The organism is Thalassospira sp. MCCC 1A01428 (assembly GCF_002115825.1).
Taxonomy (GTDB): Bacteria; Pseudomonadota; Alphaproteobacteria; order Rhodospirillales; family Thalassospiraceae; genus Thalassospira.
Window position 1 is genome coordinate 1 of the sequence record NZ_JFJZ01000019.1, and the last position, 57,671, is coordinate 57,671.

The following is a 57,671-nucleotide window of genomic DNA, read 5'->3' on the forward strand; positions in this document are numbered from 1 at the left end:
TTGCTGCGCTATGCGATTGGCAAGGGCATACCGCTGTTGGAAATGATTTTATATGCCCAATATCGCGACGATGTGAATAGCGGGCTTGAAAACCGGGGCATCAAGGTGTCGCCGCTGCGCTATCGCGGCAAGGTGATTTTTGCCAGCCATCATGCCTTTTTAAACAAGGTGTTCGCGCCCACCGACTGGGCTGGCATTTACCAGCGGGTTTTGATGGATATTCCGGGTGCTTATTTAACCCGTGGCCCGGTGATGTTTGGCGATGACGAAATCCCCGGCGTGATTATTCCGCTGGTGGTGATTAATAATCTGGGTGGTTTTTAGCGAGGTTTTGCCATGCTTGATATGGTTTATTCCGACGACATTGACGGCGTGATTAAAAAGCTGACGGATCTTGAAAAATCACAGGTGCCATTTGCGATGTCAAAAGCCATCAACCGGGTGGTTTTTGAGGCCCGTGGTCAGGTTTTGTCGGATATGGGGCGGCGTTTCACCATTCGCGAAAATTCCCTGAAAGCTTCCGGTGGCGGGAAAAAGCCCCTGTTTGTCGAAACCAGCAACAAAAAACAGTCTGTTATTCAGGCGGTGATCGGCACGCCGCTTTGGTTTTTGGAAGATCAGGAAGCTGGTGGCGAGAGGCGGAAAACGTCGGCGTGGCTTCCGGCGTCTGGCGCGCGTGTCGGGCGGCGCGATAGTGGGCGGATTTCTAAAAAGTTCAACCGTGCGGATGTTCGCGACGAGGTGAAGAAAAAGGCGCCATCGCGGCGGCGTCGTTCAAAAACCAACCCTGTGCCTTATGCCCCGCAAACCCCGTTTATCGCGACCATGAAAAGCGGTAAGCGGGGTGTTTTTATTCGGCGCAGCAAGAAAAAGCGCACACCGATTTCGCTGCTTTATACAGTGAATGACAGCGTGAAAATCGCGCCACGCTGGAAGTTCGGGGAAACGGTACAGCATCTAAGCGACAAGCGCCTGCGGGCCTATTTTCTGCAGGAACTGGAAGCTGCAATGGCGTCCTCGAAAAAGGGCCCGCTTAAAAGCTGGTATGTGACGCATTTGCTGGAAAGCGAAAAACCGTCTGATGTTGGTTTTGCATCGGGCGGGCTGGAGCAGCTTAAATCCGTAGGGTCGCCCATTTCAGGAATGTAATTGTTATGTTCGAAGATGAACTGCGCGAAGGCAGCTTTCGCGGGGTGCCTTTTGTCGTGCGCGATCGCTCGCGAGGGTCAGGCCGTCGTGGCCCGACGGTCGAGCGGCCCAATCGTGACGATGCACAATCGCAGGATCTTGGCCGGAAAGTCCGGGTTTATAATATCAATGCGCTGGTCATGGCATCGGACGGGTTTAGCGACCGCGACCGGATGCTTGCTGCCCTTGAAAAACCCGGCCCCGGCACCTTTGTTGACCCGTTTGGCGGGGTCAATGCCGAACGCTGGGTCAAGGTCACTGATTATCGTGAAACCCAGTCCTTTGACCAGGGCGGGGTGGCACAATTTGCCATCACGTTCGAGGAAGTGGATGAAAACGAGGAGCGCGGCTTTACCCGTGGTCTGGTTGATACATCATCCACCCTTTCCAAGCGGTCATCGGCGCTGGCATTGGCGGCGAAAAACGCCTTTATCCGGTCCTATGTCAGTGATGGCATGCCCGGCTTTGTCCGGCAAGGGGCGGCAAATGCCATTGGCGTGATTACTGATCAGGTGGGCGGGCAGGTTTTTACAGCCCTTGGTGTGACATCCACCATGTCCGACGCGATTGAAAAAATCGGTTCGGTGGGTTTAAGCGCCATTTCGGGCGGGGGTGTCGACATCGCCGATGGCTTGCAAGCCGGGTTTTCCATGCTGTCGGGTGCTGTGCCAGACCTTGATGATGGCCTGAACGGGTTTTTGTCGCTTGGTGGGTATGACGGCCTGGTATCAAATGCCCCGGCGGTAACGGGCACGCGGATTATCGAGGCAACAAATATTTCATCACTTGGCAGTTTGGTGCGGCGTACGGCGATTTCGGCGGCGGGGGAATTGCTGCCGAAATACAGTTTCGTTTCATACAATCAGGCGCGTGACATTGCCGAAAAGTTTGTCGGTGTGATTGATGCCGAAATGGACCGGGCCGGGGGCATCGACCCCGGGCAGGCTGATAACGGTGTTTTTGCCGCCCTGGCCGATTTGCGGCCCGCCGTGATTGAACATACCCAGTCCGAGGGATCAGGCAAGGCGCGGGTGATTAACGATACACCCTGGCGCAGTGAACCGGCCTTTGTCACCGCGCACCGCCTTTATGGCGATGCGACCCGTGCTAGCGAAATTATTGCCCGCAACGGCACCAAGCACCCCAACCAGATTGCGGGTGGCAGCGCAATCGAGGTTCTTGATGAATGATGAAAAGCCGGAAATCCTGCTGGATGGCGTGATTTACAATGACTGGCAAAAATGCGCCATCAACCTGTCCATCGACGATATCGCTGATACTTTTGCCGTGACCGCCACCGAATTTCGCCCCGATCATGGCGACGCCTTAAAGGCGGTTGTGCGCTATGGCGAAGAAACCATCCTGACCGGCCATATTGAAACAATCGATATTTCAACGGTGCCAGATCAGGAAGGCGTGCGGCTTTCGGGCCGCTCCAATGCCGGGGATCTGGTGGATTGTTCGGCGATTGTTTCGGGCGGGGAATTGCGCAAGCTAACCCTGTTGGAAGCGGCAAGGGTGCTGTGCAAACCCTTTGGCATTGCCGTGCGCGCCCTTGTCGATACCGGGACTGCGTTTGATAAAATCAAGGTGGAACAAGGCGAGAGCGTTTCGCAGGTGCTAGACCGCATTTGTCGCGAGCGGGGGTTTAATGCCTGGTCGGATGGGGATGGCGGCATTGCGCTGGGCCGCCCCGGTTGGGGCCGGGCGCAAACCAGCCTGCGAATGCGGTTTACGGATGGCGGGCAGCTTCGCCGCGATAACAATATTATCGAACTTTCCTCAACCCTTACCCTGTCGAACCGTTTTGATCGCTTGATCATGCGAAGCCAGGCGGCAACCAGTGATACCGATTTTGGGCTTTCTGCCGCGCAACCCGAGGCAACCGCGCGTGATGACGCCGTAGCCCGTTATCGCCCCAAAATCATTACATCGGACGGGGCAGGTGCGGCGGCGGATTTGCAAAAGCGCGTGGATTGGGAAGTTGCCCGGCGGGTAGGGAAATCAACATCGGTTCGTTACACGGTGGAGGGCTGGCGGCAAGTTGCTGGCGGTGATTTGTGGCGTCCCGGCCTGCTGGTATCGGTGGTCGATGAACCGACAAACATCAATAGCGACATGCTGATTACTGCTGTCTCGCTGACGCTTGACGAAGATAAAGGCGGTTATCGCGCCAGTCTTGACCTTGAACCGCTCGCGGCATGGCTGCCTGCGCCCACTATTTCAAAGGCCGCTGGCGGTGCGCAATACGAGGCGCTGCGCCGTGCTGCACGGGGGTGATGATGCTTGAATACCTGTTGGAACGGCTAACGCGACGCGTTGAGAACATGCTGTTTCGGGCTGTTGTGCGCTATGTGCGATTGTCCGAACAGGGTGGGGCGCGGGTGGCGCAAGTGGCGGGCCGCGCGGGTGAAACGCCCGACGATGTGACGGTGATGTTGCCCTATGGTTTTGACCACATTCCGCACCCGGTGGATGCGTCCGGGCGCGGTGCGGAAATGATCGCGCTAATGGTAGAACGCAACCTGGTGGTGGCCCTGCCTGCAATGGACCGGCGGCACCGGGCGCAATCGGGCGCATCGGAAAACGGTGAAATATCGCTCTATGATGATCAGGGGCAACGCATCACGTTAAAGCGGGGCCGTAAGGCACTAATTGAAACAGATATTTTGCATATCGTTGCGGCCAATAAGGTTATTATCACTGCCCCGCTGGCAGAATTTTCCGGCAATGTCACCATTGGCGGCAACCTGACTGTGGCCGGCGATATCACCGATCAGACAGGGGCAGGCAATGCCCGGTCAATGGCCGGAATGCGCGAAACCTATAACGGGCATGACCATGCCGAAAATGATAATGGCGGCCCCACCGGCACCCCAAATCAGGAAATGTAAACATGGCCGATTATGCCTATACCGACCTTGCTGTGCGGTTCGATGAAACGCGCAAGCGGTTTGATTTGCAATTGGTTGATGGTGTTTCTTCATCTTTTAAAACAGATCACGGGCTTGAAACCGCCATTATCGCCAGCCTGTTTACCGACCGCCGCGCGCGGGATGACGATGCTGTGCCCGATGGCGACCGTCGGGGTTTTTGGGGCGATGCCTGGCCGGTGATACCGGGCTTAAAGGTCGGGTCGCGGTTATGGCTTCTGAACCGCGAAATTATTACCCCGCAAACCATCGCCCGGGTGCGCGAATATGGCAGCGAGGCTTTGCGATGGCTGACTGATAATGGCTTTGCCCGGTCAGTCACATTTGAGGCGTTTCGCGACCGTGACGCGGGGCGTTGGGTCATTTCGGCGCGGGCCTCAATCGAGCGGCCCGATGGCCAGCTTTTTGAGCGCCGCTTTGCCAATATCTGGAACTGGATGGACCAAAACCAATGACCAGCAAGCTGACCGGCTTTTATACTCCGGCATTCCCGGATCTGCGCAATCAGGCAAAGGCGGCCTATGAAACCCGGCTGGGGCAGGGTGTGACCATCGGGCAGGGCCCTGTCGCCGCCATGCCCTATATTGATGGCATGATGGCCTTTGGTGCCTATGGCTATATGGATTACGTCGCCGCGCAAACGATGGTTTTATATGCGACCGGCGAAAACCTTGACGGGCACGGTTTTACCTATGATGTGCCGCGCCAGCCTGCCACTCGTGCCAGTGGGTCTGTAACCTTTACCGGCCTGACCGGCGCGGCGCTTGATGCCGGGCTGATCGTGAAAAGTGCGGCGGGTGTGCAATACCAGATCAAGGACGGTGTCACGCTGGTGGCTGGGCAGGCGGTTGCCACGATTACGGCGATTGATCCCGGTGCGGCGGGTAATCTGGCGGCGGGCAGCACTTTAACGCTGGTTTCGCCGGTTTCGGGTGTCGACCCAACCTGTATCGTCGGCGTGGCTGGCTTGGCCGGTGGGGCCGATGCCGAACAGGATGGCCGCCCGGGCATTCGCGAATTTTATCGGGGCCGGATTTTGGACCGTATCCGCAAACCGCCACAAGGCGGTGCCGGGTATGATTATGAAGCCTGGGCACGGGAAGTGCCCGGCGTGACGCGCGTTTGGGTGTCACCGCGTGAAATGGGTGCGGGCACTGTCACGGTGCGGTTCATGATGGATATTGTGCGCGCCGATCAGGGCGGCATTCCGCAACCCGGTGATGTCGCGATTATGCAGGATTACCTTGATGAACGCCGCCCGGTGAATGCCGATGTGTTTGCCGTGGCCCCCATTGGTGTGCCGCTTGACGTGACCGTGGCGGGGCTTGATCCTGACACGCCCGCCGTGCGCCAGCAAATCGCGGCGGAATTTTCCGATATGCTGTACCGGCGTGCCGTTCCAGGTGGCACCATTGGTCTGGACTGGATCGGCGAGGCCGTATCCGTCGCGGCGGGCGAAAACCGTCATCGGCTGACCAGCCCTACCGATGATATTGACCACGCAACCGGCCAAATTGCCATTTCCGGGGTGATAACCTATGACTGATTATGATGACCGGCTGGAAGCCTATGCCGAGACGGCGGCGGCGGCCCTGCCGCCCGGGGCCTTTTGGCAGGGATTTCGGGATTACGACGGCGCGGGCCGCGACCTTTTGCGCGCCAAGGCACAAACCTGGCTGGATGTAGACCTTGCCGCCGAACGGCTGATCGCCGAAAGCCAGCCGGGCCGTGCATCCGAAATGCTGGCCGATCACGAAACACAAGTCGGTTTGCCCGATTGCTGCTTTCAAACCCTGAGTGTCAATATCGAGGATCGCCGTAATGCCGTGCTAACCCGCTATCGAGCGCAGGGCGGCCAACGCCCGCAATATTTCATCGATCTGGCAAAAAGCCTTGGCTATGACGTGACCATCACGGAAAGCCGCCCGTTTGTCTGCGGCCTAAGCGAAATCGGCGGGGATTCATCCGGTGCCGCCCCGGTCACGCGCCTTGATACCATCGGTGCGGATCGCTTTTCGTGGAAAGTGGTGGTGCCCGAACCGCGTGTCACCTGGTTTCGCTGTGGCTCTGGCGTGCTGGGGCAGGATGCCCTTGCTACCATAAACCGGGCCGATGATCTGGAATGTTTGCTTGCCAGGTATCAGCCTGCACAACAGGATTTAACGGTTTCCTATCGCGGCATCCCCGAACCGATCATCGATATTGACCTGCGCACCGGTCTGCCTGCTGGGTGGCAATTTACCCGTAACAGCTTTGCAAGTTATGTGAATGCCAGTGGTGAAATTGCGCAGGCTGGTATCGATGAATTGCGGGTTCAGCATGACCTGCTTTCGTTGAGAAAGTTGGGCGGGCGGATTGATGGTAAATCGAGTGATCTAATGACAATTGGCTATAATATGGATCACTGGACACGAAATACCGGATCAATCGTTACTCGAACTGCTAACTACACAGAGGGTCTAATTGCGGGGCAAAATACCGCTGTGCGATGGAAGGTTGAGTCAGGTGATAGCACATCTTTGGGTTCATTTCGGGTAATTGCCTTAAACGGCGCTTCTAAATATAAATTAATGCTAGCGGTTAAGGCATTGCCTGGTAATGAAACTACCACACTTAGGTTTGGCCCTAACCATGCTAATATAGATTTGAACCCTGTTACTGGCGCATATTCGATCGCTTACGGAATTGTCTGGATCAACGATATTTCTGTTCAGAAAGTAAATGGGTTTTATTTGGTAAAAGCTAATTTCACGGTAAAACCCGATGACGACAGCGTAGAGTATGACACATTTACATTGTACAACCGTGAGCGAAATACTGTTGCTGACCTGGCTATCGATTTTTACAGTGTTGTTGATAACTGGGAACCTTTCGCATTTTTATATGGTGAAACCTGCGAGGCTGACAAACTAAAAATCCCGTTGTCCAGTGTTGCAGGCTGGCAGGATGGCGAGCCGTTTGAAATCACCGTGAGCGGTTGGACTGCGGAGGGAATTGGGCCTGTATCTCAAAATATGGTGTCGATTGATGATGGGTCATCGGCGAACTTAATAACGGCGTATCGGGATAGTGCCAGCATAATAAAGCTTGCTGTTTTATCTGATGGTGCCATGCAAGCACCAATTGCTGGGCCTGCGGTTATCGGTAAGCATCATCTGGAAATCATCGCCCACATCGAAAACAATAATTTCTGGTTTTCGGTATCCGTCGATGGCGGTGCAGCGATTACATACGGTCCTGATACTTCCGGCACCATCCCCACCGGCCTAACCACAATCGTTCTTGGCGACCGGTCAGACGGGCTGCGCACCTTGTTCGGGGAAATCGAAAAATTCAAGCTGCGCTTTTTATCAACACCTGCCTAGATCGCGTATCTCCAATCTAAAATCCAGCACAGGCCCGGTTTTCCGGGTCTTTTTTTATTCCCGAACGTTAGAGGTTTGTCATGGAATATATCCCCCCGTTCAATGGGGATTTGAGTAACCCTGATCGATCCTGGGTCAATGCCGATCCGGCAAATGCTATTGAGGGGTCCCGCCCTTCTGCGCAGGCTTTTGAACATCCGATCCGCGAAATCGTTAAAGTGATCATGGATGCGGGTCTTGAACCCGATGGCAATGACCTGACCCAGCTTTCCGCCGCAATCGCGGCCATGATTGCCGGGGCCATTGATGACCTGCCGCCTGCTGATACCTTGCCTGTTGGGGCGGTCGTGCCTGCGCTTGGCACAACGCCGTTTCCGGGTTTTTTGCTGTTGGATGCCAGCATGCCCTTGCGGGCGGATTATCCTGCTTTGTGGGCTTATGTACAAACCAGCGGCAACCTGATTACCGAAGCGAACTGGAACGAGGCGACATCCGGTTCCTTTTCTTCTGGCAATGGCACCACCAATTTCCGGCTCCCTGATGCCCGTGGTGTTTACTTGCGTGGCTTTGACGGTGGGCGCGGCTTTGATCCCGGGCGCGTATTCGGGACCTATCAGGCGGACGAGATCAAGGCGCATACGCATAGCTATGTCGCTGATCTCTTGCCACGCAATATCGGGCTTAATGATTTTGCTGGTTATGTCGGGCGTAACACCGGAACGACAGGATCAACCGGCGGCCCTGAAAACCGCGTTAAAGGCATTGTCGTTAACTGGTGCATCAAATATTAACGGATAAATCCATGAAAATTTACAATTATAGCCCGCGCAACGGTGTCTTTTTGGGCACTGCCATCGCACAGAAAAACCCGATGCATGAGGGTGAATTCCTGATGCCTGCCTGGGCGACCGATATTGCCCCGCCCGATCCAGTTGCTGGCATGGTCGCCGTTTATGATTCCGATGGTGCCACCTGGTCGCTGGTTGCGGATCATCGCGGGGAAACGGTTTACAATACCGAAACCGGGACGGCTTTTGTGATCGATGAACCGGGTAATATTCCCGATGGCCACACGGCGCTTGTGCCGCCATCGCAGGATGCCACCTGGGACGGCGCGGCATGGCAAATGCCAGCCCCGACCTATGATCAGCTTTTTGCCGCTGCGGCCAGTCGTCGTTATCGTGCTGAAATCGGCGGGTGCCTTTGGAATGATTGGGTGCAGGCAACCGATGATCGTGGGCAGGCGAAATGCATGGCCGAATTGCAGGCCATTAACGAGGGCTTGCGCGTTGATGGCGATGGCTGGAAATTTGCGCACGGGTTTGAAGCCCTGACCAATACAGAAATGCGTGATCTGGTCGTTGCGGTTCGCGCCCATGTGGCGGCCTGTTACGAAGGCGAGGGGATTATTCGGGCTGATATCGAGGCCGGAAATATTGCCGCCCTTGACGATGTTGAAAACTGGCCGAATTGGCCGGGGGTGGCGGCATGATTTATCTGGCAATTCTGCTATCGGCCATCATGTATCGCATGCCCCGCGGCGGCGGGCTGGGGCCGGGGCGTTCCTCGCTGGGCTCCAGTATTTGGGCTTTGCTGTCCGGGGCCTTGTTCGCGGTTTCGCTTAACACCTGGTACGGTTTGCTTGTTGGCCCGTTGCTGTTTTTAGGCGATGCGCCGGGGTGGTCGCGCTGGTGGCCAACCGGGAAAAACCCCAGTGTGGTTTATCTCTCGCTACGGGGGTTTTTACTGCTTAACCCGTTTATGGGGGTGATTTATTTCGGATTTTATCGCTGGCGTCATCACTTGCCGCGATATGGCCGGTTTATTGATGGCTGGACAGCCTATTCCGAACTCGCTTGCGGGCTGATCACGGCAACGGCCTGGGCGCTTGTTCTTATGGCCTTTGGCGATCCCTGATTGCCCCGAATAACTGCAATCTCTGTGGCTGCCCTCGATATCGTCGGGCGGCTTTTTTTATGGCTGCGGACATTGGGGGCAGCGTGTTTGACAAACCGCCACACGAAATTGATACGGGCTGGCTATCGGTTTTAAAGCTGTGGGGCGCGATCCTGCCTTTCTCGCTTTATGCCCGACTGCTGTATCACCGCTATCTGGTCAGCAAGGGGCACCGCAAGTTTTGGAGTTGGGATTTGTTGTGGGAAGTCCTGACCGCCGGATTTTGCGCGGTGATGTCGGCCGGGGTTGCCAGTTACCTGAAACTTGATATCGGCACGGCCTGCGGTGTTGCCAGCTTCCTTGGCTGGCTGGGCCCGCGCGGCCTGCAAGTCCTGATTGCCGATTTTCGTAATACCAAAAAATAGCAAGCGAGGTTCATAAAATGATTGATGTTGCTTTGTCGGGCATCGCTAACCGGGGGCTTATTGCCCTTTTGGGGTTTCTTTTTATCTGGGCGGCGTTGCGGCTGCTGGACCGGGTATCTGGCTTTGATTTCAAGAAATGGATTAACAATGATGAAAACCGTGATCAGGTCGGCGCTTATTTGCGTTGGCGTCTTGCTGCCTTTTGCTTCGTCTTCGGCCTCATCGTTACCTTTTCTGCATGATCTGAAATTCAGACAGGTAACGGCCCTTTATATGCCGGGCGTCGATTGGCGGCTTTTGAAGGCGCAATGCTATCAGGAAAGCCGATTGATTCCTGATGCGGTTTCGCCAGCTGGGGCCATGGGCCTTTGCCAGTTTATGCCGGCCACCTGGCGCGGCATTATCAGGCAGGGAAAGTTGCCGCCCGATGCGTCTGCCTTCGCCCCCCGGCTGTCTATCGAGGCAGCCGGGTTTTATATGGGAAAATTGCGCGCTGAATGGTCAAGCCCACGCCCGGAATGGGATCGGCATAGTCTGGCACTGGCCAGCTATAACGCCGGGTTGGGGCACTTGCTGACCGCTCAACACAAATGCAATGGGGCGGTACTTTATAGCCGTATTATTCCTTGTTTGCCTGCCGTGACGGGGCGGCATAGCGCCGAAACAATCAACTATGTCACCAGCATCTGGGGTTGGTTCGACAAGATGAAAAAAGGGTGGTGAAAATGGGATTTGCCACATTGCTGCGGTTTGCCTTGGCGAATTGGCGGCTTATTTTGATCGGCGGCGGGGTTACCCTCGTCGCCGGTTTTTTATGGTCCTACCAGGTGCGGCTTGCCAATGCGCGGGCCGATGCGCTTCAAGCCAAATATCAAGCGCTTGCCGATGCCAACATGGCCAATCTGCAAACCATCGCACAAATGCAGGCGGATCGTGCAATGGCCGATGCCGCTATTGTTCGCGAACAGGCGCGGCGGATGCAGGCCGAAACCAAGTTTTCAGAACTGTTAAAGGGGGTGAATGATGCGCCGATTGATGGTTGTGTTGGTCCTGCTGTGCGCGGGGTTTTTGACCGCTTGCGCAGCGACGCCGCAAGTGGTGACGCGGACTGAATTTGTAAAGCAGGATATCCCGGCATCATTGCTTGCCTGTGACGATCGCCCTGCCGTTCCAGTGGCCCCTGTAACCGATCAAAAAGTCGGGCGGTATATCGTCGGGTTATTATCTGCGCATGATGATTGCAAGGGCAAGCTGGATGCCGTGCGGGGGTTGGCGGTGCGAGACGAACCCTAAGAGGCTTTGCGCTTCGCTGGCTTGACTGGCTCGCGCCCGGCTTGACTGACGAGATAGTCATGCACCTTTTGATAATGCTCGTTTTTGGTTAGCTTTGGCACGTCTTGATGGGTGCCGCGTTCAAATCGTCCGCGGCTCCATTTGTTAACATAGTCTCTTATCTCTGGATGGGCGAGAATGAAGAACATGATTGTTCTGGTGCCCGTTGTTTCATCTATTTCAACACCACCTTTTTCAAATTCAATTAGCATTCCATGGGCGTATTGACGGGCATCAAGAACAAGGGACGCTTGTTCTTTGCTGATATCTTCTGGAAGCCTGGCACCCAGTGTTTTTGCAATTGAATTTTTTTGCGCTTCAGTTGCTGTATCAGACAATCCAATGTCGGGCATTTCAAATTCGGTAATTGCCGGGTTAACAATGACAATTTTGTTCTTTGACCCGGCATTTTCCGGTTTGACAACAATCATTCCAATAATGAATGCGACGACCAAAACCCCGATAAAGATATAGACGAACGTCATTTACCACCCCCGTTTGTGCCTGGAGGTGAAAAATCTAATTTAAAATTGAAATGAGAGTCAAAACAATAAGTTAACGGGTGTCCGAAATGGATGGCCCGTTATTGCTTTTTCAGCCTCACGCCGGGGCCTTCGCCGTTTTCGGCGATGAACTGAATGCCTGCGGCTTCAAAGGTGAGTTTCATGGCGTTGACTGTCGAGGTGCGAACGTCACCCCCGGCTTCAAATTTAGTAATTGTATTTCTGTTGACCCCTGATTCTCCGCTCAACTTTTGGATGTTCCAATTTAGAGCGGCACGAGCCATACGACATTGAGTAGCGTTCATTCTACCCGTTCTTTTTTATCCTGATGCCGGGGCCTTCGTTTTCTTCATCGAGAAAGATGATGCCAGCGTTTTCATAGGCAAATTTAAGGGCGGAAATTGTCGATTGATTGGAAACGCCTCCCCGCTCAAATCGACTAATTGTATTTTGGCTAACTCCCGAGTGATGGGTGGTTAAGCCAAGGGTCCAGTCCAGCGCGGCGCGTGCCATTTTGCTTTGTACAGGAGTTATCATGATTTTTTTAGCCGCACGCCGGGGCCTTCGCCGTTTTCGGCGATGAAGAGTACTCCGGCGTTTTCGAGCGCGTTTTTAATCGATTTCAATCTGTTTTCGTGCGGAATTCTGCGGCCTTTTTCAAAGTCGCGGACGGTCGAGAGACCAACCAGCGCGTGTTCGGCTAGTGCTTGTTGGGACCAATCGATTAACCCTCTTGCTGCTCGGCATTGCTCGGGGGACATGAATATACCTTTATTGTTTATTTCAACGAAAATAGTTGACTTGACCGATAAGCGTCAATACGTTTAATTCAACGATATTCGTTAATTTAAACGTAGAGAGGTTGCTATGCAGGCAAAATTTCAAATCCCCACGACCATCACCGGTCTGTCGGCGATGTACAAAGAATTGAAGCGGGTCGGAAATGGCGACGCGGATGGCAGTTTGTCCCATTGGTGGGATTCACAACTGACGGTGTTGCCTGCCCGGGATGTGGATGAATTGATGGTTAAATTCGATATGCTGACGGACTGGGCGCGGGAAGACAGCCCCGGCATGATGGCGTGGGAAGTGGAACGCCTGCATCTTTTGGTGCAATCGGTGCGCCGCGATGTGATGGCGATGAACGCCGGAGGTGAGAAATGACCAATCCGGTAGCATTTGATTTTGAAGGCCAGTCTGTTCGCACAATCGAAATTGAAGGTGTGATTTGGTTTGTGTTGGTCGATGTCTGTAAAGTGCTGGAGATTGAAAACAATCGTAATGTTGCTGCTCGTCTGGATGATGATGAAAAAAATACCGTCCATATTGCGGACGGTATTCAGGGCAACCCGAATATAACCATCATCAATGAAAGCGGCCTCTATTCGCTGATCCTGACCAGCCGCAAGGAAGCGGCCAAGCGGTTCAAAAAATGGGTGACGGCGGAAGTTCTTCCAGCTTTGCGCAAGACGGGCCGTTATGACATGGCTGGCGCCAGCCAATCGACCGGGCAGAGCCGCAAGAATTTGCCGACGTCACTGATTCCCAAAGCAGAGCGGCATTATGATCTGGCGCTGGTCCGCGAGGCGCGGGCGGTTTATGGCGAGGCCGGGGCGCGGCATGTGTGGGCCAATTCCGACACGCTGCCCGATATGTCGCAATTAAGTCGTCAGGACCGGCTGGATGATTTGGCCCGGATGCGGGGCGAAGACTGCCTAAGGTATTTGCTGCGCTATGCGATTGGCCGGGGCATTCCGCTGTCGGAAATGATTTTATATGCCCAATATCGCGACGATGTGAATAGCGGGCTTGAAAACCGGGGCATCAAGGTGTCGCCGCTGCGCTATCGCGGCAAGGTGATTTTTGCCAGCCATCATGCCTTTTTAAACAAGGTGTTCGCCCCCACCGACTGGGCGGGCATTTACCAGCGGGTTTTGATGGATATTCCGGGTGCTTATTTAACCCGTGGTCCGGTGATGTTTGGCGATGACGAAATCCCCGGCGTGATTATTCCGCTGGTGGTGATTAATAATCTGGGTGGGTTTTAAACGCGAAATCAATAGGCGACCTTTTTTATCCACCTGTATTTCTGTTCAAGACTTGCGCCATCGCCGTAGCTTGGCCGGTGGAACTTATGCCCCATAAGATCGGCCTGGATACGGTCGGGTGCCTCTGCTTTGGTCAAGGCATCCTGAAAGCTGTGACGAAGTGAATAAACGCTGTGGTCGTCGGTTTCACGCAAGTCGTTATCGGTCAGGTGACGATTTGTATTCGCGCTTAATTGTGTTGGTTTGTTGCGATAATCAATAAAGCCTTTGGGAACAAGTTCCTTGAAGGCATCAAGCGCGACGCCCGCCAGCGGCAAGGTGCGCGGTCGATACATTGTTTTCAGGCTTCGTTCGCTGTTTTCCCTGATATGGAAATGGGGGATGCCGGCATTCAAAACGATGTCGTCCGGGGCCAGCCCCGCCAGTTCCGCCGGTCCTGCGCCTGTATTGACGATAATCATAATCAGGGCGCGGCATTCCGGGTGCAGGCTTTTCAGCGCCCCAGGTGCGAGAATGCGCGTGCGAATAAAATCAGACGAGTAGGGTGGCCGCGTGTTCTTTTTCTTTTCGCGAAATCGCAACCGTGCCAATGGGTCATCAAGCCCTAATTGCAGGCCCTCGTTGACCTTCTCGAATATTTGATGAAGATGCCCAAAATCCTTGTTGGCGCTATTAATCGTCATATTTTCGGTTTCGATGCGATCCCACCACCAATCTCGAAATTTAAGGGCATCCGACCGCGTGATTTTCCCTAATTCCGGGTCGCCTGTGACATCCCCCCAGTTTCGGACGGCTTTAGCGCGCGGATTTTTCCAGCGCCGAATCTGTTCGTCATTTTTATCAGCCAGCCAGTCGCGTGTCAGTCTGACGAATTCTTCCAGCGCGTCCGCCATTGTAATGGCCGGCGCACTTGCGCCCCCGGCAAGGGCCGTTACCACGGCTTTCTTTTCAATCCCGGCTTTTTCGATCTTTTCCAGTCGCGCCAGCACATCTGTCGTGCTGGCTTCCCGTGCGATCTGGTCGGCTGGTTGATAATCAAACCCCATGGACTGGGCGATTTTGACAGCGGAGTCGTATTGATCTTTAGCTTGATCCTGATGCCCGAATTTGATGATCGAATGCCAATATTGTTCAATATCGCGGTGAACAATATCGCGTCGGGAAAGGGCTGTTTTCAGGTCGGATGTTTTAAGCGAGATACGGACAAAACCTGTGCCTAATGCCATCGATACGTCTGACGGCTTGCGGCGATAATAATAATATCTGCCATTCCGCAACAGTAAATATTGGTGTCCGTTCTCTGCCATTTGTATCCCAGTTTGTATCCCGTTTTGTATCCCATTTTTCGGGGATATACTTGGATCAAACGTGGAAAATGGTCAACAAGAACCGCGTAAACCATTGAAAACAATGGATAATATGAAATTTTTAACTTTGGGAAAATGGCGGAGAGACAGGGATTCGAACCCTGGGTACCCGTAAAGGCACGCCGGTTTTCAAGACCGGTGCATTCAACCACTCTGCCATCTCTCCGCAATGTGGTCTGTTTGTTGCGGCCCCTCAATAAGGGCACGAGGGGATGCTGTCAATATATGTTATTGCTTCGATGGTCGATAAAATTACATTTTGGGATCAAAGCTCTGCGTTGGCACCAAATTTACGCGACAGACATCGTCCCGCCCGGCGGGATGTTAAAAAACGGGGGACATATTGTTTTTTATATTTTCCAAGATTGCGGCTTTCTTTTTGCAACCCGGAAACCTTGTGACACTGGGATTTGTCACGGCCCTTGTTTTAGTACTGTTTAAGCCAACCCGACACGTCGGCCATGTGCTTTTGGTCGTTATTGCCTTTATATGTGTAGGGGTAACAGTGTTCCCGGTTGGTCAATATGGAGTGCAAATTCTGGAGAACCGGTTTGCGCGCCCGACAATCGAATCCATCAAAGGCGATAACATTTCGGGCATCATCGTTTTGGGCGGGGCGGTTGACGGACAGCAATATGTCGAGCGCGGACTGGTCGAGTATAATGATTCGGCTGATCGGGTTTTGAGCATGTTGCAACTGGCAAATCATCATCCTGATATACCGGTTATTTATAGTGGAGCCGATGGGGCCCTGGTGGCACGTGGTTTTAACGAAGCCGATGCCGTACAGGCGGATATGAGGGCGCGTGGATTTAATGCCATCAATATTGTTTATGAAAATCAATCGCGCAACACGGCTGAAAATGCAGCGCTGAGCTACCAGTTGGTGACAAAAAACTGGCCGAAACGCGCACAGGGGAAATGGCTGCTGGTAACCTCTGCCCGCCATATGCCGCGTGCAATGGGTGTGTTTCGGCAATACGATTGGTCGATTATTGCCTGGCCGGTGGATTATATCGCGCCAGCGCACCTCCATTTAACAGATATTAACGTCTCGCATTCTATCAAGATGCTGGACAATGCGTTGAAAGAGTTTGCCGGCCTGACGGCCTATTACTGGACAGGGCGAACCTCGACGTGGTTTCCGGCCCCCTGACAGGGGATAAAATAAAGCAAAGCGAATTTATTCTGACAAGGACAGGGCGAACAATATGAAAATTCGGACACTCGGAACTGTTGCCACGATTCTTGGTGCGCTTGTGATTGCAAGCCCCGTATTGGCTGCGCCCGCAGATGCCCCTTTGCCCGCCTTCACGACAGAAGGGTTCGACAAATGGCTGGCAGATTTTAAACGTGATGCGCTTAAAGACGGCATTTCCCAAAAAACCCTTGATGAGGCCTTTGCCAAAACCCAACCGATCCCCCGCGTGATCGAACTTGACCGCAGCCAGCCCGAATTCAAACTGACTTTCGAACAATATTTGCAGCGTGTTGTTCCGCAGTCACGCATTGACGAAGGACGGCGCAAATTTGCTGAAAACCGCGATATTATTGAAGCGGCGGCAAAAAAATACGGTGTGCCCGCTCATTATCTAACGGCTTTTTGGGGTATTGAAACCGGCTTTGGTAAACATACCGGCGGATTTTCAGTTATCGATTCTCTGGCGACCCTGGCCTTTGAAGGCCGCCGGGCCGAGTATTTCCGCGGCGAATTGTTAAAAGCGCTGAAAATTATTGATGCCGGCCATATTTCGGCAGCAGCTATGGAAGGATCATGGGCCGGAGCCATGGGGCAGGCCCAGTTTATGCCTTCAACCTTTATGGCCTATGCTACCGATGGCAATGGCGACGGTAAAATCAATTTGTGGACCCAAAAGGAAGACGTTTTTGCCTCTGCTGCCAATTACTTATCCTCAGTTGGCTGGAAAACGGATGAACGTTGGGGCCGCAAGGTAAGCCTGCCCAAAGGGTTTGATGCCAGCAAGGCCGGACGTGATGTGCGCAAACCAATTGCCGAATGGCAAAAAATGGGGGTTCGTATGCCTGATGGCGGCAATCTTCCCTCGGCCGATATGAAAGCTGCCATTGTTCTGGTAAATGACGGTGCCGGGCCTGCCTATATGGTTTATAACAATTTCAATACCATCATGCATTGGAACCGGTCGACCTATTTTGCCATTGCGGTCGGCACGCTTGCCGATGCCATTGCCGGTCGTTGATCGACCGATTGACGATCCTGAAATGACTTCGGAATGACAAGGAAAAACTGGATGCCAAAATCAGCTATCGGATCGGCTCGCCCGCTATGGCGCCTTGGCTGTCAAGTAACCGGGGTCGCGGCGATACTGGTGATGTTGGCAGGCTGTGCGGAAACCCAGCTTGCCGTTCACGGCGTAAAGCGGATCGGATCGCAAAACCAGACGGCGGCACCCACCCAAAGCGGTGCTTACAAAATTGGCAAACCATATGAAATTGCAGGGCAATGGTATTACCCGGCTGTTGATTATGAATATCGTGAAACCGGTATCGCATCGTGGTACGGCCCGAAATTTCACGGAAAATACACCGCCAATGGCGAGATTTTTGATCAGAATGAAGTTTCGGCCGCTCATCGAACCTTGCCCTTGCCAAGTATTGTAAGGGTCACAAACCTGGAAAATGGTCGTTCGCTTAAGGTAAGGGTTAATGACCGTGGACCTTTTGCGCGCAGCCGTATCATCGATATGTCGCGAAAGGCAGCCGAACTGTTGGGGTTTGAACAACAGGGAACAGCCAAGGTGATGGTTGAGGTGCTTGAGGCTGAAAGCCAGCAGGCCGCCTTGATTTCGCAGAGTAAAGCATCGTCACCTTCGGTCACGACGGCAGAAAAAAACACCGTTACGGCTGCCCCGAGAGCGTCGGTTGAAACCGTATCGCTTGATGCACCACCCGGCAACAAAAGCCCCAACGATTTTGATGATACTCCGGCACCAGCCAAACGGATAAAATACCAGCCTGAAACACCAGCCAACAATGTTGCGGTAACCGCCCAGGCCAACCCGGAAGTTAATGTAACACCGGTGCCGGCAAGTGCGATTTACGTTCAGGCTGGCGCATTTTCAGTTTACGATAACGCCTTAAACCTTCGTAACCAGCTCTATAATCTTGCACCAACCAAAATTGAACCCATCGATGTCAAGGGAACGACTTTTTACCGGGTTCGCCTGGGGCCGATGGCAACTGTGCCCGAAGCCGATGTTTTACTTGACCGGGTTTTGGCAACCGGGCAAACCGGGGCCAGGGTGATTGTCGAATGCGCAGGGGCAGGGGAAAAGTCTGTTGCCGGGTGCTAATTTGACTGGGAAATAACGGGTGAAAACGTGTTTGCACATTTTTGCCCAATTTGCGACATAGGACAGCCCTGTTGGCCATCGGCCAATCCTTCGGGGACGAAATAAATCAACAGGACAAGGACGTTATGAATTTACTTCCGTCAATTCCGTGCAAAGCCACATTTAATCGGCTGTTGGCCGGGGCCGCGCTTCTGGGAACCGTAATGGCAGCGACTGCCAGCCATGCGCAGGCGATTGATACCGTCGCGCGTGAAGCCTATCTTGTTGATTATGACACCGGCGCTGTTCTGTTGAACAAAAATGGCGACGACCTCGCCGAACCGGCGTCATTGACCAAGATGATGACGATCTACATGCTGTTTGATCGCATCAAGAATGGCAGCCTGACCCTGAAAGACACCTTCCATGTCAGCGAAGATGCGTGGAAAAAGGGTGGATCGAAGATGTTCGTCGAGGTTAATTCCGACGTTTCGATTTATGACCTGATCCATGGCATTATCGTACAGTCTGGCAACGATGCAGCAATTGTGGTCGCAGAAGGTATTGCTGGCACCGAAGATGCTTTTGCCCATGAAATGACGGAAAAAGCCCGCGAAATTGGCATGACCAAATCGGTGTTTAAAAACGCCACCGGCTGGCCTGCCGATGGGCACCTGGTAACAGCACATGACCTTGCTGTACTGGCACATCGCACCATTCATGATTTCCCCGAGCTTTATAAATTTTATAGTGAACCTGTCTTTACCTATAACGGTATTCGTCAGCACAATCGTAATCCGCTGCTGGGAACCAGTGCCGGTGTTGATGGCATGAAAACCGGCCACACCGAAGCTGCCGGTTTTGGTTTGACGGCCACAGCAAAACGGGATGGTCGCCGCCTGATTTTGGTTGCGATGGGCATGCATTCAATGCGCGAACGCCGTACCGAAGGGCAAAAACTGCTTGATTGGGGTTTTCGCGAATTTGACAATTACCATCTGTTTAAAAAAGATGATGTTGTCAGTTCTGCCGATATCTGGCTGGGCAATGCCGGCAAGGTAGATCTGGTAACCGATCAGGATATTACCCTGACGGTCCCGCGCAAAGATCGCAAGGATATGAAGGTTTCAGTGGTTTATGAAGGCCCGATCCCGGCACCGATTAGCGCAGGTCAGCAGGTTGCAACGTTGAAAGTTGAAATTCCCAATCAGGACGCGCAGTCATTTCCGCTTTATGCCAAATCCGGTGTTGAACGGCTGGGGCTGGTCGGGCGTATTGGCGCCGCGATCAAGTATCTGGTTTGGGGAGGCAGCAACGGGTGAGTACCCCGTCCGGAATTTTTATCAGCTTTGAAGGCGGAGAAGGCAGTGGGAAATCCACCCAGATCCGCCTTTTAGAGCAATGGTTTCGCCATCGTGGCCGTGACGTTATTGTCACACGCGAACCAGGCGGGTCACCGGGTGCGGAGGAAATCCGCGCCCTTTTGCTTACCGGTGACCCCGGCCGCTGGGACGCGGTAACCGAAGCATTATTGATGTTTGCATCACGTCGCGATCATGTCGAACGCACCATTCGCCCGGCGATAGCACAGGGCCAAGTGGTATTATGTGATCGCTTTGCCGACTCATCTGTGGCGTATCAGGGATACGGCCATGGATTAGGAGCTGACTTTATCCGTCAGCTTTGGAAGCTGGCCGTAAATGATTTTAAACCTGATCTGACATTGATGATGGATTTACCAATTGAAACCGGACTGGCACGGGCAGGGGCACGATTTGCCAATGTCAGCGCCGCAGAAGACCGGTTTGAAAAAATGGGACTGGCTTTTCACCAGCGCCTCCAGCAAGGTTTTCACGAAATTACCGCAGCAGAACCGGATCGCTGCAGGGTTGTCGATGCTGATGGGGATGTACAAACCGTTGCCGCGCGTGTGGCATCTGTCGTTGAACAGTTTCTGGCAGGACGCCCGGCATGACGGAACCCAATGATGATGACCAAGGGTACCCGACGCCGCGGCAAAACCATCAGCTAAAAGGCCACGACGCCGCAGAGCAGGTAATTGTAGATGCCTGGAACAGCAAGCGCATGCACCATGCCTGGTTGTTATGTGGACCACGTGGTGTCGGCAAGGCAACGCTGGCCTATCGCATGGCGCGATTTGCGTTGTCGCACGGAGGGGAAAATGCCGGCGGCGGGCTGTTTGGTGACGTACCAACCAGTTTGTATGTGTCGCCAGAAGACCCGGTTTTCCGCCGTATAGCAGGTGGCGGGCATGGTGATTTAAAAGTCATCGAACGTTTGTACGACGAGAAAAAAAAACGCCTTCAGGGTGAAATCGTTGTGGAGAATGTGCGCGCTGTTGGCAATTTTATGTCCAAAACCTCGGCCGAGGGCGGTTGGCGGGTGGTCATTGTCGATGCTGCTGACGAACTCAACCGCAATGCTGCCAACGCCATTCTCAAGGTTTTGGAAGAACCGCCAGCCAATGCGATGATGATTCTGATTGCCCATCAACCGGGCCGGTTGCTGCCAACCATTCGGTCGCGCTGCCGCCGCTTAAATTTGGGAACACTGGATGATCAAACGGTAAGTTCACTTTTGGCACAATATTGCCCGGATATGGAAACCGACGATATCCACGCCTTAACCGGGTTGTCTGATGGCAGTATTGGCCGGGCACTTCAATTGCACGATGTTGGCGGGCTGGAGCTGTATACCGAACTGGTCAACCTGATTGCGACATTGCCCGAAACCGATGTTGCCGCCCAGCACAAGTTTGCCGAACGGTTTTCACCGGCGGATCGTGACGAAGCCTTTGTTACCGTAACTGCACTGTTAAACTGGTGGCTGGCCCGTATGATCCGGTTTGCGGCAACAGGGACAGCACCACGCGAAGTGGTTAGTGGTGAATTGCCAGCCATGCAACGCATGGCTGCTGCGCAACCGCTTGATCAATGGCTGGAGGTGTGGGAAAAGATCACCGACCTGATGTCAGCAACGCGCGGACTTCATCTGGATCGCAAGCAGGCGCTGTTAAATGCGTTTTTCATGCTTGAGGAAACCATTCGAAGCTAGTGCGGCTGGGCTGATTTAAATATATATGATCAGACGGCCCGCAAGGGCCGTTTTGCGTCATGCTTTACGAAGGATTGCGATCATGACCGGGCAAAAACCGCCCTTCTACATCACCACGCCGATCTATTACGTGAACGACAAGCCCCATATCGGCCATGCCTATACGACGCTGGCCGTTGATGTGATAGCGCGTTTCAAACGTCTGGACGGTTTCGATGTGATGTTTCTGACCGGAACGGATGAACACGGTCAGAAAGTTGACGCATCAGCGGCGGCCAAAGGCATTGATCCGCAAACCTTTACCGATCAGGTATCGCAAAATTTCCGCGATCTTGCGGTGCACATGAATTTTTCCAACGATGATTTCATTCGCACCACGGAAGAACGCCACAAAAAAGCCTGCCAGGCCCTTTGGACGACGTTGGTGGAAAAGGGTGAGATTTATCTCGGGTCTTATGACGGCTGGTATTCGGTTCGCGATGAGGCATTTTACGCCGAAAAGGAACTGATTGAAAAAGACGGCAAGAAACTTGCCCCGACAGGTGCCCCTGTTGAGTGGGTATCCGAACCCAGCTATTTCTTCAAGCTGTCGGAATGGGGTGATCGTCTGCTGAAATTCTATGATGATAATCCCGGTTTTATCGCCCCGAATTCCCGCCGCAACGAAGTCATCAGCTTTGTTAAAGGTGGCATGCATGATTTGTCGGTTTCGCGTACCAGCTTTAAATGGGGTGTCCCTGTTCCGGGCAATGAAGACCACGTGATGTATGTGTGGGTTGACGCGCTAACCAATTATCTCACGGCCGTTGGCTACCCTGATGTTGATGCTGAAAAACTGGCTAAATACTGGCCTGCGGATTTACACATGGTGGGCAAGGACATTGCCCGTTTCCATGCTGTTTACTGGCCGGCCCTGTTGATGGCCGCAGGTATTGCACCGCCCAAGCGGGTGTTCGCCCATGGCTGGTGGACCAATGAAGGTCAGAAAATTTCAAAATCAATTGGTAATGTTATTGATCCGTATGATCTGACAGCCAAATACGGGCTGGATCAAACCCGTTATTTCCTGCTGCGCGAAGTACCCTTTGGCAATGATGGCGATTTTTCCCATCAGACGATGGTGAACCGCATGAACAGCGAACTGGCCAACGACCTTGGCAATTTATGCCAGCGTGTTTTGTCGATGATTGGCAAAAACTGCAATGCCAAGGTGCCGACACCGGGTGAATTTAGCGATGCCGACACGGTTATTCTGACCAAGGCACACGATTTGCTTGATGCCGCCCGTGCGCAGATTGAAGCCCAGGCATTTAATAAAATGATCGATGCCATCTGGTCGCTGGTCGGCGATGCCAACCGTTATGTTGATGAAATGGCGCCGTGGGGCTTGAAAAAAACCGATCCGGCACGGATGGAAACGGTTCTTTATGTTCTGGCCGAAGTCATTCGTCATGTCGGTATTTTGGTACAGCCTTTGATGCCGGAATCAGCTGCGAAGATTCTGGATCAACTGGCACTTGGTGAAGATGTACGCGGCTTTGACAGCCTCGGTGCTGAACAGGCGCTGGTTGCCGGAACCGACCTTCCCAAACCGGCCGGGGTTTTCCCGCGCTATGTTGAACCGGAAACAGAAGGAGAGAAGGCATGAATGTCGCCCTTGTCGACAGCCATTGCCATCTGGACTATCCCCAGTTTTCTGACGATTTTGCGGGCACCATGGCGCGTGCCCGCAATGCGGGCGTTGGCATGATGGTTAGCATTGGTGTGCGTATTTCAACCTTTGACCAGGTACGCGCGATGGCAGAACGTGCTGACAACATTTATTGCACCGTCGGGGTTCACCCGCATGAAGCCGGTGAAGAAGGTTTGTCCAGCCCGGATATCCTGATTGAAAAAACCAAAGATCCCAAAGTGATCGGCATTGGCGAAAGCGGGCTGGACTATTTTTATGATAATGCCCCGCGTGATGCCCAACAGCAAAGTTTTCGCGCCCACATTGCAGCTTGTCGTGAAACACAATTGCCACTGATCGTGCATACCCGCGATGCCGATGACGACACGATGGATATTCTCGAAGAAGAATATGCCAAAGGCGCCTTTCCCGGCGTTATCCATTGTTTCAGTTCGTCAGCCGAACTGGCACAGCGGGCCTTGAAGATTGGATTTTATATTTCCTGTTCGGGGATAATCACGTTCAATTCGGCCAAGGCCATTCGTGATGCCGTTGCTGATGTTCCGCTGGACCGTTTGATCGTTGAAACGGATTCACCTTATCTGGCACCGGTGCCAAAGCGCGGTAAATCAAACGAACCCTCATTTGTGGCCCATACTGCGGTAAAACTGGCCGAAATTAAAGGCGTCAGCATCGAAGAAATTGCCCGTATCACCACAGATAATTTCTTTAATCTGTTTACCAAGGCAGACCGTTCACGCCTGGGCGAAACGGGGGCAGGAGAACAGTGACGAAAATCACCATCCTTGGCTGCGGATCCTCAAACGGGGTGCCTTCCGTTGGTTTGGGGTGGGGGGCGTGTAACCCGGATAACCTTAAAAACCGGCGTTTACGCAGTTCGATCCTGATTGAAGAAGCCGGGCAGAAAATTCTGGTCGATGTCGGTCCTGATTTTCGTGAACAGGCACTGGCAGCAGATATTAAACATATCGATGCCATCCTGTTTACCCATGCTCATGCCGACCATGTTCATGGTATTGATGACCTGCGCTGGATCAATGTTGCCATGCATCGGCCAATTGACATTTATGCCTCGGCCGAGACAATTCAAACGCTGGAACAACGGTTTGCCTACGTCTTGCAGCCGTTAGCCGAAGGCGTCGATTTTTATTATAAACCGGTTCTCGTCCCCCATCAGATTGATGGCCACCTTGATATTGGCGGCGTCCCGGTTAAGGTTTTTCCACAGGATCACGGGTTTTGCGAAAGCCTTGGCTTTCGGGTGGGCAATTTTGCCTATTCAACGGATGTGGTGAATTTGCCGGACTATTCGCATCAGTTTTTATACGATCTGGACGTGTGGGTGGTGGATTGCATGCGCCTGACACCACACGCAACCCACGCACATCTGGAAAAGGTGATGGGCTGGGTCGACAAATTTAAACCCCGGCAAGTTTATTTCACCCATATGAGCATCCAGGTTGACTATGACCAGCTTAACGACATGACGCCAAATCATGTCAGTCCGGCTCATGATGGCCTTGTGATTGAAATTTGATTTATTTTTTAATTTCAATTCATTAACGGCATTATCTCATCCACCGTGCAATCATTTTATGCTGCACATTGGCTTGGGCAGCCACCCGGTAATAAGACAACATTTCGCGCATCGGGTCTGACAGACGATCAAAACCGGAAATAAAGGCAACCACGATCCCGATGGTTGTTTGCCCTTCAATAACCAGATATCCCCCGACGATCAAAACAATAAGCGGCGTTGCACCGTTTAAAAAATTGATGATAGCCTTCATGCCAAACTTTAAGACAAAGGTCATCATCCGGTTGCGATACAGCAAATCGATACGATCGGGCAGGGCGGTTTCATCAAGATCAGTATCATCATGGGGCAACCGTGTCAGATCATCGCTAACACGGCGCATGGTGTTTACCCGCCGGGCAATAAGCACATTAATGCGTTTTTGAACCAGCGGGACCAGCAATGCCTGGGGTACCAATGCCGCCAGCCCGATGGCGGCAACAAGGGGAGCTTTGGAGAACATATACCCCATGCCGAACACCAGCATGGCGGTATTTACAACCGGCTGCGACAAACATTCGCCCACAAAGCCGCCCAGTTTATCGATTTCCGATCCGATAATTGATATCACCTTGCCGTCTTCCTCGTGGGCGCTGTCACCCTCGTGTTCTTCGTGCAATTGGCTAAGGTGAAGGCGGTTATAGCGAATGGAGCTTTCACTTAACCAGCCCTGATAGAGACGCAGCAAATATTTGCAAATCCCGTGCAGAATCAGAACCGCGCCATAGGCCCCGGCTAATTTTAATAACAAATCCAGCTTGCCATCCGATATGGCGTCATCCACCAGTCGGCGTTGCAGTTCAATGGGCAACATGCTGAGCGCCGCGACGACCACGGCAAGCAGCGACACCCAAATCTGGTGATAGCCGCTCATGCGCCAGACATAGCGCCACAATGATGATGCGGGTGTTTTATCGCCGGTCAGATCAGGTTTACGGGCCGGGATCATTTTTAGGGGCATAAAGGGGTGCTCGGTTGGTGGGGAAATTCAAAAATCGGGAAGTAGTAACTTGAGGTTAAACGAAAAAAGCCCCCGAATGATCCGGGGGCTTTTCGATGTTTTTGTCACGTTACCGTGAAGGATTAGTCGACCGGATGGGAAACAACCGGAATGTGTTCGTTATCGTGACCATGCTGGGTCAGCGGACGGTTGCCCGTTAAACGACGCATCATCACATAAAACACAGGTGTCAGGAACAAACCGAACGCCGTAACCCCGATCATGCCGGAAAAGACCGCCATACCCATAGCCTGGCGCATTTCAGCACCCGCACCGGTTGACAGCACCAAGGGCACCACACCCATGATAAATGCCATCGACGTCATCAGGATGGGGCGCAACCGCAACCGACTTGCTTCAATGGCCGCCTGCATTGGCGTCTTGCCACCAAATTCAAGCTCACGGGCAAATTCGACGATCAGGATCGCATTTTTCGCCGATAGCCCGACAAGCACCATAAGCCCGATTTGCGTAAAGACGTTATTATCACCCCCGGAAAGGTAAAGCCCGGTGAAAGCAGATAATAACCCCATTGGCACGATCAGAATAATCGCAATTGGCAATGTCAGGCTTTCATACTGGGCTGCAAGAACAAGGAAAACAAGCAGCAGCGCAATCGGAAAAACGATAATTCCGGTATTGCCCGCCAGAATTTCCTGATAGGTCAGTTCGGTCCATTCATACGAAATACCTTGCGGCAGGGTTTCGTCGGCAATGCGTTGCAAGGCATCCTGCGCCTGACCCGACGAATATCCGGGGGCCGGGTTGCCGTTAATATCGGCAGACAGAAAACCGTTATAATGCATCGCCCGTTCCGGGCCGAATGTCGGTGTTACATTCAGCACAGCTGAAAGCGGCACCATGTCACCGTTTGAGCTACGAACTTCCAGATCACCAATATTGTCTTCATGTGCGCGATACGGGGCATCAGCCTGAACACGAACACTGTAGGTACGACCGAAAATCGTAAAGTCGTTAACATACATGCTACCAAGATAGATCTGCATGGTTTGCAAGATATCACTCACCGAAACACCTAACTGACGGGCTTTGGTCCGGTCAATATCGGCGTAAAGCTGCGGTACGCTAACCTGATAGGTCGAATACATACCGGCAAGTTCAGGCGTCTGATAGGCTTTTGCCAATAATGCCTTCCGGGCATCATCCAGCGCCTTGTAGCCCAGTGAGGCACGGTCTTCGAGCTGCATTTTAAAGCCACCCGTCGTTCCCAAACCCTGAACCGGGGGCGGCGGGAAGATAACCGTGAAGGCCTGCGGGATCGAAGCAAATTGCTGGTTCAGCTGACCAGCAATGGCGCCAGCACTTAGACTTGGGTCTTTACGCTGATCAAACGGCTTAAGGGTGGCAAAAACAATGCCGGAGTTTGAACTGTTGGTAAAACCGTTAATCGACAGGCCAGGAAAAGATACCGCATGGTCGACACCAGGATGAGCAAGGGCAATATCACCCATTTTACGAATAACATCTTCGGTACGGTCCAGGGTTGCGCCATCGGGCAACTGGGCAAAACCGATCAGATACTGTTTATCCTGTGTTGGCACAAACCCGCGCGGAATTTCACGAAACAGGCCAAATGTCAGGGCGACAAGCCCCAGATACAGCCCCATCATGATGGTTTTGCGGGTAACGATACCACCAACACCTTTGCTGTAACCGCTTGATCCCTTGTTAAATACCTTGTTGAACCCGCGAAAGAACCAGCCGAGTGCGCCGTCAAGAATACGGGTAAGCAGGTCTTTGGGTTCATCATGCCCCTTAAGCAACAAAGCGGCCAGGGCAGGGGAAAGAGTAAGCGAGTTAACAGCCGAGATAACGGTCGAGATTGCAATAGTCAGGGCAAACTGGCGGTAAAACTGCCCGGTCAGGCCGCTAATAAAGGCCAGCGGAACAAACACGGCCACCAATACCAGGGCAATGGCAACAATCGGCCCGGAAACTTCGCGCATGGCCCGGTAAGTTGCCTGGCGTGGCGAAAAGCCCAGTTCGATGTTACGTTCGACGTTCTCAACCACCACAATCGCGTCGTCCACCACGATACCGATTGCCAGCACCAGACCAAACAGACTAAGCGCGTTAATTGAAAAGCCAAACAGATACATGACCGCGAACGTACCGATTACGGAAACCGGCACCGCCAGCACCGGGATCAGGGATGCCCGCCAGGTTTGCAAAAAGACAATCACCACCAGAACAACCAGGACGATGGCTTCAAGCAAGGTGTGAATGACGGCATCGATGGACGAACGAACGAATTCGGTCGTGTCATAAACGATCCGGTAATCGACCCCTTCGGGCATATAGGTTTTGATTTCTTTCATCGTTTCGCGAACATTATCGGCGATTTCGATGGCGTTGGAACCGGGGGCTGCGAAAATCCCCATACCAACAGCGTCCTTGTTATCAAGCAGGGCCCGCAAGGAATAATCAGATGCGCCGATTTCAATCCGCGCCACATCGCGCAGACGTGTCACCGAACCATCAGGATCAGAGCGAATAATGATGTTGCCAAATTCTTCGGGGTCTTCAAGGCGGCCCTGGGCATTAACCGACAATTGCAAATCAAGGTCCGGCGCAGAAGGCGAAGCCCCGATTACACCAGCTGCGGCCTGAACGTTTTGCGATCGAATTTCAGCAACCACATCACTGGCCGAAAGGCCTTGTTCCGCAACTTTTTGCGGATCAAGCCAGATCCGCATTGAATAGTCGCCGCCGCCAAACGCATTCACATCACCAACACCATGAATACGGGCGAGGCGATCCTTGATGTTAAGAATGGCGTAGTTACGCAGATAGTTCATATCGTAACGCCCGTTGGGCGAAACAAGATGCACAACCATTGTCAGGTCTGGTGAACTTTTGATCGTCGTCACACCCAGACTGCGTACTTCTTCGGGCAGGCGTGGTTCGGCCTGGGATACCCGATTTTGAACCAGTTGCTGGGCCTGGTCGGGGTCTGTCCCCAGGGCAAATGTCACCGTCAGGGTCATCAGGCCATCAGTTGTTGCCTGGCTGCTCATATACAGCATGCCTTCGACACCATTAATGGCTTCTTCAAGCGGTGTTGCGACACTTTCAGCAACGACCTTGGGGTTGGCGCCGGGATAGTTGGCACGCACCACTACCGATGGCGGTACGACCTCGGGATATTCTGACACTGGCAACAGCGGAATGGAAATAACCCCACCCAACAGGATAAGCAGTGACAGCACCGCCGCGAAAATCGGGCGATCAATAAAGAATTTGGAAATGTTCATTGTGCTTGTGTCCCCCGGCCCTGATTAAGAGCGGGAATCTCCCTTGGCGTCGCCACTTGCATCGACCATGGACCGACGATCCATCGAGACAACTTCAGGGGCAACGGTCATTCCTGGGCGAATGTGTTGCAGACCTTCAACAACAATACGTTCGCCGTCGGTCAGGCCTTTGGTTACAATCCGCATTCCGTTCTGTTCGCCACCGAGGCTGATTTCACGGTACTCGACAACATTTTCCGGGTTCACAACCAAGACATACTTTTTGTCCTGATCAGTGCCAACAGCACGTTCTGCGACCATAATGGCACTGCCGGCACTGGCCTGGCCCAATTCGATACGGGCAAACTGCCCTGGAACCAGACGGCCATTTTTATTGTCAAACACGGCCTGTACGCGGATCGTGCCACTGCGTGGATTGAATTCATTATCAATCATTTGCACGTGACCCTTAATCGTATCAGGGCCAATAAAATCACTGTTAAGCTGAACCGGAATCTGATGAACAGTATCAACTGACGGCTCACCGGTTTGATGCATGGCCAGTAGTAAAGCCTGTTCGTTTACATCAAAAGTCGCGTAAATCGGGTCAACAGAAACAATCGTAGTCAGGATTTCGGAATTGGCTCCTGCCGCAACGAGGTTGCCCGGCGTCAAACGAATATCGCCAACCCGACCGGAAATAGGGGCACGAATTTCAGTATAGCCAAGGTTCAACTTGGCTGACCGTAACTGAGCCTGCGCCGAGCGCAGATCGGCCTCGGCATTCTGTTTGGTTTCCTGGCGCTGATCCAGTACCGAGCGGGTAATAACCCGGGTTTTCCAAAGCTCGTTACCACGGTCAAGCTCGGTTGTTGCCAGCTTCAGACGTGACTGCGCCGAAAATACCTGTGCTTCAACACGGGCGACTTCAGTTTCAAACGGGGCGGGATCAATTGTAAATAACAGATCGCCTGCCTTAACCAACTCGCCTTCGCGGAAATGAACGGCGTCAATCGCCCCGGCAACACGCGGGCGAATTTCCACCCGGTCAATTGCTTCAAGTCGGCCAGAAAAGCTCGACCAGCGGGTGATTTTCTGATTATGAATTTCAGCAACCGAGGCTGGTACGGCAGCAGGGGCCGCCGCCGCAGCAGGAGCTTCTTGCTGTTCTTCAGCATGAATAAAAGGTACGGGAACCAACCCGGTCGCACCCGCGGCGACAAACGCAATCGCGACGGCGCCAACCGCATATCTTAATCTGGATTTCGATGACATCACGTCTCTCCGTATTTCCAATGGGCATTTTGCAATGCAACTTTGTTGCGACAATATGCGCGTGGTTCAGATTGCAATAGACGGCAATTCCAACACTTAGCGTTCCAGAATAAGAACGAACCTAATTTGCAGCGACAGATCAACAGATCAGTCCGTTTAAAAAACGAGCTTTAAAATGACGCGCTGCAATGTAATGGATGGGAATTCCCGCTGTCGCAAACTGGGATATTGAGGAAAAATATAAGGGGCGATGCCATATATCAGGTAGACTGATCGTCTTGGTTTTTTGCACAATCGCGCAAATTTTTGGCAATGCAGCAAAAATTTTAGCTCTTCTGAAACATGATCGTTCCATTTGAGCCGACATAGAAACGTGACCAGGAATGAATTTTGGCCAATTGGCAGAACACGGGACAAAATGCATTGCCGGTCAAGTTTCGCCAATCCAGCAAGAGATGACAGCGAGGGCAAAACTGCCCTCGCATCAAATCACCGATTACGATAACGGCATTATATCAATGGTGATGGTTTTAGGCAGGGCCGTACCATAATTAATATTGGTCGAAAAATTGCCCTGATCGTCAAAGGGATAACCGTAAACCAGCCCGTTCAGACTAATGCCAGTCGCTAAATTGTGGCTCCAGTTTTGATGGAGAAATGCCGAATAGAAATTTGATTTTACAGAATTATCTTCTATCCATCCCGGATAAAAAACAAAAGGGGCACCCGTTGTTGGCTGTGCAACCTTGCTGTTTTTATCGGTAAAGGTCACAGCCGGAGCCTCGGCACTATTATTGTCAACTGATCCAATCAGGATACATTCGCCATCAGTACCCTGACGATAAATATTGGCAGCCTTATATAAAGCCGGTGATTGCGGCGACCATGTTAACGTCACATTTGCTGAGGTATCCAGGGTGATGCTTTGTGACCACGATAAAGCCGTTTCAGCACCATTTTGCAAAACACCAGACAGAAAATAACTGTAAGTTCCAGCCGGTAAGAGTTTGTTATCAGGGTCATTCTGGACAACACTGGCGGCAGCTTTGAATTGATAAAAGCTGATATATTGCAAGGGACCAAGCGCAAAACCGTACCCGGTTGCCATGCCGCGGTTAAACGCCGATACAACAACATTTTCCAACGCGGGCAGGGCGATAGACGACAAACCGGGAAAATCCGCATTTTGTGCTATGGCATCTGCATCGGTTAAGGATGAAAAAACGCCGGTACATCCAAAAACCATCGCCGATGCTGTCCATGAAGAGTTGGTTAGCCATGATGGCACATGGGGCACAGCATAAACCGAGCCGCTGACGGGCAGCGTAATCTGCGTCAGGTCCGTATTTTCAACAAAATAGGGGAAATAAATGTGAACGACAGCTCCCTGATATTCCCCCGCCTGAAGTGTCTGTTTTGTGGTCAGGCTGGTTTGCGACAAGTCGTTCACATCATAGGCGTTACCAACCAGCTGCAATGCCAGATAGGTTTGTGTCCCGTCACCCCATTGCCATGCAAGATCAATCGTTTTGGTGGCGCCCGTTTCATCGATAAATGACAGATTAAGGATTTGTGCCCCCTGTTTGGGGGTAACCGTTACAACCTTTCCCATCCATAACGTTCCATGACTTCCCACTTCTTGCGCATATTGATGAAACGAAAAGACAGATGACTGATAATGGTCGAAAAATTGCTGTAACGGTGCATCAAACCATGTTGATAACGCATTAAATCCGTAAGAAGAGGTTACAGGAGCAGACTTGGTAATGCTGACCGAATCATCGAAAAAACAAAACCCGGGCTGGGCGTTCCATTCATCAATCGACATGGAAGTTACCAATCCGAAATTCTGCAACGACGGTGAAACAGGTATGGTTCCGCCCGCCGATACCGGTGCGACAGAAGCACGATAAAGGTTAATACCGGTCGCGTTTTTATTGACCGGAATATATTTCGACGGCGTCCCTTCAATCTGCCATCCGATATTAATGCCTTTTGCCTGCGCCGCCCCGGTTTTGCCAAGTAAAAACCCGCCGAAAACAGCAGGAGAGACGGCAGTTTCGCCAGATGGGGAGGTTTCAGCTACCGCATAAAAATAACTATGTGCGGTAAATGGATTGTCGGCTACCGGCACCCCGGTCGGGGCAAGATAAGATGGTGGCACAGGTGGGCTAACAGCTTTCAATATATCCTGAGGGGCCGTTAACGGCCCGGAAGCAGACCCCAGGCAGTCGGAAAATGGAGATTGTTCAGGGAATTGTGCCTTAAAACGCCCCATCAATTCCGAGGTCGAAATGGGTGAACCAACTTTGCCCAGTGGATATGGCGCAGAAGGAGAACTGGTAACTGTAAAGGTAAAACTGACTTGATCAATATTGGAAATATCGACATCAAGCGTCGCGCTTTCGGTCGCTGTTGCAGTATTATAGCTTAGCTCAAAGATACCATAAACATCGGACGGGTTCGTTGCCGGTGTTGGTACAGCAGGTTTTCCATTTGTAACTGCCACACCGCTAGACGGGCCGATGAACATAACAACGATGCCCGATATAATATTTTGATCCGTTGGCAAGGAAACAGACACCACATTGTGCCCGGTCGATAGGACTGGCGTATTCAGACAGACGACATTTTTACCGGTCGAGGACGCGCCAAAATCAGCATAGGCCCCGGTTTGTGCATCCCAATAGAACCATTTATCACCCTTGGCAGCAGTCTTGCCAAAAATGGCATATGAAAACCCGGCAGATACGACTGATGCAGGTATCGAAAACTTCATTTCGGGAAATTGCGGTGCCAGGGCTGCAATCCCTGACGGTACAGATGACGACGGCTTTTTTTGATCCATAACAGGTCTCCTTGAATAATTTAAAGCGCAAAAACACACAATATCATTCAACCTGAAATAGATTTTCAATAACAGGTGTATCTTACCTCTTGGTCACGTTGACTCAGACTTAAAATAGCCGGGATCGGGCATTTGGAGGAAAATAGCACCGCAAAATTTATTGCCCTTGTTCCAAAAATTAAATTTTGGCTTCGCAAACAGGTGCCAAATCAATATCGGCACGCTATGTTAAGCGCGAATGACATGACACATGGCGTGCAATCATGCGATTTGGCATGTATGACGCTGTTTGAATTGTTCCTTACCGTTTGACCGCGCGAAGGTCGCCGGATTTATTGTGAAGACAGGATGCACCAAATGCCTATTGGTAAATCAGTTTACAAGCGCGCATTTCTTTTTTGGGCATATTGCTGCGCCACACATTAGAAACCTTTGTTTCACAATGAGTCCGGTTCGAAATCTTAATTGGGGCAAATAGCAAAAGTGCTGTTTTGTCCTGGCTCCCACTTGATAAAAACAGGAAATTAAACATGTCGGAACAACCTCAGGTAGGTCTGATTGGTTTGGGTACGATGGGTGCGGCCTTATCGCTCAATATCGCTGAAAAGGGATACCCGCTTGCCGTTTACAACCGAACAGGCAGCGTCACCGATACGTTTATCAAAACGGCTGGCGACCTTGCGCCACGTTTAACCCCGACCGATAGCCTGGAAAACTTTGTCGCGGCCATCAAGGCGCCGCGCGTTATTATCCTGATGGTTCCGGCTGGACCTGTCGTTGACGACCATATTGATGCCCTTAAACCGGTTTTAGGCGACGACGACCTGATCATTGATGCAGGCAACGCCAATTTTTATGACACCGAACGCCGTGCCAAACGGGCACAGGACGAAAAATTCGGCTTTATCGGCATTGGCGTTTCCGGCGGGGAAAGTGGTGCGCGGCATGGACCATCAATCATGGTTGGTGGTACGGAAGCAGACTGGAGCCGTGTTGCCCCGATGCTTGAAGCTATTTCCGCCAAATATGATGGCACCCCCTGTGCATCCCTGATGGGACCGGGCGGAGCAGGCCATTTCGTAAAAATGGTCCATAACGGTATTGAATATGCCGATATGCAAATGATTGCCGAGGTTTACAGCCTTATGCGGGACGGCATGGCCTACAAGGCAGGGCAGGTTGCTGATGTATTTGATACCTGGAACAAAGGGCGGCTGGCATCTTACCTGATCGAGATTTCCGCCAAGGTATCGCGTGCAAACGACCCGATTTCCGGCAATGCCATGCTTGACGTAATCCTTGATAAAGCGGGGCAAAAAGGAACCGGTCGCTGGACTGCAATTGAAGCACAACAGCTTGCCGTTCCGGTTCCCGTCATTGAAGCTGCCGTTGCAGCCCGCAATCTGTCTGCCCGGATTGATACCCGAAGCCGGGGTGCCGATCATTTTGGCGACGCTCAGAAAGCACTTGAGGGCGAGGGGATCGCTGCTGAAACACTGGAAAAGGCACTGATTGCAGGTAAAATCCTTTGCTATGCACAAGGGTTTGAAATGTTGGCTGCCGCTGCCGATCATTTTAAATGGGACCTACCGATGCCCGCCATTGCCCGTGTCTGGCGCGAAGGCTGCATTATTCGTTCTGACATGCTCAATGACATGGCTACGGCATTGACCAACAACCCCGGCGACAACCTTATTTTTGCAGAACCGTTTTCGGGCTTGTTAAAAGATTGCCAGGCAGCACTGCGTGAAACAGTCATTGCCGCAACAACAGCAGGGATTGCAGTGCCTGCACTTGCAGCAGGGCTTTCATGGTTTGATACCGTTCGCACACGCCGGACTTCGGCAAATATGATTCAGGCGCAGCGTGATTATTTCGGTGCGCACGGCTTTGAACGTGTTGACGGCAAGAATGAGCCGCACGGTCCGTGGGCGGGTCACGAAGACTGATACGACATGTTATGACAGGCTGGCATCAAAAAAATGCTGCCAGCCTGTAAAGATCGCCTGTGGCGAGTTCATCTTGTTTCCCACCAAAATCTACATAAAACAATCACCATAATAACAAATACTTAAGTTGATTATCCTCATGTAAAATACAGAACTTCAAGCTGTAAAAATCCAACGGAATTTTTCACATTAAATGACTGAAAACGGAATTTTCGACGCTTGAACGCCTCACATTCCACTCCACCCACTGTTCTGATTACGGGTGCGCGTGCCCCGGTTGCGCTTCACTTGGCCCGGCTATTTCATGGCGCAGGCTGGCGCGTTGTGATGGCCGATAGCATCCGACATCCGATCTCGGCGGCAAGTGCATGTTGTTCACGTTATTTTTCGATCCCTTCTCCACGCTTTGAACCATCGCAATATGGGGATGCAATCGATGATATCCTCACGGCTGAAAACCCGGCGCTGGTTGTACCAAGCTGTGAAGAAGTTTTTTATCTGGCCAATCTGTGGATGCAACGGGGGTTTACGCATACTCTTTTTGCACCTGAATTTTCCCTGCTAGGTACTGTTCATAACAAATTCAAATTCATTGAATTATGTCGCGCGCTAAAACTGGAAACACCCGATACCCGTTTGATCGAGAACGTTAATGATTTGAAATCATATAGCGATCAGGCACATAATCTGGTTTTCAAACCGGTTTGGTCCCGTTTTGCCAAACAGATATTTATCTGCCCAAGCGCAGAGCAGCTTGCCCAGATTAACCCCACATCACGAATGCCCTGGATCGCGCAGACATTCGTTCGCGGACAAGAATTAAGTGCCTATGCTGTTGCCAGAAATGGCAAGCTGGTTGCCCTTTCAGTGTATCAATGCCGTTACCGTGCCGGGCAGGGGGCTGGTATCTATTTTGAACCGGCAACGAACGGTGCAATACACAAATTCATTGATCACTTCATCACCGGGACAAACTGGAACGGGCAGGTATCTTTTGATTTTATCGAAATGCAAAATGGCGAAGTTCTTCCACTGGAATGTAACCCCAGAGCAACCAGCGGATTACACTTCTTTCAACGGCCAACACCATTTGTTGATGCCATAACGCTGCGATCCGGTGATGGTATGATCAAACGCCATAAGGTGCCGCAAACATTGCCCTTGGCAATGTGGTATTATGGCTTGCCCAAAGCATTACGCACCGGGAAAATGGTTTCATTTCTAAAGGACCTTAACCAGGCAGAACATATCCTGGAATGGCCAGCAGATAATGGCCCCAAACGCGGGCAATGGCGTTCTTTTTTAGAAATGATCACGCGATCCATGCGTCACCGCAGCAGCCTGCAACAGGCCAGCACATATGATATCGAATGGAATGGTCCAGACTAAAGGTCAATAAAGCAGGTGGATGGCGTATTAGCGGCCTCGGGCAATTTACCGGCCATAATTGCTTCTATATCACGTCGCAAAAAATCAAGCGGACCGATGACAGGTTTGACATTGGGGAAAAACGCAGCATTTTTGCTGGATGATTTTAGAACTTTGCGATCTTGCTGCAAAGCGATTGAAAACATTGGCCCGAACGCAAATGATTTCAGATAGTCAAGGATCCCGCCGCGCGGGCCAATCAGGCACCCAATACCCTCGACATGTTCATTTGTTGACTGGCGTAAATGAAACGTGGTTGCCAGAACCAATCCCTTGACGCTCCAATATTCCAGTTCGGCCACCCCCGGATATCGAAAACGCCCGATTGTTTTAAGACGTGGGCCTTCAAGCAGCCGGCTGATCAGGCCATGCTGGCGTTCTTCGCCGGTATAGCACGCCTCAACCCAGCCATCGCCGCCGGTGATGATGACGCGCACACGCTGGCGCTTGGGGCTTAATCCGCGCAATAAGCCCTTGTGCGTAAAATGGGTGTGTGTTGCATCCAGAATGTTTTCTGCAGCGTCGAGCACAGATGAGCGGGTTTGGCTGCGAACAAGTTTGATCCTTGTCTCCCGGCCCTCCATGCAATGCAAATAGGGCAAGTGCTCAGGCCTGCCTTTCGACAGAAAAAGAACGCCTTCCTTCTCAAAGGTTTGCAAAGTTGGAATACGAAGGGCAGGGGTTTTCTCTATCAACCCGGGAATGGCTGTGCAGTATCCCGATGCGTTAAATCTCCAGCCATGATACGGGCACTCGATTTCTCCGTTACAGACCTTTCCCCCGGAAAGCTCTACCAAGCGGTGCGGGCAGCGATCATATAATGCGGCGATCTTTGCGCCGCTACGAAACAAAACAACCGGTTTCCCAAAAAACATTATGCGCTTGGGCTTATGCCCAATATCCGAGAGTCGTGCGACGGCATGCCAGGCTTCAGAAAGGACGTTCACAAATCAAACCTTTCCAGCAAAGGAATTCCAATGCGTGACAATATCCATTCCATTATTCGAATGGCGCAGCGCTGTTTTCGTGGAAGATGTTTTTCATAAACCGCAGTATATTCAATTATCGGCTTTGCCCCTCTGAGACGCTTAAAGCTCCCTGCACCGGCACTCATGTTGAAAAACTGTTTGTTATCCAAAGCCAGTGACTGCCCAACAGCCATAACAAGGCGATAAAGCCCATCCTTACGCGGCAAGCTTGTATCATATCCAACAATCGGCTGGGTCAGGGTTTGGACATTGGAAAAGAAACCTGCCACAGCAACAAGCTGGCCTGCATCATCACGGTATCCGGCCAGCTTAAACAGGCCACGCTGATGCATTTCACGGATATAACAGGGCGAATAATCCGGGTTTAGGGGGGTGTATTTATCAATATACAACATTTTATAAAGGTCGGCCGCGCGGTGATAGTCAGCCTCGGTGAAGCTGTCGTCAGGTGCAAACAAATACCGGGTTTGGCGTCTTAGAGCCCGATCATAACGCACGTTTTGTGGCAGTTTGGGGGGCGGCTGACGGCCATCAAAGAGGTATATCCGGCGGGCAGGGAGCAAACGAAAACCGGCCTCCCGCAGATTTTTGATGGTCTCGAAATCTGTCTGCTTGTTTAACGAACGAACGACAATAGCGTGGCCCGGATGTGTCGTGGAAACCTGTTTAGCAATATTACGGGCCGACATCTCATCAATAAAGGGAACCGGATTGGTCGATAACAGCCAATTATTGATCTGGGCTTGCCGATCCAACCCCGTCGCCAATAGCAACGGACGGCAACAGTGAATAAGAATTTTGACAAGACGAAACAGGATCGGCGATTGCACAAAATTTCGCGTCTCATCAATAGCATAATCAATATAAGCTGTGCGGGGGCAGCAAATATAGCAATTTGCATCCTTGGTCGGGCGGTTGATCGAAACCGGGAAATCGGTTCCGTTAACCGTGATCTTTGTTATTTCTGTTTCGAGATTGGCAATTAGTTCGCCAATCGGAACAGCATTGAACAAGCCTACAAACTGCTCAACGGCTTTAGTGTTATTTGATTGTTGAAATTCCGGTGTTGCCAACATCACAGAACCGGTCGAACCATACGTGTTCGAGAAGTCTCGATCTTCGGCACATCATTCAATTTTCTCAATCTCTATACCATATCGCGAGAAATGGGTTCATCGGCAACGAATTCGCCACAAGAAGTAAATTCAGAAACGCTCCAGCTGCACCATCTTTAACAAAGATCAAGAAGATCTATAATATATATTATGACAAATATTCGTCAAATCCGGCTTACATAAAGTTAACGATTTCTCGTAATTTTCACACAACATCATATGGTTACCAACTATTTTTCATCCTTCTCAGCCTAAACCCGGATCACAAATAACGCCGGTGCAATTCTTCCATTCGGGTTCTTTCCTTTCGGGTCCGGCATTGTCCGGTTTCGGCATCGTGTGGATGAACACGCCCGTTTTTGTCGATATCAAATGTTCGACTGGCTCCGATGACACCTTTTTCAGAACTATACACACCAACCACCATAACCTCGAATGACTTGCATCTTATACCTTCCTGATCAAGAAGATCTGTTGTTGCATCGATGTTTTGGCCTTGATGTTCAGCATTCCGCTGCGTAATCAACCCTTTGATATCCCCGATATCTAGCGACGTTCCCGCCGATAATGGCCCTTGAAAAGTTCCATATTCATTGGTGTCTGCGCGCTGGTCGTCCTGCATCGGTTCCCAATCACTGACAAGGTACCAATGTTCACGCTCGGCGTTCTCATCATCACCATCTGTATGCAAGCCCACGAGAATGACGTCGATATGAACGCTTTCCTGGCTCATATTGCTAACCAGAAACCGGGACCGCAACGAGCGCCCCCGTGTTTGATTAATCAGCAATTTGGGACGCCGGGTGCGGCGATATTGAGCCATCAGGATCTGGGCATAAAATATCCAGATACCCAGCGTCGCAAAGCTGACGGTAATCTGTAAAACGGTATGGTAATTTTCGATCCAATTCAGCATTTCTACCCGCCAAACATTCATGAAATAACGGGCTTGGCTTAATGCAACCCCGCAAACACGGATGTTCAACGTCCTGAATTTTAAAGAGTTCCCGTTTTAAACGGACCGCTGCTCCTGGCGTATTTCACCTGAAAATCAACCCGCGCCATCCCCCGGGACCGCGCATAAAATCTTTTCACGCAAGGATAACGCCCCGTCGTCCCTCAAAAAGGCTACTTGAATTAGAGGTGTATCACCACGGACGGACGACAATTTTGATTAATTGCGGAATTTTCACCCCGCCGACCTCAGTTTCGGGACGTATCGTTGCTTTTTTCAACAATAACTTCATGATCCAGCAATGGCGCAACATCAATATCGCCCGCATCCATCATGGTTGATACGCGCTGAAGGGCCGCCACCAGAAAGCTTTGCTCCCAGTCCTCCAGATTATTGAACCTTTCTGAAAAACGATCATGCAGCGCCATTGGCGCACGTGCCAGAACCCCGCGGGCAGCTTCCGTAAGACGAACATAAACCTTGCGTTTGTCCGAATGTCCCCGCGCCCGCTGCACCAGCCCCATTAATTGTAATTTATCGACCAGCGCGGTCGTTGATGCCTGGGCAAGGTTAACCTTGGCCGCAATTTCACCGACTGTCATTTCGCCGGAATCTTCCAGCGACTGCAGGACCAATAATTGTGATGTTTTCAGGCCCGCCAGCTTGCTAAGACGCTTGGCATGTATATCGCTGGCGCGCAATATCCGTCTAATTGAAATCAGGGCGTCGTGAAGTCTGTCCATTTGCGGGTTCCGAGCGGCAATCAACAAGTACTTCTTATAACCTGCCAAAGCCCTGTCAGACAACGACTTTTCAGCATTTCCATTGATTTCCCACATAATATTATATCGAATGCTATGGTTATGTGACATCGAAAAACTTTGGAAATGAATTTGTTCCGATATATTTAGCAAATAAATTATTCATTTAGTTTCAGCAGCTTATCAGAATAACCGCAAAACTCGCCACCTTCTATCTTGATTAAAATATATCGATAATCTATGTTTCTGATCGTTAAGCTAAATCGATTGACGAAACAATTAGGCAGATAGAACGATGAAAGTTGCCACAAGCGACGGCAAATCGACCCGCAAGACCAACCTGGTTATTCGCAAGCCGAAGTCCACCGATGGGGCTGCGGTGAACGAATTGATTGCTTCTTGCAAGCCGCTTGATGAGAACTCTGTTTACTGCAACCTGCTGCAATGCTCGCACTTTGCACCTACCTGTGCACTGGCCGAGCTTGACGGCGAAGTGGTCGGTTTTGTGTCCGGTTATCTTGTTCCGGAAACACCTGAACGCCTGTTTATCTGGCAGGTGGCGGTTTCTCCCAAGGCGCGCGGCCTGAAGCTGGGCAAGCGCATGATCCTGGATATCCTTGATCGCCGTGTGTGCCACGACGTAAGCGAACTGCACACCACCATCACCACATCGAATGCCCCGTCACAGGGTGTCTTTCGCTCGGTGGCACGCGAACTTGAAACAGATGTGAACCGCAAGGTTTTGTTTGAACGTGAAACACATTTTGATGGCGCCGCTGCCAGTGAAATTCTGTGGCAGATTGGACCGTTTGAACGCGTAGATGTCGCACGCGTTGCCGCCTGATTTTTCACCTTCAAAAACTGTCAAAACGCCGAAATTCCGGGAACAAACCCGGGTCTTCGGCGTTTGATATGACAGAAGAAAAATTTATTTTCTCCCCAAATGAAAGAGAGAATTATGACTGTATTTGATCGCCTTGAATCGGAAGTTCAGAGCTATGCCCGCTCCTTCCCCGTAACCTTCAAAAAAGCTGAAGGTTCATGGCTGACCGATACGGATGGCAATCGTTATCTGGATTTTCTCGCCGGTGCCGGCAGCCTTAATTATGGCCATAACAACCCGGTTTTGCAGGAGCGCCTGATCGACTATATCAAGGCAAACGGCATTACCCACGGTTTGGATATGCATACATCTGCCAAGGAAGAATTCCTGAGCGCGATGGAAAGCAAAATTTTCAAGCCCCGTAACATGGAATACAAAGTCCAGTTTACCGGTCCGACCGGCACCAATGCGGTTGAAGCAGCCCTTAAGCTGGCACGCCGCGTTAAAGGCCGTGAAAACGTCATTTCATTCACTAATGGTTTCCATGGTGTAACGCTGGGTTCGCTTGCGGTAACGGGTAATGAACATCACCGTGGTGCTGCTGGTGTACCGCTTGATAACGCCGTAGCAGTTCCGTTTGACGGATATATGGGCGATGATGTCGATACAACCGATTATCTGGACCGTGTTCTTTGTGATAATTCCAGTGGTATCGCTTTGCCTGCCGCCATCATTGTTGAAACGGTACAGGGCGAAGGTGGCCTGAATGCTGCTGATTTTGACTGGTTGAAAAAAATTGAAGCCCTATGCCGTAAACACGACATTTTGCTGATTGTTGACGACATTCAGGCGGGTTGCGGGCGTACCGGCACATTCTTCAGTTTCGAACCCGCTGGCATTAAGCCCGATATGATCACGATGTCCAAATCGTTGTCGGGTTATGGTCTGCCCTTTGCCGTTGTACTGATCAAACCGGAATACGACGTATGGCATCCGGGCGAGCATAATGGCACGTTCCGCGGTAACAACCACGCCTTTGTAACGGCAGCTGCGGCATTGGAGCATTTCTGGTCTGATGACAAATTTGCTAGCGACGTGAAAGAAAAGGCCGAATTCCTTGGTAAACGCCTGGAAGAAATTGCCACACGTTACGGCGACAATGGCAGCATCTATCGCAAAGGTCGCGGACTGATGCAGGGTATTTGTTTTGAAAGCGGCGAAATTGCCGGCAAGGTTACATCGGAATGCTTTACCCATAACCTGATCATTGAAACCAGCGGCCCAGAAGATGAAGTGGTTAAATGTCTGGTTCCGCTGACAATTTCAATGGAAGACCTGGCGCATGGTCTGGATGTTCTTGAAATGTCGACAGCAAAGGTCATGGGAAAAAACGTCGTGACGGCTAAGGCTGCTGCGGAATAACCTGAAATTGATTTTTTATGGCAGCGACGTCACCGTTGTTGCCATAAATTTCGAACCATAAAATACAACAAATCAAAGAGTTACAAATGATTGTTCGCACCCTGAAAGAATGTGAAGAAACCGGTCGTCGCGTCGTTGCAGACAACTGGGAAAGCACCCGGTTGTCGCTGGCGGATGATGGTATGGGGTTTTCGTTCCATATCACCACCATTTATGCAGGCACCGAAACCGAAATTTGCTATGCGAACCATTTTGAAACGGTTTACTGCATTTCGGGCAATGGCGAAGTTGAAACCATTGACGATGGCAAAAAATACAAAATCGTTCCAGGTACGGTTTACATCCTGAACAAGCATGATCGCCACTATCTGCGCGGTGGCAGTGAAGACATGGTTGTGGCCTGCGCGTTTAATCCGCCGCTTAACGGGCGTGAAACGCACGATGAAAACGGTGTCTATCCGTTAGATGCTGATGCCCTTGCCAGCTAACGATATATCGGGTTCGGGCGGTGTAACGCATCGCCCTGCCCCCCTTATCCGAGAAACTTCCAAGGAAACGGCCCCCAAAGGAGGCACCATGGTTTCAGCCCGTAAAAAAGCGGATGCCGGACACAGCGTTCACAAGATCGGTGGAACGTCCATGACACAGGTTCAGGCTGTGATGGACAACATTCTGGTTGGTGATCGCGACGAAAGCGCGCTTTATAATCGTATTTTTGTTGTTTCAGCCTATGGCGGCTTTACCGACTTGCTGCTTGAGAACAAGAAAACAGGTGAAGCAGGCGTCTATCAGCTTTATGCCGGTTCGGAAACCGACTGGGCCTGGGGCGATGCCCTTAACAAGGTCGCCGATAAAATGTGCGCCCTGAATGAAGAAATTTTCCAGGATCAGTCTGAACTGAAACTGGCCAATTCCTTTGTCCAGGAACGCGTTGAAGGCACACGTAGCTGCCTGATGGACCTGCACCGTTTGTGCAGCTTTGGCCATTTCAAACTGGAAAAGCACCTGCTGACCGTGCGTGAAATGCTTAGCGCCATTGGTGAAGCCCACAGCGCGCACAACACCATGTTGTTGCTGCGCGGCAAGGGTGTAAATGCCGTGTTTGCCGACCTTTCAGGCTGGCGTGAGCCGGAAGCATCGACGTTGGATGAACGTATTGAAAGTGTGTTCACCAACATTGACGTCAAAACCCAGATGCCAATTGTTACGGGTTATGCCCAGTGCAGCGAAGGCCTGATGAGCATTTATGGCCGTGGTTATAGCGAAGTGACCTTTTCACGGATTGCCTGCATGACCGGGGCACATGAAGCCATCATTCATAAGGAATTCCACTTGAGCAGCGCTGATCCGCGCATTGTTGGTGAAGATGCCGTTCGTCCCATCGGGCGGACTAGTTATGATGTCGCTGATCAGCTTTCAAACATGGGGATGGAAGCCATTCATCCGCGTGCTGCCAAAGGGCTTCGCCAGAACGGTATTCCACTGCGCATTGCCAATACGTTCGAGCCGGAACATCCGGGCACCGTCATTGATGATGACTGGCACCCTGATGAAAGCCGGGTTGAAATTGTAACCGGCATCAGCACCGCCTTCGAGATCGAGGTCTATAACCAGGACATGGTTGGTGTTCCCGGAGCGGAAGAAGAGGTCCTTAGTGTTCTTAAACGCTATAAGGTTCCCACCGTTACCAAAAACCTGAACGCCAATACCATTACGCATTACGTTTCGGCCCCACTTAAGCAGATTCGTCGTTGTGTTGAGGAAATTGAAGGTAAACAACCTGAAGCAACGGTTAAAACCCGTAAGGTTGCTATTGTTTCCGTAATTGGGGCCAATATTGATCAGCCTGGCCTGTTTGCCCGCGCTGTGGGTATCCTCGATGATGCGGGTGTTGAACTGGTCGCAAGCCATTCGCCAAGCCGTCGGGTTGATCTGCAATTTGTGGTGACTGAAAGCGATTTTAACAAAGCAATCGTGTCTCTGCATCGCGGGTTGGTTGAAGGTAAAAAAGCAACCGATACCGACGACAGCAAAAAGAAATCTTCGTCAGATAATGTTGGTGAACTGGCTGCGGCCTGATCATCTATTGACGATAGAACATACAAAACACAAAGCCCGCAAATTTAATTTGCGGGCTTTGTTGCGTCCGACTTGAAGTCATCACAGCTTCACGTTACCAGCATAAAACAGATTTCTCGTCTATATGATGTGATCGAACCCAAAATGGAGTTTTCCAATGCCATTGGCCGCGCTATCCCCTATGGATCAGCTATTGCAGGTTATGAAAAAACTGCGAGACCCTGAAACAGGATGCCCCTGGGACATTGAACAAAATTTTGCAACGATCGCCCCTTACACCATCGAGGAAGCATACGAAGTTGCCGATGCCATCACGGCAAATAACATGCCTGAACTGCGCGAAGAACTGGGTGATTTATTGTTACAGGTGGTTTTCCATTCGCAAATGGCCGCCGAAGAACAAATTTTTACCTTTGATGACGTCGCCCGTAGCATTACCGACAAAATGATTGCCCGGCATCCCCATGTTTTTGGCGATGATAACGCCAAAACCCCGGACCATGTCAGCCAAAACTGGGAAAAACTTAAGGCAGAAGAACGCGCACGCAAGTCAACAGGCAATGAACAAACCAGCGCCCTGGACGGGGTTGCATCTGCCCTTCCCGCCTTGATGCGGGCCGAAAAGCTCACCAAACGTGCGGCCCGTGTCGGGTTTGACTGGCCTGACATTGAACAGGTTTTTGACAAACTAAGCGAGGAAATTGGGGAGCTTCGTGCCGAACTAACGGACACCCCCGATCATGACCGATTGGAAGATGAATTGGGCGATATGCTATTCGTGATGGCCAACCTGGCGCGAAAAATCAATGTCGATCCCGAAGTTGCCTTGCGGCGAGCCAATTTGAAATTTACCCGTCGCTTTCAATTTATCGAACAGGAACTGGCCCGGAACGGTAAATCAGCATCGCAGTCAAGCCTTGAAGAAATGGACATGTTGTGGGATGCCGCCAAACAACACGAACGCCGAAAAACAACCGAATAATCAAAAGAACGATTGAATCTGGCCTTTAAGTGAGCAACCCGGAACAAGTGCTTTCACATGAATAAGCCCGGACATTTGCAGGCGGGTTCCCGATACAGCACTTGTTTTTATTGGCATCTGGCTTCCTGTTACCCGGCCCCGCCGGTTGCCATCTTGTCGGCCATAGGGCAAATTTAACCCTGTCGTCTATCTGACATGCTCACTCTCCGGCAATTTTTCCCTTATCCGGGACACTGGCAGGGATATACCTGCGTTCCCATTTTTATCACCGCTTAAATCTGCCCCGTAACAACACGCTTGCGCCCGGGGCGTTGGCGATCCCAGGAATTACATTAATTTTTCAGATACTTACGGGGATTCTTACCGGTGAAAGATCAGGATTTTTTACCGAAAACCGGTAATAACAAGGTATTTATTTCGTCCCATAGCTCCGGTGTGGCAGCACATATCAGGGCTGGCGCGTCACCTTCAGCCCGATAGTCAGAAGCTGGCTTTTGCGCGGAAATATACCGGGCAACGCCCCCGGCCTCACGTACCAGTAATGTTCCAGGTGCATGATCCCAGGGTTTCAAAGTGCGATAAGCACAAAAATCATATTGCCCCTGAGCAATTTCCTGATATTCGGCCCCACAACACGAATAATGAGATATTTTTTCAAAAAAGTCGTGGTGTCCGTGTGATTTTATCAACCGATCCCGGACATAGGATATTAAAAAGCCCCGTGCATTTTGCGCATGCGTGACGTTTTTTCGCACAGAAACAGCGTGTCCGTTATGAAAGGTGCCACTCCCCTGCTCGGCCACAGTAACATCGCCACTAATCGGGTCTATAATCCATGCTGCAACTGTTTTTCCACCCCGATACAGCGCCAGCATGGAACGAAACGGTTGCCGATGATGGGCAAAATTTTTGGTCCCATCAACCGGGTCAATAATCCAGATTGGGTCATTACCGGCAAACACCCGGTCCTGCAATGATGGATCATGATGGGCGGCCTCTTCCCCCAGCGCGACACTACCTGGCAATAATGACGTCAAACGTTGGGTTAAAACGCGCTCGGCCTCGGTATCTGCAATGGTAACAAGGTCGAGCGCATGTGTTTTGACATCGATATCAACGGCATCAAGCTGCCCGAAACGCGGAGCAATTTCTTCGGCGGCGACTTCGCGGATGATAGCGGTAACCTTGTCTATATCCGGTGTCATCACTTTAAAAATCCTGCGTCGTTATCGGGTTACACGGAATAAAGGTCCAAGCCGTTTTTCTGGCACCAGTCGTCAAACTTTCCAACACGGGTTTCGTCAAGCCGGATTTCGATGCTGATACCATCATCGCCTTCAATACGGTTCAACACTTCACCCTGTTGATAAAGCCCGGCCAGTGCTTTGCCATTTGCATAAGGAACCAGCACCTGAAACACCGGCATTTCAGCCGTGAGACGGTTTTCGATCAGTTGCAACAGATCCTGGCAATTTTTGCCTGTCAGGGCAGAAACAACCATGGTGTTTTCGGTGCGATTGCTAAGCTCGTGTACGGCCAGCGCATCTTCCTCGGTTAGAAGATCCGCCTTGTTCAGGGCCTCCACAAGTTCGGCACCATCAATCACCTGCTGCAGCCCCAGTTCCTTGAGAACTTCTAACACGTCCTGCTTTTGCGCATCGGTTTCAGGAGAAGACACATCACGGACGTGAACAATCAGGTCCGCTTCCAGAACTTCTTCCAGTGTCGCCCGAAATGCCGCAACCAGATCGTGCGGCAAGTCAGACACGAAACCAACAGTATCAGACAAAATCACCTTGCGACCACTGGGCAGTTCCAGCCCCCGCATGGTCGGGTCAAGGGTTGCGAACAACATGTCCTCAACAAAAACATCCGACCGGGTAAGACGGTTAAATAATGTCGATTTCCCCGCGTTGGTGTAACCAACCAAAGCCACAATCGGGTAAGGCACCCGACGACGCGCCTTGCGGTGCAAATCGCGGGTCCGTTTAACCTCTTCAAGCTCACGGCGCAGTTTTGCCAGCTTGTCGCCGATCAAACGACGGTCAATTTCGATTTGTCGTTCACCAGGACCAGCCAAAAAGCCCCGACCGCCACGCTGGCGTTCAAGGTGGGTCCAGGTTCGAACCAGACGGGATCGTTGATAACTTAACAAGGCCAGCTGAACCTGCAAGCTACCTTCACGGGTTTGCGCCCGGTTGGCAAAAATTTCCAGGATCAGGCCAGTGCGATCAATGACCTTGGCTTTCCATGAACGTTCAAGGTTACGTTGCTGGATTGGTGTTAACTGACCATTGACCATGATCAGGTCTGCTTCTTCGTCACGGATCCACTCGCCGATTTTATCGACGGTACCCGTGCCAAAAAGGGTTGCCGGACGAGGTTTCGCAATAGAGACGATTTCCGCCCCTGCGACCTCGAAATCCAGCGCACCGGTTAAATTTACGGCCTCGTCAAGGCGCGACTGTGAATCACGCCAGGCAGAAGCGGCATCCATACGTTTGGGATCCGGGTGGATCACCAAGACGCGGGGGCGTGCGTCTTCTTCGTCCACCCCCGATGTCAGTGTTTCGTCAGCTATTTTCTTCGTCCGTTGCAGGCTGGCTTGGATCAAACAGTTTAATTGGCGTCGTCGGCATTACCGTCGAAATCGCGTGTTTGTAAACAAGCTGTGTGTGGGCATCGCGCCGCAGCAAAACAGAAAAATTGTCAAACCAGGTAATAATACCCTGCAATTTGACTCCGTTGACCAGAAATACGGTAACCGGCGTTTTGTTTTTACGGCAATAATTCAGGAATACGTCCTGAACATTTTGTGATTTTTCCGCCATTGGTTAGACCTAGCCTTCTTTTATGAGCGTTTTTTTGGTTTTGGGCGGTCAAGGAAAATACCGAACCGTTAGTCCTTAATGGAATTTACGGTTCGCGTCCCACCTTCTTATGACCTGGTGAAACTATAAGGCTTTCCTTAAGTGTTTTACAACCCCTGCAAGCTCTTCGCAATCAGGGAAATGCCAATCAGGGCAAAAAGCTGCGGTTTCTGCGGCATCAGCACCACCGGTTACTTCATCGCCAACAATAATTGCAACCGCCCCGGCATTGCGTGCGCACTGGATATCAACCACGCTATCGCCGACAAACCACAGAGTCCCACCTTGCATTGCAGCATTTTTACCTAACGCCATATGAACCGGGTCCAGGGCGGGTTTGTCGTTGATTGCATCTGTCGCACCAACCTGTTCACTAAAAAAGTGCCCCCATTCCAGATGGGCAACTTCGGCACGCAAAAAGTCACCGTGTTTATTGCTGACAATCGCGGTGTAGATTCCGGCATCCTTTAAGGCCAGCAACAGGTCATGCGCGCCCTTTAAAGGGCTAAGTTTTTCCAGATGAATATTGTGAAAATGCTCATAAAAACGATCCTTGGCTTTTTCCCAATCATCGCCAAACAAAGCCGGAAAACTGTCCCGCAAGGATCGGGCCACGCGAACATGCGCTTCTTCCATTGTCCAGCGTTCCAGTCCGTAATCGTCAAAGGTCAGGTTCAATGCCACAAGAATGGGCCCCCAACTGTCAACAAGGGTGTTATCCCAATCGAACAAAACAGCATCGGGACGTGACAAGGAATTTTCTGGCATAATAATATTTTCAGTTCATTAGGATAAAAATATAACCAACTACATAAACAAGGCAGCCACATGAAAATGCTTTTTCCGCGCTGCTATCATCATTGAAAGTCAGTCTGTTGATCTGGTACGTGCATCGTTTGCCAGTTGGTCCATGGCATCGAAATAGGCATCCCGCAGGGTTTTGCCAACCGGGCCAATTTCCCCGTTGCTAATCGCAACATTGTCAATTTTCCAAACTGGCATCACAAATGTACTGGCACTTGAAACAAAGGCTTCTCGCGCATTTTGGGCTTCTTCAACACTAAACGCCCGTTCTTCAAATTTGAAACCGTTTTCTTTGGCAAATTCAATAATTGCCATCCGGGTAATGCCACGCAGGATATTATGATCGGCCTGTCGGGTAACAATCACGTTATCTTTCGTCACAATCCACGCATTGGATGAAGCACCTTCGGTTACATACCCGTCGGCATCAACTTGCCATGCTTCAAAGGCACCCGCTTCCTTCGCCTTTTGTTTCGCCAATGTGGCTGGCAACAAGGCAACCGTTTTAATATCGCGGCGGGCCCAGCGTTGGTCTGGCGTTGTTATAACAGTAACAGCCTTAACATCACGTCCCGGGAATTTCTTGTTACGCGCGGTGATCACAAGGGTTGGTGCCGCAGCAAAAGGAAACGGAAAATCACGGGGCGCAACGCCACGGGTAACCTGAAAATAAACCAGCCCTTCGCGAACCAGATTAAGCCGCACCATGCGACGCAAAATCTGGGCAAGTGCCGCACGGGCAAGGGGCATAGCAATGCGCAATTCATCAAGCGATCGTTCCAGGCGGTCCAGATGCCCCTGCTCGTCGATCAGTTGGCCCTTATAAACCGCGACCACCTCGTACACACCGTCGGCGAACTGAAAGCCACGGTCTTCAACATGGACCGACGCCTCGGAATGTGGAACATAGCGACCGTTGACATAGGCAATACGCGACATCATTCACCCTTTAAAATCTAAAAACGCGGCAGAACAACCCAATAACGATCATCCGCCCTGCTCTGCTTGCCATTCACTAATGACCTAGAAATATTCCAGCCGAACGGCAAACATCTTTTCAACTTTCTTGATCTGTTCGGAGCCAGAGAACACAACGATACGATCATTGGCTTCGATCACTGTATTGGCACGCGGCATGACCACTTTGTCGTCACGTAAAATGGCACCAAACACAACACCAGGCGGCATCGCAATATCCTTGATCGCCTTGCCCACAATCGGGGCTGTTTCAAGGGCCTCGGCCTCCAGCACCTCACCAAATCCTTCTGACAGGCTGTGAACAGCGCGAATGCGCCCCCGGCGCACATGTTGCAAAATGGTCGAAACCGTTGTCATACGCGGGCTGATCACCACATCGACGCCCAGTTCGGAAACCAGGGAGGTATAGGTACTTTTATTGACCAGTGTCAGCGCACGAGGGCACCCATACCGTTTGGCCAGCAATGACGACAAAATGTTTGTTTCATCATCATTGGTCAGGGCGACGACGGCCTCGGCGTTGGCAACGTTGGCTTCTTCCAGCAATTCCGGGTCCAGAACATCCCCGCACAGAACAACACTTTTCTTGGGCAGTTTCTGGGCGACAAATCGCGCACGTTCAGGATCAGATTCGATCAGGCGCGTTGTAACACCGGGAAAGTTATTGTTGATTTCCTCGGCCAGGAACAAGGCAATATTACCGCCGCCAAAAATCACGATCCGGCGAGCTTCCGGGTCTTCGTGACCAAAGGCAGACATGGCCCGGTCAACCTGATCACTTGATACCGCCAAATACACCAGATCGCCCGCCAGCATCTGATCTTCGCCTTTGGGGTAAACCGGTTTGTCATTACGGATCATGCCCATGATCGAAATATTCAAATCCGGGAATAGCTGGTGTAACTGACGCAAGGGGGTATTGATAACCGGGCAATCTTCATTGCAGCGTAAGCCAAGGATTTTAACCTTGTCATCCGCAAACGGGATCATATCAAACGCACCCGGCGCCCGCAGGCGCCGTGCAACCGCACGTGCCACTTCCATTTCCGGGGAAATTACCACATCAATCGGTAATTTTTCACGGCCGAATAACCCGGCCCATTCAGGCTGCAGATAGGTTTGGCTACGAATTCGGGCAATTTTAGTGGGTACATTAAACAATGAATGCGCCACCTGGCAGGCCGTCATGTTTACTTCATCGGCAAATGTCACTGCAATCAGCATATCGGCTTCATCTGCGCCGGCCTGTTGCAACACATCGGGGTGCGAACCAAAGCCGATAATACCCTTAACCTCAAGCGTGTCTGAAATCTTGCGGATCAGTTCTTCGGACTGGTCGATAACCGTTACATCGTTTTGTTCGGCAGCAAGATATTTGGCAATGTGGAAGCCCACCTGCCCCGCGCCACAAATGATGACTTTCATTTAGATCTTTCTCCTGATCAAAAGCCTGCTGGCATTAATCGCGTATCAATCACCAACGCGATCACCATAAATGCCAAGGCTTTTGAGCTTTCTGTGCAGGGCGGAACGCTCCATCCCGATAAAATTGGCAGTTTTAGAAATATTCCCGCCAAACCTGTCGACCTGAGTTTGAAGATATTCCTTTTCAAACAGTTCCCGTGCTTCACGCAACGGCAATGCCATAATCTCACTGGTTTTATCAAATGCCAGGGACTCAGGCATATCGGAAAAAAGTTCGCTGGGCAGCATCTTGCCGCTGATCATTTGTCCGTTTTCGCCAGGCGACATGATCATCAGTCGTTCAATGACGTTTTTAAGCTGACGCACATTTCCCGGCCAGTCATAAGCATGCAACGCAGCTATGGCTTCGGGCGATAGCTTCCGCCGGGGAAGACCGGTTGCATCGGCATAGCGCGATAAAAAATAGTCTGCCAGTTCAGGGATATCATCGCGGCGCGCTATCAGGGGTGGCACATCCAGCGGCACCACATTAAGCCGGTAATACAAATCCTGGCGGAATTTTTGTTCTTCGATTTTTTCTTCAAGATCGCGCGATGTCGTTGCAATTACCCGCACATCAACACTAACCGGGGTTGATCCCCCAACCCGGACAAAGGTTTGATCCTGCAAAACACGAACGATCTTACCCTGAGTTTCAAGGGGCATATCTGCCACCTCATCAAGCAGCAAAGTGCCGCCGTGGGCGATTTCCATCATGCCTGTGCGTGCATCGCGAGTGGCATTACCAACGGCCCCAAACAGCGATTCTTCCATTGTTTCGGGCGAAATATTAGCACAATTAAGCACCACGAAAGGTCCATTCGCACGGGCCGAACTGCGATGCACCAGCCGGGCAACCACTTCCTTGCCTGTACCGGCCGGGCCGGCAATCAAAATGCGGCTACCTGTGCGGGCAACCCGTTCAATTGCCTGGCGTAAATTGGAAATAACCGGTGTTTTCCCCACCAGTTCCACATCGCCACCCGCCCGTAAAGTAAGTTCGCGGTTTTCGCGGCGCAAACGCGCATCTTCGATAGCGCGCTCAACAACAAGCAGCAAACGTTCGGTATTAAACGGCTTTTCTATAAAATCGTAAGCGCCATTACGTGATGCTTCAAGGGCCGTTTCAATATTACCATGCCCCGAAATCATCACAACGGGGACTTCGGGATGTTCACGCTGGATCAGCTTTAAGGTTTCAATGCCATCATGCTCGCTGGCTTCCATCCAGATATCAAGAATAACAAGGGTCGGCCGCCGAGCAGCAACCTCGGACAATGCCTGCTGACTGGAGCCAGCGGCACGTGTCGTATAACCTTCGTCTTCCAGAATGCCTGCAATGAGCGACCGGATGTCTTCTTCATCGTCGACGATCAATATATCGTGCGCCATGTTTCGACAGTAACCTTGGTGTTTCTAATTCATTGTTGTGCGGGATCGACCTGATCTATACCGTTGGCGATACATTATCATTTCCCGAAGAATTTTCAGTTAATTTTGCCGAGCTTTGCGGAAAGGACAATGTAATCCTTGCTCCACCCCCGGTGCCGTCAGCGAGTATAAGCTCTCCACCATGGTCTTCCATGATTTTCTTGACAATCGCCAGGCCAAGTCCGGTTCCCTTGCTACGGGTCGTCACATACGGCTCGGTCAACCGCTCCCGATGTTCGATCGGCAAGCCACGTCCGTTATCCTCTATCACAATATCAATCCGCGAGTGAGCATCTTCACGGCGCGATATCAGAACACGAATGTGCCCGGGAGGAACCTCGCCTTCATCGCCATTTCGACCGGCAATAGCCTCGGCGGCGTTTTTCAGAGTATTGATAAGGCACTGGTTGACCTGACGTGCATCACATTGAATTCTGGTTTTGATATTTTCGTCAATTGCAAAATCATAAGTGATCGACGAATGGGCCTGTTGTTGTAAAAACAGGGCATCCCGCGTGAGTTCCGCCAAATCTTCTTCGCGCATTTTCGGACTGGGCATGCGCGCAAAGGATGAAAATTCGTCGACCATCCGGCCAATATCCCCAACCTGTCGTACAATCGTTTCGATGCAGGTTTTAAATACCTCGGTATCGCTTTGTATTTCCTTTAAGTATTTACGGCGCAATCGTTCGGCTGAAAGCTGGATCGGCGTAAGCGGATTTTTAATTTCATGGGCGATACGACGTGCAACATCTGCCCATGCCGCCATGCGTTGGGCATTTTGAAGCTCGGTCACATCGTCAAACGTTACCACATAGCCAAAAATAGACCTATCGCCAGCCCGTTCAACCGTCACCCTGGCCAGCAACATCAAATTCAGGCCATCCCGACGAATTTCTATCTGCCTCGGCTTGGATCGATCCCCTTCCTTGATGGCTTCGTCAAACAGAACCGTGAATTCGGGAATGACTTCACAAATTCCATGCCCCACCTTTTCCTCAAGGTCCAGTGCCAGTAATTCCGATGCGCTGCGATTGGGTAAATTAATACGACAATCAGCATCCAACCCGACGACACCTGCCGTCACCCCACCCAAAATGGCCTCGGTAAAGCGTCGACGTTCGTCATTTAACCGGTTTGCTGCAATCAACTCGGCACGCTGGGTATCAAGCTGGGCTGTCATGCGGTTAAATGCACGGCTTAGGGCTTCAATTTCATCGCCCTGCCCGTCTAATGGCACCCGAAATGATAAATCGCCATCACGAACTTTTTCTGCGCCATGAATAAGCTGAGAGATCGGCTCGACAATTCGTGTTGCCACTGTCAAGCCGAGCATTACTGCTGCAAGCAGCAAAACAACCGCTATAATCACAAAGATCATTACAAATGTAATGACAATGCCGGACCGTTCACCTTCAAGGTTTTCATACGCCTTAACAGCACGCCGTGCCTGTTCGATCCGATCAAGGACATTGCTGTCCACAAACCGGCCTACCAGCAAAAAACCATCAATGAAATTATCCAGCCTGACAACGGCCCGGATGCGATCTTCCGTGTCCCCCAACATCAGAACCACATCGTTAACCCGTGCGCGATCGAATACTTCTTGCGGCACAGGGGCGCCTTCAGGGTCATAGGAAAAACTGTAATCTGACTGGGCAATAACGCGGCCACTGCCATCGATAATCAGGGCCTCGGGCAGACCGCGTGCATCGGCTTGCGCGGTAAGAATACGTGCCAAACGACCAGGATCCGTCGCAAACGAAACCCCGAGACGTTGCAGATCGCTGGCGGTTGCCAGCGCATCCGCCCGGATCAGTTCCTGATGTTCCTGCAAATAGGCCTGGGCAATGACCATGCTTTCTTCAACCGCTGTTCGAATACGGTCGCTAAACCAGCCCTGAATGCCGAAATGCAGAAACAGCGCAGAAAAAACAGCCACGATAATGGCCGGGGTAACCGCCACCAGGCTAAACATTAAAACCAGCCGGGTATGCAACTTTGCCCCGGCGGTGCCTTTGCGCCGTTCCACCCAGATTTGTACAAGCTTGCGAGCCACCAGTGTGGCAAGTGCAAGCAACAAAACCAGATCGATATTAAGTAAAATGATAATCGTGCGTGGATCAGGCCGCAGCGGCGCTGTTCCCGTCATTGCCAGATAAGTGACAATTGCCGACAGCAACGCTGAAATTACCAGCCCAATGGCCAGTTTGCGAGACTGACCAATACGGCCTAACGCCTTAACAAAAGCCGATTGCTGCCACGCCTTTCGGCGTTGGCGCGCCGGAACGCTCATTTGGCGCCCCGCACGACTTCAAGCCCAAGATCACGAATTTTCTTACGAAGCGTATTACGATTTAGCCCCAATACTTCGGCTGCCTTCACCTGATTACCCCGTGTGGCTTCCAGCGTTACGGTCAATAGCGGACGTTCCATTTCACGCAAGATACGGTCATACAGGCCGCTTGACGGCAAATCATCGTCATGGGCGTCATAATACTCTCGTACATGGCGCTCGATTGATTCAGCCAGGGATTGTGGCTCTCCCATCGGGGCTGCTTCAGCAACACTGTTTTCGGCAAATTCGGTTTCAATTACGTCCACACCAATCACGTCCTGCGAATACAGGGCCGTCAGACGGCGCACCATATTTTCAAGCTCGCGAATATTACCTGGCCAGCGATGCGCTTTTAAGCGGGCCATCGCATCGGACGACAGGTTTTTACGCGGTAGTCCCTGTTCACTTGCCTGCGCCAGAAAATGATTCACCAGTTCAGGAATATCTTCCAGACGTTCGCGCAGGCTGGGCAAGCGGATTGGCACCACATTCAAACGATAAAACAGATCTTCACGGAAACTGCCTTCCCGGATGAGCTTGCGCAAATCCCGGTGGGTGGCGGCGACAATGCGCACATTCACGCGAATGGGCGTACGCCCCCCAACCCGGGTATATTCACCTTCCTGCAAAACACGCAACAAACGGGTTTGCGCCTCCAGCGGCATATCGCCAATTTCATCAAGAAACAGCGTTCCGCCTTCGGCTTGCTCAAACCGGCCAACCTTGCGTTCATTAGCCCCGGTAAAGGCACCTTTTTCATGACCGAACAGTTCGCTTTCGATCAACTCGCGCGGAATAGCGGCCATATTAATGGCAACAAATGGACCATGACGGCGCGATCCGTATTCATGCAAGGCGCGCGCAACCAGTTCCTTGCCAGTGCCGCTTTCACCCGTAACCATTACCGTTAAATCGGTATTCATCAATCGTGCCAGCGACCGGTAAATTTCCTGCATCGCCGATGAACGACCAATCAAAGGCAAACGATCATCGCCTTCGTCATTGGGGGATTTCGTATTTTCCTGATTAACCGGCGTTTCAAGTGCCCGATCAACAATCCCCATCAACTCATTCAAATCGAAAGGTTTTGGCAAATATTCAAATGCACCACGCTGTGCAGCCTTAACAGCAGTTAACAAGGTATTTTGCGCGCTCATGACAATTACGCGCAGATCAGGGCGCAATTTGCGAATACGCGGCACCATGTCCAGGCCATTTTCATCAGGCATCATCACATCAGTGATCACAAGGTCGCCTTCACCATCGGCAATCCAGTCCCACAAGGTTTTACCGTGGCCGGTACTGCGGACTTCATGGCCTTGACGCGACAGCGCCTGGGTAAGAACGGTACGAATGGCACGATCATCATCGGCGACAAGAATACGGGCTGGTTGCGCGCTCATAATGTTTCTTCCTTGATCCAGCTATCTTTCTGAGTGGCCTGCACATTTTCAGCCAAAGTACGATGATAGATCGGCAACATGATTTGAAACTCAGCTCCCCCGGTAGGAACCTCTTTTACCTCGATCACGCCCCCATGGTCGCTAATGATTTTAGCAACCAGTGCCAGCCCCAGCCCCGACCCGGTAGGTTTGGTGGTTACAAACGGGTCAAACAGGCTTTCTCGCATGTCTGGTGGAATACCCGAACCATTGTCACGCACCGAGACAACCAGTGGCAAATGTACCCGTGTATCTCCGCCGGCAACTGCCAGACGAACCCCATGCTGATAGCGGGTGGAAATGGTAATTTGGCCATCATCGGACTGAACGGCTTCGGCGGCATTTTTGACAAGGTTGAGGAACACCTGAATCAACTGGTCGCGGTTGCCATAAACCGGTGGCAAGGATGGATCATAAATCTCTTCAAAATGAAGGTTGTGTCCAAAGCCGTTTTCCGCCAGTCGACGGACATGCTCCAGCACGGTATGAATATTAACAGCCCCGCGCTCCAACGGCTTGTCGGAAAAAATTTCCATCCGGTCAACCAGATTAACAATGCGGTCTGCTTCATCGCAAATCAGACGGGTTAACACCCGGTCATCTTCATTTGCTGTTTGCTCGAGCAATTGTGCCGCACCCCGGATACCTGACAACGGATTCTTGATCTCATGAGCCAGAATCGCCGCCATTGCACTCACCGAACGTGCAGAGTTTCGGCTAAGCAGTTGATTATCAATCTTTTGCGCAATCGA

General features: G+C 51.5%; 57 protein-coding genes and 1 tRNA gene (1 of these 58 running past the window's edge). 34 read left to right on the top strand and 24 right to left on the bottom strand.

The window, feature by feature from the left end; translation table 11 throughout:
• The 16 genes from THS27_RS26910 to THS27_RS14795 form a co-directional block, all read left to right on the top strand.
• Positions 1–324, top strand: a 324-nt coding sequence (locus THS27_RS26910; protein WP_168184906.1) for a hypothetical protein, incomplete at its 5' end; no start/stop codon positions are given.
• Positions 325–336: 12 nt separating this feature from the next.
• Entirely contained in the window at positions 337–1,149 is an 813-nt protein-coding gene (locus THS27_RS14725) for a hypothetical protein (RefSeq protein WP_085592152.1), read from the top strand.
• Between the two features lie 5 nt (positions 1,150–1,154).
• On the top strand, positions 1,155–2,378 hold the full coding sequence (locus THS27_RS14730; RefSeq protein WP_085592154.1) for a DNA circularization protein: 1,224 nt from the start codon (positions 1,155–1,157) through the stop codon (positions 2,376–2,378).
• Complete coding sequence (locus tag THS27_RS14735; RefSeq protein WP_085592156.1) at positions 2,371–3,468, top strand: phage baseplate assembly protein; 1,098 nt, start codon at positions 2,371–2,373, stop codon at positions 3,466–3,468. Before THS27_RS14730 ends, THS27_RS14735 begins: the two co-directional genes overlap by 8 nt.
• Positions 3,468–4,082 carry a phage baseplate assembly protein gene (locus THS27_RS14740; protein WP_168184907.1) on the top strand — a complete coding sequence of 205 codons (615 nt, stop codon included), beginning with the start codon at positions 3,468–3,470 and terminating at the stop codon, positions 4,080–4,082. Before THS27_RS14735 ends, THS27_RS14740 begins: the two co-directional genes overlap by 1 nt.
• 2 nt (positions 4,083–4,084) lie before the next feature.
• Positions 4,085–4,576 (top strand): phage GP46 family protein, encoded by a 492-nt coding sequence (locus THS27_RS14745; RefSeq protein WP_085592160.1) that lies wholly within the window; start codon positions 4,085–4,087, stop codon positions 4,574–4,576.
• Positions 4,573–5,667 carry a baseplate J/gp47 family protein gene (locus THS27_RS14750; protein WP_085592162.1) on the top strand — a complete coding sequence of 365 codons (1,095 nt, stop codon included), beginning with the start codon at positions 4,573–4,575 and terminating at the stop codon, positions 5,665–5,667. The genes THS27_RS14745 and THS27_RS14750 overlap by 4 nt, the downstream gene beginning before the upstream one ends.
• Positions 5,660–7,486 carry a YmfQ family protein gene (locus THS27_RS14755; protein ID WP_085592164.1) on the top strand — a complete coding sequence of 609 codons (1,827 nt, stop codon included), beginning with the start codon at positions 5,660–5,662 and terminating at the stop codon, positions 7,484–7,486. The genes THS27_RS14750 and THS27_RS14755 overlap by 8 nt, the downstream gene beginning before the upstream one ends.
• Positions 7,487–7,566: 80 nt before the next feature.
• Positions 7,567–8,277, top strand: coding sequence for a hypothetical protein (locus THS27_RS14760; RefSeq protein ID WP_085592166.1), 711 nt, complete (start codon positions 7,567–7,569; stop codon positions 8,275–8,277).
• An 11-nt stretch (positions 8,278–8,288) separates the two neighbouring features.
• Complete coding sequence (locus THS27_RS14765) at positions 8,289–8,978, top strand: DUF4376 domain-containing protein (RefSeq protein ID WP_085592168.1); 690 nt, start codon at positions 8,289–8,291, stop codon at positions 8,976–8,978.
• Positions 8,975–9,403: a hypothetical protein gene (locus tag THS27_RS14770; protein ID WP_085592170.1), complete on the top strand. Its 429-nt coding sequence runs from the start codon at positions 8,975–8,977 to the stop codon at positions 9,401–9,403. The genes THS27_RS14765 and THS27_RS14770 overlap by 4 nt, the downstream gene beginning before the upstream one ends.
• Before the next feature lie 59 nt (positions 9,404–9,462).
• Entirely contained in the window at positions 9,463–9,807 is a 345-nt protein-coding gene (locus THS27_RS14775; protein WP_085592172.1) for a phage holin family protein, read from the top strand.
• Between the two features lie 17 nt (positions 9,808–9,824).
• Positions 9,825–10,049: a hypothetical protein gene (locus THS27_RS14780; protein WP_085592174.1), complete on the top strand. Its 225-nt coding sequence runs from the start codon at positions 9,825–9,827 to the stop codon at positions 10,047–10,049.
• 31 nt (positions 10,050–10,080) lie between these two features.
• Positions 10,081–10,530: a transglycosylase SLT domain-containing protein gene (locus THS27_RS14785; protein WP_085592176.1), complete on the top strand. Its 450-nt coding sequence runs from the start codon at positions 10,081–10,083 to the stop codon at positions 10,528–10,530.
• Positions 10,531–10,532: 2 nt separating this feature from the next.
• Positions 10,533–10,919, top strand: a complete 387-nt coding sequence (locus THS27_RS14790; protein WP_085592178.1) for a hypothetical protein — start codon at positions 10,533–10,535, stop codon at positions 10,917–10,919.
• The gene (locus tag THS27_RS14795; protein WP_139835594.1) at positions 10,906–11,100 is read left to right on the top strand and encodes a hypothetical protein; all 195 of its coding nucleotides are present in this window, start codon (positions 10,906–10,908) and stop codon (positions 11,098–11,100) included. Before THS27_RS14790 ends, THS27_RS14795 begins: the two co-directional genes overlap by 14 nt.
• Here THS27_RS14795 and THS27_RS14800 read toward each other — a convergent pair.
• The 4 genes from THS27_RS14800 to THS27_RS14815 form a co-directional block, all read right to left on the bottom strand.
• Positions 11,097–11,624, bottom strand: coding sequence for a hypothetical protein (locus THS27_RS14800; protein WP_085592182.1), 528 nt, complete (start codon positions 11,622–11,624; stop codon positions 11,097–11,099). The two genes, THS27_RS14795 and THS27_RS14800, sit on opposite strands and share 4 nt — an antisense overlap.
• Positions 11,625–11,722: 98 nt before the next feature.
• Positions 11,723–11,947, bottom strand: coding sequence for a transcriptional regulator (locus THS27_RS14805; protein WP_246832974.1), 225 nt, complete (start codon positions 11,945–11,947; stop codon positions 11,723–11,725).
• Position 11,948: 1 nt separating this feature from the next.
• Complete coding sequence (locus tag THS27_RS14810; protein WP_210402914.1) at positions 11,949–12,179, bottom strand: transcriptional regulator; 231 nt, start codon at positions 12,177–12,179, stop codon at positions 11,949–11,951.
• Positions 12,176–12,403 (bottom strand): helix-turn-helix transcriptional regulator, encoded by a 228-nt coding sequence (locus THS27_RS14815; protein ID WP_210402915.1) that lies wholly within the window; start codon positions 12,401–12,403, stop codon positions 12,176–12,178. Before THS27_RS14815 ends, THS27_RS14810 begins: the two co-directional genes overlap by 4 nt.
• 106 nt (positions 12,404–12,509) lie before the next feature.
• Between THS27_RS14815 and THS27_RS14820 the strand changes: the two genes are divergently transcribed.
• Both THS27_RS14820 and THS27_RS14825 read left to right on the top strand, forming a co-directional pair.
• Complete coding sequence (locus THS27_RS14820) at positions 12,510–12,806, top strand: hypothetical protein (protein ID WP_085592186.1); 297 nt, start codon at positions 12,510–12,512, stop codon at positions 12,804–12,806.
• Positions 12,803–13,690: a Bro-N domain-containing protein gene (locus THS27_RS14825; RefSeq protein WP_085592188.1), complete on the top strand. Its 888-nt coding sequence runs from the start codon at positions 12,803–12,805 to the stop codon at positions 13,688–13,690. The genes THS27_RS14820 and THS27_RS14825 overlap by 4 nt, the downstream gene beginning before the upstream one ends.
• An 8-nt stretch (positions 13,691–13,698) precedes the next feature.
• On the opposite strand, the gene THS27_RS14830 is transcribed toward THS27_RS14825, so the two are convergent.
• Both THS27_RS14830 and THS27_RS14835 read right to left on the bottom strand, forming a co-directional pair.
• Positions 13,699–14,997 (bottom strand): DUF6538 domain-containing protein, encoded by a 1,299-nt coding sequence (locus tag THS27_RS14830; RefSeq protein ID WP_085592190.1) that lies wholly within the window; start codon positions 14,995–14,997, stop codon positions 13,699–13,701.
• A 136-nt stretch (positions 14,998–15,133) separates the two neighbouring features.
• Positions 15,134–15,223 (bottom strand) — tRNA-Ser (locus THS27_RS14835).
• A 231-nt stretch (positions 15,224–15,454) separates the two neighbouring features.
• Here THS27_RS14835 and THS27_RS14840 point away from each other — a divergent pair.
• The 9 genes from THS27_RS14840 (at position 15,455) to THS27_RS14880 (ending at position 24,673) form a co-directional block, all read left to right on the top strand.
• Entirely contained in the window at positions 15,455–16,213 is a 759-nt protein-coding gene (locus THS27_RS14840) for a YdcF family protein (protein ID WP_168184909.1), read from the top strand.
• A gap of 55 nt (positions 16,214–16,268) precedes the next feature.
• Complete coding sequence (locus THS27_RS14845; protein ID WP_085592194.1) at positions 16,269–17,276, top strand: lytic transglycosylase domain-containing protein; 1,008 nt, start codon at positions 16,269–16,271, stop codon at positions 17,274–17,276.
• Positions 17,277–17,327: 51 nt separating this feature from the next.
• The gene (locus THS27_RS14850) at positions 17,328–18,389 is read left to right on the top strand and encodes a septal ring lytic transglycosylase RlpA family protein (RefSeq protein WP_085592196.1); all 1,062 of its coding nucleotides are present in this window, start codon (positions 17,328–17,330) and stop codon (positions 18,387–18,389) included.
• Between the two features lie 125 nt (positions 18,390–18,514).
• Complete coding sequence (locus THS27_RS14855; RefSeq protein ID WP_085592198.1) at positions 18,515–19,690, top strand: D-alanyl-D-alanine carboxypeptidase family protein; 1,176 nt, start codon at positions 18,515–18,517, stop codon at positions 19,688–19,690.
• The gene (gene tmk / locus THS27_RS14860; RefSeq protein WP_085592200.1) at positions 19,687–20,343 is read left to right on the top strand and encodes a dTMP kinase; all 657 of its coding nucleotides are present in this window, start codon (positions 19,687–19,689) and stop codon (positions 20,341–20,343) included. The genes THS27_RS14855 and tmk overlap by 4 nt, the downstream gene beginning before the upstream one ends.
• A complete protein-coding gene (locus THS27_RS14865) occupies positions 20,340–21,443 on the top strand; it encodes a DNA polymerase III subunit delta' (RefSeq protein WP_085592202.1) in 1,104 nt (367 codons plus the stop codon). The genes tmk and THS27_RS14865 overlap by 4 nt, the downstream gene beginning before the upstream one ends.
• 82 nt (positions 21,444–21,525) lie before the next feature.
• Positions 21,526–23,091 (top strand): methionine--tRNA ligase, encoded by a 1,566-nt coding sequence (metG, locus tag THS27_RS14870; protein ID WP_085592204.1) that lies wholly within the window; start codon positions 21,526–21,528, stop codon positions 23,089–23,091.
• A complete protein-coding gene (locus tag THS27_RS14875; protein ID WP_085592206.1) occupies positions 23,088–23,906 on the top strand; it encodes a TatD family hydrolase in 819 nt (272 codons plus the stop codon). The genes metG and THS27_RS14875 overlap by 4 nt, the downstream gene beginning before the upstream one ends.
• The gene (locus tag THS27_RS14880) at positions 23,903–24,673 is read left to right on the top strand and encodes an MBL fold metallo-hydrolase (RefSeq protein WP_085592208.1); all 771 of its coding nucleotides are present in this window, start codon (positions 23,903–23,905) and stop codon (positions 24,671–24,673) included. Before THS27_RS14875 ends, THS27_RS14880 begins: the two co-directional genes overlap by 4 nt.
• 31 nt (positions 24,674–24,704) lie before the next feature.
• On the opposite strand, the gene THS27_RS14885 is transcribed toward THS27_RS14880, so the two are convergent.
• The 4 genes from THS27_RS14885 to THS27_RS14900 form a co-directional block, all read right to left on the bottom strand.
• Entirely contained in the window at positions 24,705–25,673 is a 969-nt protein-coding gene (locus THS27_RS14885) for an ABC transporter ATP-binding protein (RefSeq protein WP_085592210.1), read from the bottom strand.
• 122 nt (positions 25,674–25,795) lie between these two features.
• A complete protein-coding gene (locus THS27_RS14890) occupies positions 25,796–28,987 on the bottom strand; it encodes an efflux RND transporter permease subunit (RefSeq protein ID WP_085592212.1) in 3,192 nt (1,063 codons plus the stop codon).
• A gap of 24 nt (positions 28,988–29,011) precedes the next feature.
• A complete protein-coding gene (locus THS27_RS14895) occupies positions 29,012–30,241 on the bottom strand; it encodes an efflux RND transporter periplasmic adaptor subunit (RefSeq protein WP_085592214.1) in 1,230 nt (409 codons plus the stop codon).
• Between the two features lie 496 nt (positions 30,242–30,737).
• Positions 30,738–33,089: a hypothetical protein gene (locus THS27_RS14900; RefSeq protein ID WP_085592216.1), complete on the bottom strand. Its 2,352-nt coding sequence runs from the start codon at positions 33,087–33,089 to the stop codon at positions 30,738–30,740.
• 530 nt (positions 33,090–33,619) lie between these two features.
• Here THS27_RS14900 and gndA point away from each other — a divergent pair.
• Together gndA and THS27_RS14915 are read left to right on the top strand one after the other, a co-directional pair.
• Positions 33,620–35,038 carry an NADP-dependent phosphogluconate dehydrogenase gene (gndA, locus tag THS27_RS14910; RefSeq protein WP_085592220.1) on the top strand — a complete coding sequence of 473 codons (1,419 nt, stop codon included), beginning with the start codon at positions 33,620–33,622 and terminating at the stop codon, positions 35,036–35,038.
• Positions 35,039–35,257: 219 nt separating this feature from the next.
• Complete coding sequence (locus tag THS27_RS14915) at positions 35,258–36,427, top strand: ATP-grasp domain-containing protein (protein ID WP_210402916.1); 1,170 nt, start codon at positions 35,258–35,260, stop codon at positions 36,425–36,427.
• Here the strand turns inward: THS27_RS14915 and THS27_RS14920 are convergent.
• The 4 genes from THS27_RS14920 to THS27_RS14935 all read right to left on the bottom strand — a co-directional run bounded on the left by THS27_RS14920 (position 36,424) and on the right by THS27_RS14935 (position 40,268).
• Positions 36,424–37,413: a Rieske 2Fe-2S domain-containing protein gene (locus THS27_RS14920; protein WP_085592222.1), complete on the bottom strand. Its 990-nt coding sequence runs from the start codon at positions 37,411–37,413 to the stop codon at positions 36,424–36,426. The genes THS27_RS14915 and THS27_RS14920 overlap by 4 nt on opposite strands.
• Positions 37,410–38,468: a GNAT family N-acetyltransferase gene (locus THS27_RS14925; RefSeq protein ID WP_139835595.1), complete on the bottom strand. Its 1,059-nt coding sequence runs from the start codon at positions 38,466–38,468 to the stop codon at positions 37,410–37,412. Before THS27_RS14925 ends, THS27_RS14920 begins: the two co-directional genes overlap by 4 nt.
• A gap of 364 nt (positions 38,469–38,832) precedes the next feature.
• The gene (locus THS27_RS14930) at positions 38,833–39,486 is read right to left on the bottom strand and encodes a hypothetical protein (protein ID WP_139835596.1); all 654 of its coding nucleotides are present in this window, start codon (positions 39,484–39,486) and stop codon (positions 38,833–38,835) included.
• Positions 39,487–39,773: 287 nt separating this feature from the next.
• Positions 39,774–40,268, bottom strand: a complete 495-nt coding sequence (locus THS27_RS14935) for a MarR family winged helix-turn-helix transcriptional regulator (RefSeq protein ID WP_085592228.1) — start codon at positions 40,266–40,268, stop codon at positions 39,774–39,776.
• 313 nt (positions 40,269–40,581) lie between these two features.
• On the opposite strand from THS27_RS14935, the gene ectA reads away from it, so the two are divergent.
• The 5 genes from ectA to mazG all read left to right on the top strand — a co-directional run bounded on the left by ectA (position 40,582) and on the right by mazG (position 45,592).
• Complete coding sequence (ectA, locus tag THS27_RS14940; protein ID WP_085592230.1) at positions 40,582–41,130, top strand: diaminobutyrate acetyltransferase; 549 nt, start codon at positions 40,582–40,584, stop codon at positions 41,128–41,130.
• Positions 41,131–41,244: 114 nt separating this feature from the next.
• Entirely contained in the window at positions 41,245–42,531 is a 1,287-nt protein-coding gene (gene ectB, locus THS27_RS14945) for a diaminobutyrate--2-oxoglutarate transaminase (RefSeq protein ID WP_085592232.1), read from the top strand.
• Between the two features lie 86 nt (positions 42,532–42,617).
• Positions 42,618–43,019, top strand: a complete 402-nt coding sequence (locus THS27_RS14950) for an ectoine synthase (protein WP_085592234.1) — start codon at positions 42,618–42,620, stop codon at positions 43,017–43,019.
• A gap of 88 nt (positions 43,020–43,107) precedes the next feature.
• Positions 43,108–44,610: an aspartate kinase gene (locus tag THS27_RS14955; RefSeq protein ID WP_085592236.1), complete on the top strand. Its 1,503-nt coding sequence runs from the start codon at positions 43,108–43,110 to the stop codon at positions 44,608–44,610.
• A 157-nt stretch (positions 44,611–44,767) separates the two neighbouring features.
• The gene (gene mazG, locus THS27_RS14960; RefSeq protein WP_085592238.1) at positions 44,768–45,592 is read left to right on the top strand and encodes a nucleoside triphosphate pyrophosphohydrolase; all 825 of its coding nucleotides are present in this window, start codon (positions 44,768–44,770) and stop codon (positions 45,590–45,592) included.
• Between the two features lie 374 nt (positions 45,593–45,966).
• Here the strand turns inward: mazG and THS27_RS14965 are convergent, their stop codons facing one another.
• From THS27_RS14965 to THS27_RS15010, 10 genes are all read right to left on the bottom strand, one after another.
• The gene (locus tag THS27_RS14965) at positions 45,967–46,797 is read right to left on the bottom strand and encodes an inositol monophosphatase (protein WP_246832975.1); all 831 of its coding nucleotides are present in this window, start codon (positions 46,795–46,797) and stop codon (positions 45,967–45,969) included.
• 29 nt (positions 46,798–46,826) lie between these two features.
• A complete protein-coding gene (hflX, locus tag THS27_RS14970) occupies positions 46,827–48,089 on the bottom strand; it encodes a GTPase HflX (RefSeq protein WP_085592240.1) in 1,263 nt (420 codons plus the stop codon).
• A 76-nt stretch (positions 48,090–48,165) separates the two neighbouring features.
• Positions 48,166–48,423, bottom strand: coding sequence for an RNA chaperone Hfq (gene hfq, locus THS27_RS14975; protein ID WP_007089557.1), 258 nt, complete (start codon positions 48,421–48,423; stop codon positions 48,166–48,168).
• A gap of 123 nt (positions 48,424–48,546) precedes the next feature.
• Positions 48,547–49,215 carry an HAD family hydrolase gene (locus THS27_RS14980; protein WP_246832976.1) on the bottom strand — a complete coding sequence of 223 codons (669 nt, stop codon included), beginning with the start codon at positions 49,213–49,215 and terminating at the stop codon, positions 48,547–48,549.
• Between the two features lie 114 nt (positions 49,216–49,329).
• Positions 49,330–50,208: a D-amino-acid transaminase gene (locus THS27_RS14985; protein WP_371455703.1), complete on the bottom strand. Its 879-nt coding sequence runs from the start codon at positions 50,206–50,208 to the stop codon at positions 49,330–49,332.
• A gap of 81 nt (positions 50,209–50,289) precedes the next feature.
• Positions 50,290–51,669: a Trk system potassium transporter TrkA gene (gene trkA / locus THS27_RS14990; protein WP_085592245.1), complete on the bottom strand. Its 1,380-nt coding sequence runs from the start codon at positions 51,667–51,669 to the stop codon at positions 50,290–50,292.
• 45 nt (positions 51,670–51,714) lie between these two features.
• Positions 51,715–53,100 (bottom strand): sigma-54 dependent transcriptional regulator, encoded by a 1,386-nt coding sequence (locus THS27_RS14995; RefSeq protein WP_085592247.1) that lies wholly within the window; start codon positions 53,098–53,100, stop codon positions 51,715–51,717.
• Between the two features lie 55 nt (positions 53,101–53,155).
• Positions 53,156–55,435: a PAS domain-containing sensor histidine kinase gene (locus THS27_RS15000; RefSeq protein ID WP_085592249.1), complete on the bottom strand. Its 2,280-nt coding sequence runs from the start codon at positions 55,433–55,435 to the stop codon at positions 53,156–53,158.
• The gene (gene ntrC, locus THS27_RS15005) at positions 55,432–56,880 is read right to left on the bottom strand and encodes a nitrogen regulation protein NR(I) (protein WP_085592251.1); all 1,449 of its coding nucleotides are present in this window, start codon (positions 56,878–56,880) and stop codon (positions 55,432–55,434) included. Before ntrC ends, THS27_RS15000 begins: the two co-directional genes overlap by 4 nt.
• Positions 56,877–57,671 carry the 3' portion of a nitrogen regulation protein NR(II) gene (locus THS27_RS15010; RefSeq protein WP_085592253.1) on the bottom strand. 354 nt of this gene lie beyond the right edge of the window, so 795 of the gene's 1,149 nt are visible here — the last part of the coding sequence; its start codon lies off the right edge, out of view; the stop codon is at positions 56,877–56,879. Before THS27_RS15010 ends, ntrC begins: the two co-directional genes overlap by 4 nt.

What these genes read in the sequence shown, in the direction of transcription:
- THS27_RS14725 (WP_085592152.1), top strand. Translation starts at nt 337, where the DNA reads ATGCTTGATATGGTTTATTCCGACGACATTGACGGCGTGATTAAAAAG.
- THS27_RS14730 (WP_085592154.1), top strand. Translation starts at nt 1,155, where the DNA reads ATGTTCGAAGATGAACTGCGCGAAGGCAGCTTTCGCGGGGTGCCTTTT.
- THS27_RS14735 (WP_085592156.1), top strand. Translation starts at nt 2,371, where the DNA reads ATGAATGATGAAAAGCCGGAAATCCTGCTGGATGGCGTGATTTACAAT.
- THS27_RS14740 (WP_168184907.1), top strand. Translation starts at nt 3,468, where the DNA reads ATGATGCTTGAATACCTGTTGGAACGGCTAACGCGACGCGTTGAGAAC.
- THS27_RS14745 (WP_085592160.1), top strand. Translation starts at nt 4,085, where the DNA reads ATGGCCGATTATGCCTATACCGACCTTGCTGTGCGGTTCGATGAAACG.
- THS27_RS14750 (WP_085592162.1), top strand. Translation starts at nt 4,573, where the DNA reads ATGACCAGCAAGCTGACCGGCTTTTATACTCCGGCATTCCCGGATCTG.
- THS27_RS14755 (WP_085592164.1), top strand. Translation starts at nt 5,660, where the DNA reads ATGACTGATTATGATGACCGGCTGGAAGCCTATGCCGAGACGGCGGCG.
- THS27_RS14760 (WP_085592166.1), top strand. Translation starts at nt 7,567, where the DNA reads ATGGAATATATCCCCCCGTTCAATGGGGATTTGAGTAACCCTGATCGA.
- THS27_RS14765 (WP_085592168.1), top strand. Translation starts at nt 8,289, where the DNA reads ATGAAAATTTACAATTATAGCCCGCGCAACGGTGTCTTTTTGGGCACT.
- THS27_RS14770 (WP_085592170.1), top strand. Translation starts at nt 8,975, where the DNA reads ATGATTTATCTGGCAATTCTGCTATCGGCCATCATGTATCGCATGCCC.
- THS27_RS14775 (WP_085592172.1), top strand. Translation starts at nt 9,463, where the DNA reads ATGGCTGCGGACATTGGGGGCAGCGTGTTTGACAAACCGCCACACGAA.
- THS27_RS14780 (WP_085592174.1), top strand. Translation starts at nt 9,825, where the DNA reads ATGATTGATGTTGCTTTGTCGGGCATCGCTAACCGGGGGCTTATTGCC.
- THS27_RS14785 (WP_085592176.1), top strand. Translation starts at nt 10,081, where the DNA reads ATGCCGGGCGTCGATTGGCGGCTTTTGAAGGCGCAATGCTATCAGGAA.
- THS27_RS14790 (WP_085592178.1), top strand. Translation starts at nt 10,533, where the DNA reads ATGGGATTTGCCACATTGCTGCGGTTTGCCTTGGCGAATTGGCGGCTT.
- THS27_RS14800 (WP_085592182.1), bottom strand. Translation starts at nt 11,624, where the DNA reads ATGACGTTCGTCTATATCTTTATCGGGGTTTTGGTCGTCGCATTCATT.
- THS27_RS14805 (WP_246832974.1), bottom strand. Translation starts at nt 11,947, where the DNA reads ATGAACGCTACTCAATGTCGTATGGCTCGTGCCGCTCTAAATTGGAAC.
- THS27_RS14810 (WP_210402914.1), bottom strand. Translation starts at nt 12,179, where the DNA reads ATGATAACTCCTGTACAAAGCAAAATGGCACGCGCCGCGCTGGACTGG.
- THS27_RS14815 (WP_210402915.1), bottom strand. Translation starts at nt 12,403, where the DNA reads ATGTCCCCCGAGCAATGCCGAGCAGCAAGAGGGTTAATCGATTGGTCC.
- THS27_RS14820 (WP_085592186.1), top strand. Translation starts at nt 12,510, where the DNA reads ATGCAGGCAAAATTTCAAATCCCCACGACCATCACCGGTCTGTCGGCG.
- THS27_RS14825 (WP_085592188.1), top strand. Translation starts at nt 12,803, where the DNA reads ATGACCAATCCGGTAGCATTTGATTTTGAAGGCCAGTCTGTTCGCACA.
- THS27_RS14830 (WP_085592190.1), bottom strand. Translation starts at nt 14,997, where the DNA reads ATGGCAGAGAACGGACACCAATATTTACTGTTGCGGAATGGCAGATAT.
- THS27_RS14845 (WP_085592194.1), top strand. Translation starts at nt 16,269, where the DNA reads ATGAAAATTCGGACACTCGGAACTGTTGCCACGATTCTTGGTGCGCTT.
- THS27_RS14850 (WP_085592196.1), top strand. Translation starts at nt 17,328, where the DNA reads ATGCCAAAATCAGCTATCGGATCGGCTCGCCCGCTATGGCGCCTTGGC.
- THS27_RS14855 (WP_085592198.1), top strand. Translation starts at nt 18,515, where the DNA reads ATGAATTTACTTCCGTCAATTCCGTGCAAAGCCACATTTAATCGGCTG.
- THS27_RS14865 (WP_085592202.1), top strand. Translation starts at nt 20,340, where the DNA reads ATGACGGAACCCAATGATGATGACCAAGGGTACCCGACGCCGCGGCAA.
- metG (WP_085592204.1), top strand. Translation starts at nt 21,526, where the DNA reads ATGACCGGGCAAAAACCGCCCTTCTACATCACCACGCCGATCTATTAC.
- THS27_RS14875 (WP_085592206.1), top strand. Translation starts at nt 23,088, where the DNA reads ATGAATGTCGCCCTTGTCGACAGCCATTGCCATCTGGACTATCCCCAG.
- THS27_RS14885 (WP_085592210.1), bottom strand. Translation starts at nt 25,673, where the DNA reads ATGCCCCTAAAAATGATCCCGGCCCGTAAACCTGATCTGACCGGCGAT.
- THS27_RS14890 (WP_085592212.1), bottom strand. Translation starts at nt 28,987, where the DNA reads ATGAACATTTCCAAATTCTTTATTGATCGCCCGATTTTCGCGGCGGTG.
- THS27_RS14895 (WP_085592214.1), bottom strand. Translation starts at nt 30,241, where the DNA reads ATGTCATCGAAATCCAGATTAAGATATGCGGTTGGCGCCGTCGCGATT.
- THS27_RS14900 (WP_085592216.1), bottom strand. Translation starts at nt 33,089, where the DNA reads ATGGATCAAAAAAAGCCGTCGTCATCTGTACCGTCAGGGATTGCAGCC.
- gndA (WP_085592220.1), top strand. Translation starts at nt 33,620, where the DNA reads ATGTCGGAACAACCTCAGGTAGGTCTGATTGGTTTGGGTACGATGGGT.
- THS27_RS14930 (WP_139835596.1), bottom strand. Translation starts at nt 39,486, where the DNA reads ATGCTGAATTGGATCGAAAATTACCATACCGTTTTACAGATTACCGTC.
- THS27_RS14935 (WP_085592228.1), bottom strand. Translation starts at nt 40,268, where the DNA reads ATGGACAGACTTCACGACGCCCTGATTTCAATTAGACGGATATTGCGC.
- ectA (WP_085592230.1), top strand. Translation starts at nt 40,582, where the DNA reads ATGAAAGTTGCCACAAGCGACGGCAAATCGACCCGCAAGACCAACCTG.
- ectB (WP_085592232.1), top strand. Translation starts at nt 41,245, where the DNA reads ATGACTGTATTTGATCGCCTTGAATCGGAAGTTCAGAGCTATGCCCGC.
- THS27_RS14950 (WP_085592234.1), top strand. Translation starts at nt 42,618, where the DNA reads ATGATTGTTCGCACCCTGAAAGAATGTGAAGAAACCGGTCGTCGCGTC.
- THS27_RS14955 (WP_085592236.1), top strand. Translation starts at nt 43,108, where the DNA reads ATGGTTTCAGCCCGTAAAAAAGCGGATGCCGGACACAGCGTTCACAAG.
- mazG (WP_085592238.1), top strand. Translation starts at nt 44,768, where the DNA reads ATGCCATTGGCCGCGCTATCCCCTATGGATCAGCTATTGCAGGTTATG.
- THS27_RS14965 (WP_246832975.1), bottom strand. Translation starts at nt 46,797, where the DNA reads ATGACACCGGATATAGACAAGGTTACCGCTATCATCCGCGAAGTCGCC.
- hflX (WP_085592240.1), bottom strand. Translation starts at nt 48,089, where the DNA reads ATGGATGCCGCTTCTGCCTGGCGTGATTCACAGTCGCGCCTTGACGAG.
- hfq (WP_007089557.1), bottom strand. Translation starts at nt 48,423, where the DNA reads ATGGCGGAAAAATCACAAAATGTTCAGGACGTATTCCTGAATTATTGC.
- THS27_RS14985 (WP_371455703.1), bottom strand. Translation starts at nt 50,208, where the DNA reads ATGATGTCGCGTATTGCCTATGTCAACGGTCGCTATGTTCCACATTCC.
- trkA (WP_085592245.1), bottom strand. Translation starts at nt 51,669, where the DNA reads ATGAAAGTCATCATTTGTGGCGCGGGGCAGGTGGGCTTCCACATTGCC.
- THS27_RS14995 (WP_085592247.1), bottom strand. Translation starts at nt 53,100, where the DNA reads ATGGCGCACGATATATTGATCGTCGACGATGAAGAAGACATCCGGTCG.
- THS27_RS15000 (WP_085592249.1), bottom strand. Translation starts at nt 55,435, where the DNA reads ATGAGCGTTCCGGCGCGCCAACGCCGAAAGGCGTGGCAGCAATCGGCT.
- ntrC (WP_085592251.1), bottom strand. Translation starts at nt 56,880, where the DNA reads ATGAGCGCGCAACCAGCCCGTATTCTTGTCGCCGATGATGATCGTGCC.